Below are 57,671 nucleotides of genomic sequence, written 5' to 3'. Positions count from 1 at the left end.
CGCTCTGGCCGGCATTTCGGGACTGTGGTTGTTTAGGCGTCAAGTGAACGAAGAAGCTGCACCCGAGATCAAGATGCCGATTGGACGGAAAGCCGGACTCTTTTGCTTGGGCATATTTGTTGTGTTATTAGTGGGTCTGCCGCTCCTTAAAGGTCTGACCGATAATGGTTGGGTAGCCATTGTGGACAGCTTCTACCGAGCTGGATCGCTTGTATTCGGCGGAGGCCACGTCGTTCTCCCGCTGCTCGAGAGTGAGACGGTGTTGAACGGATGGATGTCCAAAGAGGATTTCCTGACGGGTTACGGAGCAACACAGGCTGTACCCGGTCCGTTGTTTACTTTTGCCGCGTACCTCGGGGTCTTGATCCAGGGGATTCCTGGAGGTGTCGTTGCTGTACTCGCTATCTTTTTGCCTGGATTTCTGCTCATCGTAGGGGCAATGCCGTTCTGGAACAGCATCCGTAGAAACCCTAAACTGCAAGGCATGCTGACAGGCATGAATGCGGCAGTGGTCGGGATTCTGCTGGCCGCTTTGTATCATCCCATTTGGACATCCTCCATTCATAGTCCGCTTGAATTTGTGATCGGCGCGGGTCTGTTCGGGATGCTGATGTTCTGGAAGAGCCCTCCGTGGCTTGTTGTGATTACCGGTGCATTAGCCGGACAGCTTCTCCTGTGATTCATTGCTTTGGACCTCGGCGCTTAATGCCGGGGTCTATTTGATTTTTCAGGAGTAAATCACGGCAGATTGGTTAAATATTTAGGGTGTACCTCTCTTCTTGAAGTATATCTTGATGCAAGGAGTTCCAGCTCTTAATTCGATATAGAAATGAGTGGATAAACCTACATGTTGGATACCGAAGTGAAAGATTGCATTATCATCGGCGGCGGAATTGCAGGTCTGCAGGCGGCTATACAGCTGGGACGGTATTCTGCCTACGATGTCCTTGTGATTGACCGGGGAACGGGGCGGTCCACCATATGTAAGAGCTACCGCAACATCCTCGGATGGCCGGATGGAGTCCCTGGTGAAGAGCTCAGGCGGCGCGGACGTCAGCAGGCGGAGTCTGTTGGTGTCACGTTTGCTGCTGATGATATTCGGAAAGCGGGGCGAGATGAAGCGGAGTATTTTGTGTTAACCGGTAAAGATGGAGTTCAGTACAGGGCCAAAACCTTGCTGCTCGCAACAGGTGTGATGGACCGTTTTCCCAAGCTTCCAGGCCTGATGCCCACGCTGGGCACATCCGTCTTTGTATGCCCCGATTGCGATGGTTATGAAATTCAGGATCGAAAGACTGTCGTGATGGGATCGGGCGATCCCGGTGCGAGTATGGCCGTGTTGCTATCGGAGCGGACCAAGGATATCATCTACATCAATCACGAAGGGGAGCCAGCTTCTTCCGAGCATATGTCCCAATTGGCGGAGCTCGGGATTCCGTATATAGAGAAAAAGGTGTCGGAAATTCATGAGGAGGGCGGCATTCTATCGGCCGTCGTGTTGGAGGATGGGAGCATTGTGTCCGCGGAGCGGGGGTTTATATCTTTTGGCGGGAATATGATCTATTCCGAATTGGCCGACCAGTTGGGGGCAGAGCTTGAGCACAACCGGCATGTCAAGACCGATCCAAGGTCCAAAATGACGAGTGTCGAGTTGCTCTGGGCCGCTGGTGACCTGGGCGTCCATTCCGAATTAACCACCGTGGCGATGGGTGAGGGTGCGACTGCCGCGATCTGGATCAACAAGACGCTAAAGAAGATGACTAGCGGGGCTGTTACTTGATGCTATAGAAATAGACCCGAATCATTAGAAAACCACGATACGATTCCGTCGATAAACATTCTAATAAAACCCGCCTGATCGGGCACGGCATGTAGCGAGCATGGCCGTGGATCAAGGCGGGTTTTGTTAAGAGATAAGAACGTATAAACTTCAGAGAGGCTGACCATCTTTACGCGCAAGAAAAAGTTCCGCTATATGTGGTCTGTCCTATAAAAGTACGCCGCCGATAGGCATTTACAGACCGAATCGGGTGATATGATCTTCGAGCCTATACTTTTGCAGTAATTCGGTTTGCTTGGGACCGATCAGATCAAAGTGCGGGTAAGGCAGGCGATAATGGATATATTCCGGATTAAGTCCGTTGGATACACACCAGTCCTCAAGGCGCTGGAGGTTCGAGCAGCCTACTTTGGTTACAGTATGGAACTCCGGAAACCGCTTGTCGTACCAATAATGGGTCAAAAAAGCGATGTCTCCTTGTGCGACCTTCTGCTTCCATTGCTGCAATTCCTGTCTCGAGATGCCGAATGCCATGTTTGTCTCATCCTTATAAGTGTATTCATGCTTCTCATTATATCAGCATATACTTGACTGCACCTACTTGTTTTCCTAGCATGGCGCTGCCCAATAACAAGCGTTACTTCTTACCGTTGATCGGATGGATATCGAAGAGGGGGATGCGATATGATACTGGAATCAGCGATACTTTATATCAAACCGGGGCTGGCAAGCGAGTTTGAAAGTGCTTTTCGGGAAGCTTCCGGCGTTCTGTTAACGAAAAAGGGATATGTAAGCCATGAGCTTAACAAGTGTGTGGAGAACCGGGATGAATATATATTCCTCGTCCGCTGGAGCGGCATTAAGGATCACCTGATCGGCTTCCGCGGGCATCCGGACTATAAGCTATGGAATGCGTCTCTGGAGCCGTTTTATGCCCAGCCGCCTGAGGTTAGGCATTATATCGATATCCGGATCGATAGTCGCGAGCAGGCTGAGGCGGAGCTGACTAAACTATTGATTCCTGAAAGCAGGACGGATCCGGCTTCCCAGGAAGAACGGACGACAGAATAATCAGATCTTCAAATATCGGGCGTGTCGCAATAAGGGTGCATTCTCGGAAGCTGTCCTTGGACAGCTTCTTGGCGTATCGGAAGCACAGGGGATCGGGATATATCTTCATGGTAACAGAAGGAGAAGCCGGTCTATTATGCAATCGGTCTTATTTTGTCCCGAATAACAGGAATTATGGGATGTCATGACGAACTTTGTTGTAAGGTTAAACTACATAAGGGGTGGTTACAATTACTCTAGATTATCATGGCGTTCGTCGTCTTGCCGACGACATTCGGGCAAACGTTTCCAAAGTTATGGTAGGTAAAGAGCAACTGATTGACAGACTGTTTATTGCCATGGTTACTTCAGGTCATGTTCTGCTGGAAGATGTGCCGGGTACAGGTAAGACATTGCTGGCTAAATCCATCTCGAAGTCGATTGATTGCACGTTTAAGAGGGTGCAGTTTACGCCGGATTTGCTGCCGACGGATCTGAGCGGCATTTACTTCTATAATCAACAATCCGCGACGTTTGAATTCCGTCCGGGTCCTTTATTCACGAATATCCTTCTAGCCGATGAAATCAACCGGGCGACACCCCGTACGCAGTCCAGTCTATTGGAGTGCATGGAGGAACGCCAGATCAGCATTGACGGGGTAACCCATCAGTTGGAAGAACCGTTTCTGGTCATCGCGACGCAGAATCCGCTGGAACAGCAAGGAACGTTTCCGCTGCCGGAGGCGCAGCTGGACCGCTTTCTGTTCAAACTGAATATGGGATACCCTACTTCGGAGGAAAGCGTGAATATTCTGAAACGGTTTAAAGATGATCAACCCTTGGAGTCATTAATGGCAGTTGCAACATCTGAGCGGATCGTACAAGCCAGACATATCGTCAGCAAAGTACATGTCAGCGATGAGATGTTATCCTATATCGTTGCGCTTTCGGAGCATTCGAGACGGGATGAAGCGGTTGCTTCCGGGGTAAGCCCAAGGGGCTGCCAAGCCTTATTGAAGGCTGTGCAGGTACAAGCTATCCTGAAGGGCAGGGAGTTTGTTACCCCTGATGATGTGAAGGATTTGGCTGTCCCGACATGGGCGCATCGGTTGAAGCTTCGCGGGACGCTCCACAGCCGCGGCGGTGCTGCCGCGGCGGAAGAAGTGATCGAACGGTTGCTGCAGCAGGTTTCCGTACCGACTGAAGAAGGCATTTCGTCGTAGGGGGCGGATGGCTATGGGAGCCTACTGGATATTGTTCATCGCCGCGGTGGTCGTCGTCGTGCAGGGCAAGCTTTTCAAACGGATGGCCTTGAAAAGGCTGAACTACAGCCGCTCCTTCAAGGTGTCGACTTGCTATGAGGGAGATTCCGTGGAATTGATCGAAATCATTGAGAACCGCAAAGCATTGCCTGTACCCTGGTTAAGGATAGAATCCCAATTCCGCTCGGGTCTGGCATTTGATAATCAATTGAACCTGGATATCAGCGAGGGGCAATTCAATCAGAACCACAAGAGCTTCTTCAGTCTTCTGCCTTGGACCAAGATCCTTCGCAGACATCGGATTACCGCTAAGCGCAGAGGCCTGTATAAGCTGGGCACAGTATCAATGACGACGGGTGATCTGGTCGGAATGGAGTCGATTGTGGAGAGTAAGACGTTGTCCGGTGGCATTATCGTGTATCCGATGCCGATGGATGTGTCGGACATGGCCCTCCCGGTCCAGACTTGGATGGGCGAAATGCTGGTCCGAAGATGGATCTTGGAGGATCCTTTCCTGATATCGGGCGTGCGCGAATATCGCGACGGCGATCCGCTGAAGGATATTCAATGGAAGGCGACCGCACGGACAGGCATCTTACAGGTCCACAGGCGGGATACTACAGCGGACAGCCGACTCTTGATCTATCTGAATATAGAGGATCATGAGCAGATGTGGAGCAAAGCGACGCGGCCGGAGCCGATCGAGTATGGCATCCGCCTGGCGGCTGGCATTACAGCTCACTTATTGTCACAGGGAATGGAGATCGGAATGGGGACGAACGGAACGCTTGGCGAGGATTCAACCGATGAGGCATTCGTCCCCGTTGCAGGCGGCATGACGCAGCAGCAGCTGATATTCGAAATGCTGGCGAGACTGGAGCTGACGCGCAAGGCTTCTTTTCATGATTATCTGGCCCATGAACTGTCCCGGCATGAAGAGGCAAGAGATATCCTCATTCTGAGCACTTATGTCAGCCCTAGGCTGGAAGAAATGTTTCAACGATTTCGGGACCATGGGCATACGATTCAGGTATTTCCTCTCGATGATGTGCCGTCTCCTGCAAAGGAGGTGTCTGCATGACCTCTCGAGGCACTGGATTTATAAAGGCTTTCTTGCAGGGGTTCGTGGAATGTGTGCTCTATTTTCCGGTTCTCTTTATTCCGGCGTTCTATCTGCTGCCTGAATCGTACCACTGGGTATGGCCTGTCCTAGTATTAGGCGGGTACTTACTTGGCTACACAGGTACGCGATGGTTCAAGCTGGATCGTCAGTTTAAGGCAACCTTATGGGCTAGCCTGGTTTCCATTACGGTATCCATCGCTTTCATAGGCGTTGATTTGACTCTTGTTTATTTCATCCCTCTATTATTTATTGCCAGTTATCGCGGAAGCCGAATGGAGCAGGGAAGCTGGAATTTGATGTTTCCGGGGACTTATTTCTTAATAGGTTTGATTCTGTACGGGGTCAGCAGTTTTATGTTAAGTTTCATGGATTCATTCCAGGGTGGCATATCATCTCTGACCTGGATGGGGGCAGCGGCGTTAGGACTGACCCTGTTGATTGTCAATCGGCAGTTGGTGTTGGATGAGACACTGCCAGGCAATGATCAACCTGTATTGGAACGGCGAGTTCTGCGCTACAATCGCTGGTTTATCATCGTATTGCTGCTTCTGGTCGCGGTGGTCGCTTTTCTTCCGCAACTGCAGCAATGGGTCTCTGATATGGCGCGGGGGATCGCTGCATGGATCTCCGGATGGTTCGGCTCCGGAGCGGAGCAGGCTCCGGAGCCGCCTTCGATGTCGGAGCCTCCGCCCGAAATGCCATTCCTCGATGAAGAAACCAAGCCGCCGAGCCCATGGATGAAGGTATTGGAGCAAGTGCTTATCTATGGCGTGTTCACCGCTATCGGGATCGGGATTTTGTATGTTCTGTTCAGGTTTGGCAAAGTACTGCCTAAGCTGTACCGAAGATTCTCTGCATGGATGAACAGGATGATGAACAGACAGAACATTCAGCCTTCACTAGGTTATGAGGATGAAGTGGAGAACATTGAACATGACCCGGCATCCAAACGACTAAAACGGCTGTTGTCCGGTATGCGTATCGGCGGAAAGTTTCGGGCAGGAGAAGGATCAGAGCATCTAAATGAGAAAATTCGCCAAATGTATCGGATGATACTTTCCCGAAGTATCAGGGAAGGCTATCATTGGAAAGCATCGCTAACACCGCGGGAAACCGAAAGCGATCTTAAGGAATGGGACGGAAGGAAGGATCGTATTCCACAATCCTTGATCGAGCTTTACGAGGAAGCCCGATATGGTACCCGTACCATTACGGAAGAAGAAGTTGAACGGCTGCAATTGGATAGGAAGCATACATGAGGAGTGAACATCTTGTCGGTACAAAAAGAAAGCAATGCTGTTATTCACTACGGAGATCCCGCGGTTACCGGGGGAGTCTCCGTCTTTGATAAGGAATTTGATAAGCTATTTTATTATGCTGGAACGGATCTGGGTTTAACCTACCAACCGCAAGAGTCCACGTTTCGCCTGTGGGCACCGACGGCGAGTGAGGCCTACGTCCTGCTCTATCGGGATTGGCAGGCAGTAGAAGCCCGGCGAATCGCGATGACGCGTGATGTGAAGGGAACTTGGCTGCTGAAAGTAGGAGAAAATCTTCAAGGCATGTTCTACACCTACCAGGTCCTTATCGGGGATCAATGGAATGAAGCTGTCGACCCCTACGCTGCCGCTGTAGGCGTCAATGGGGATCGTGCTTACATCTTGGACATGACCTCGACCAATCCAGAACACTGGACAGAAGACAAACCGCCATTTCTTAGTCCTCTGGATGCCGTAATCTATGAACTGCATGTTCGTGATTACACCATTCATCAAGGCAGTGGAGTGAAGCATAAAGGCAAGTTTGCAGGTCTAGCGGAGACAGGTACCCGGGGCCCTGGAGGGATTCGCACAGGGCTTGATCATATTGTCGAGCTTGGAGCCACGCATGTGGAGCTGCTCCCGATCTACGATTTTGCAACGGAAAGCGTGGACGAAACCAGGCTTCATGAGCCGCAGTACAATTGGGGATACGACCCGAAGAACTACAATGCTCCAGAAGGCTCGTATGCTACGGATCCGTATGTGCCTGAGGTTCGGATTCGTGAACTGAAGCAGTTGATTCAGACATTCCACGATCATGGCCTTCGGGTCATCATGGATGTGGTGTATAACCATGTATATGACGGGTATCTGATCAATTTTACGAAGCTGGTCCCCGGATATTACCTACGCTATACGAAGGACGGCAAATTCTCAAACGGATCCGGGTGTGGTAACGACACGGCATCCGAGCGTCCGATGATGCGGAAATTCATTGTGGAATCCGTCCTGCATTGGGTGAAGGAGTACCGGATCGACGGTTTTCGCTTTGATCTCATGGGTTTAATTGATGTGGAGACGATGAATGAAATCCGGGCGCGCCTGGACGAAATTGATCCGAGTATCATCACGATCGGTGAAGGTTGGGTCATGAATACCGAGCTGGATGAGAAGAAGCGAGCGAATCAGCAGCAGGCACCCGTGATGCCGCGCATCGCTCATTTTAACGACGGATTCCGCGATGCGGTCAAAGGGGACATCTTCCAGTTTGATTATAGAGGCTTTGTGAGCGGCGGAGATGGATATGAAGACAAGGTGAAGCAAGGCATCGTGGGCGGCATTCCGTATTCCAAAGATATCAAGGCGTTTGCTTCCGAGCCGGATCAGTGCGTAAATTACGTGGAGTGTCATGATAACCATACCCTATGGGACAAAATTATGCTGTCCACGGAAGGGGAGAATGATGCCATACGTCGCGATATGCACCGGCTGTCATCGGCGATGATTCTGACCAGTCAAGGCATCCCTTTCCTGCATGCTGGTCAAGAGTATTACCGCTCTAAGAACGGAGTGGAGAACAGCTATAATGCTAGTGATGAAGTGAATCGGCTGGACTGGGGTATGGCATCGGAGCACCAGGATGGAGTGAATTACATTCAGCGGCTCGTTCAGCTTCGCAAGAATCATCCGGCATTCAGAATGAGGGATGCAGCGTCGATCCGTAAGCATCTTCGGTTTGAACCATGCCCTGGGAATGCCGTTGCTTTCACGCTTCGCGATCATGCGGGCGGTGATCCAGAGAAACATATCTATGTGCTCTATTATGCCGCACGGAAAGAGTCCTCTCTCGCTTTACCCGAGCTGGGCGAATGGAAGATTCTGCTTGGCGAAGAGCATATTAAGCGTTTAACCCGGGATTCCCTTGTCGTAGAAGGGATCGGTGCTGTCATTTTATCCTGTTAATACTAAACAGGAAGCGAATATTACCAAGAAATGAATAATGCCTGATTCTATGATCATCTGATATGCTGATGGTATCAGATGATAGAATCGAGGCGTCCCTTTGAAGAAGTATTTCCTGTCACTTTGTTTGCTGCTGTCATTTACATCGTTATTTGGCCTTTTTCAGGCATCAGCGGCTCAAGCTCCTAGCCCGACCCATTTTCACGATATCTCGGCAAGTTTCGCAAAAGACGCGATCCAGCGTCTGGCCAAGAGAGGTATCGTAAGCGGGGATGGCACAGGAGCTTTTTTGCCGCGAAATCCGGTTACCCGGGCCGAATTCATGGCCATGGTTGCCAGAATGCTCAAGATGGAGCCCGTTCAGAATGACTTGTCCGCGTTTCGGGATGTTTCCCAATCAGCATGGTATTATGGCTGGGTTCACGCGGGACTTAATTTGTCCATTGTTGAGGGGAACGGTTACCGGTTCTACCCCAATGCATCCATAACAAGGCAAGAGGCAGCTGTGATGGTGATTCGTGCCATGAAAGAAAATGGTTATATGAACGGAAATACAGCCGGCCAATACACGGATTCTGCTTCCATCGCGGAATGGGCTTGGAATGCCGTTGGCAAAGCGACTGATACAGGCTGGTTGAAAGGGAGTAAGGGACAGTTCAGGCCGCAGGACGCGATCACCCGAGAGGAAACGGCTATGCTGCTGGATCGGGTCCTGCAGTCGGGAAATGTGCTGACCCAGATTAACCTCCAGACTCCTGCAAATGTTCATATGGGCTGGTTGTATAACGGTACAACGAATCAATACATCTCCTATGCCAAACGGGCCGGATTGAATGTTCTGGTACCACGCTGGTATTACATGGAGGCTAACGGCAAGCTGACGGACCATACCGACAAGGAGCTGTTGAATTGGGCTCATAACAACAGTCGGCAGGTGTGGGCTATGGTGGGGAACCGCGGGAATGCGGAAGGAACCCATCAAGTTTTAAGCAGCGCACAGTCCCGGAAGTCTGTCGTTGACAGTATTACAGCGAATGTCTCCCGGTATCGATTGGATGGGATCAATATTGATTTTGAGAACGTCATGCCACAGGATCGTCAGAATCTGACGGCCTTTATTACGCAATTATCCATAGAGATGAGGCGGCTTGGAGCTAAATTATCCATCGATGTTTCACCTGATCTGAATACGGATTGGACGGCTGCATTCGATTACGCAACGCTTGGTACTCAGGTGGACTATATGGTGCTCATGAGTTATGACCAGCACTGGGGTGGTTCGCCAATAGCGGGCTCGGTTTCCTCGCTCCCTTGGAGTGAATCCGCGCTGCGCAAGCTGCTGACTCAAGTTCCGGCTAAGAAGAGCATCATCGCATATCCGCTGTACACGAGGGATTGGAAGACCGCTTCGTCGGTATCCTCGGAGGACATCAGTTTGGCCGAGCAAGGACATCGCATTCGCCTGAACAAGGCTTCATTAACATGGAATGCCAGCGTGGCGCAGTATGAAGCAGCTTATAGCAGCAGCGGCATTCAGCATCGCATATGGATCGAGGAGTCCCGCTCTTTATCCATGAAACATCTCATGGCGGCCAAATACCATATTGCCGGTTACGCCTATTGGTATCCGGGCGCTGAGACAATTGACGTATGGCAGGCCATTCATAATGCGGAACGTTATGCTTATTATTCGTTCCGGATCTAAAACATCAGATATATTGATTTCAAGTCCAGCCTCGATGAGTGAGGTTGGTTTTTTTTACTTGTAAAAAGATCATTCCGTGATACAATAGTTGAAATTTATTTAGAATATTTTTCCTGTAGGAGTGATCACATGACCGTTCGTGCGGAGGAACGTCTGAAGCAGTTGGGTATCCGCTTGCCTAAAGCCGGCTCACCAGCAGCGAAGTATGCCAATTATGTCATCGTTAACGGATTGATGTATGTTTCAGGCAAGGGTCCTTCCGGACAGCCAAGAGGGAAATTGGGGGAGCATTACACAACAGAGCAGGGGTATGAATATGCTCGACTGACCGGAATTGAAGTTCTGGCCGTATTGAGCGAAGGCCTGGGCTCACTTGATAAAGTGAAGCGCGTGGTCAAGGTTCAAGGCTTCGTTAACGCAAAAACCGACTATGAGGAGCATCATAAGGTGTTGAATGGATTCTCGGACTTGATGCTTGATGTATTCGGGGATCAAGGGATTCACGCCAGATCCGTATTCGGGGCCGTATCCTTACGGGATCAGCTGCCTGTTATTGTAGATTCAATCTTTCAAGTGGAGGAATAGGCATGGTATTAGTGTTAAGGGAGCTGCAGGTGAAGGAGGATGAAAGCCTGCTGCTTATGGTCCAGGAAATCGGCCAGGGCGGGAATGGCTTTGTTAATGGTCTAAATAGCGGAGGCATGGAAGAGTTCGCCTCTAAGGTGCAGCGCAATTACGAAATGGCGAGAGGCATCGATCTTCCGGATGAGTATGTTCCCCAGACGATATATTGGTTATACGATAACGACAAGCCTGTAGGATACGGTAAACTGAGACACTGGCTGAATGAGAATCTGCTAGAGCTAGGGGGACATATCGGGTATGTCATCAGGCCGTCGGAGCGTGGGAAAGGATATGGCAAGCGGCTGCTGGCGGAGTTGGTCAAGAGAGCCTATGACAAAAACATAAGTCGGGTCCTTCTGACCTGTGATGAATCCAACTTGGCATCCCGTTGCATCATTGAATGGAATCACGGTGAATTAAGTTCCATTACGAACGGGACGTGTAAATACTGGATTGAGACGGCTAAAGGGCACAACTAGGTGGAAGCTGCCAATCAACACGCGCTTGGAGAGAAATAAGTAGAAGTTGAGGAGCGCTCCTCAACTTCTACTTATTTCTTCAACCAGTCGAACATCCGGTTGATCGCCGCTGCATGCTGCGGCGGTGGGAAATGGTGCCCAAGTCCCTCGTACAGGTGGGCTTCCGGCCGATGTCCCTGCTCTTGAAGCTTGTCCAGCATCCGGTAACTATGTTCCACCAAGACCTGCTCATCCCGCGTCCCATGGACAATCAGGACCGGACATTGGATTCGGTCCGCATAATGGATCGGAGACCGGAGAAGGTATCGTTCCGGAAACTTGGTTGGCGTACCGCCAATGATGCGTTTCATCATTCTGCGCAGATCGATTCGTTCCTCGTAGGTTTGCGCCAGGTCGGAGACGCCGCTCCAGAGAATCAATTTGGATACATGCGGTGACAGGGCGGCTGCCACGGCTGCATTGATTGCCCCGCGGGAAAAGCCTAACAGATGAATACGATTGTTATCTATCCATGAAATGCGCGATAGCCATTCGATTGCGGAGATCACGTCCATCGTATCGGCACCGCCGAATTCATCCCTGCCCTCGCTGCCTTCATTCCCGCGATAGGCTGGAGCAAACACCGCATATCCTTGCGCTGCGAATTCTTCGACCCATTTCAACCTTACCGCCCCAACCCGTCCAATGCCACCGCGGCAATACAGGACCAGTGGCAGCTTAGGTTCAGTTGACCCGAAGGATCCTTCCGGGACAGTGTCCTTGTTCAAGGAGCATGCAAGCGTGCCGGTTACCGTTACGCCGGGTATGGCATCGACCGCTTCGGACATCTCATGGATGCTCGAATAGGGCAATTGCGGTGGCAGACCCAGATACCCCTTGACATGTAATCCCTCTGAGACATAATCAATATGATAGATCATCGATGTCCTACCTCCTATGCTTAAATCATATTGTATCGAAAAAGGGCTCTATTCTCAGATGTTGGAGTTCAAGTAAGTATAGTACGTTCTTTCCGTTGAAATCAAGAATGCACTGTAAAAAATTACAATTTGCCAAATGGATAAATGTCTGCTAAAATGTCTTCTTGAGAATATGAAATTCTCATTTTCTTGGCGGTCGTGGCGAAGGGGTTAACGCACCGGATTGTGGCTCCGGCATTCGTGGGTTCAAGTCCCATCGATCGCCCTCAAAGTAAAGTATGCATAATGGGAAGGAGAGCCGATAGGCTCTCTTTTTTTCGTGGTTATTCCCAACATAAATAGATGCCAGACCGTACATAAGATGATATAATGATGTGGAAATCGAGGTGAATCATCATGGCAAAAAAGAAAAGAACATCCCCATTGCCGCGAACTGAAGCTGCCGATAAACCCGCAACGTTAAAGGATATGCTGGACCCTCAAGTTCTAGCGAAGTTGAAGGCAACGACCGAATCCTTGAAAGCCAATGAAGCCGAGCGGCTTGAGCAGGAAAGGCAGGAACGGGAAGCTGTGCGCAAGGCTGAACAGAAGCGGCGCGATAATGATTTTGAATATTTACTGGAACACAGCGAGATGGATTGGAAAAAATATAAGTAACAGGCGGCGGTTTGCTGTCTGTTTTTTTCGTTATCGCGGTCTGTCTTGTGTGAGAGTACACCGGTTGATGTGTTTCATGCAACGCAGGAACTTTCAACTTCCTTGGATCGGTTGTATAATAATGGAACCTATACATTGGACATACATGCGGAGGAAGATGAAAGCATATGGAGCATAGGCAGACTTTAAGGATCGGGATTGGCGGAGGTTCGGGCAGCGGCAAGACAACGCTAAGTCTTAAGCTCAAGGAGAGGTTAAGCGAGCACAGGGTGACCATCTTCCATATGGATAAATACTATAAGCCCGTTAGGCCCTTAGCCAAGGCGCCCTTCACGAATCAAATATTTGAGGATTTTAACCATCCGGATGCCGTCGATATCGAGCGTCTGACCGAGGACTATGAGCACGCCGTCCATAGTGGCGAATACGATGTAATCGTTGTTGAAGGATTTCTCCTGTATCAGTTCGAATACCTTCGGAACACCCTTGATTTGAAGCTGTTCGTAGACTGCCCTGCAGATGAAAGAATGCTTCGCAGAAACCGCTGGTTTATCGATAAGGGGCATAACGAGGAAAGTGTGCTTCAGGAATATTTACAGCTTGTGAGATACAGGCACGATGAATACGTTGAGCCTACCCGCTGGCACGCGGATCTGGTAATGAATAGTTCCCTGACGGGAAATCAAGGCTTTGAGGTTGTGACGGATTGGATTCTAACCAGATTACTGGAGAACAGGAACCCACTTAGATAACAGGCGTGCTTGTACTCGGTATTCTAGAACATCCATGCAAGACCTCTCCGTATTCATGTGAGGTGTTGATGTCATGCTGAAAGCGGGTTACAATAAGTAAGTTAGTATTCATACTCGCTAGGAGGCGTAAAGAATGAAAGTTGAAATATGGTCGGATTTTATGTGTCCGTTCTGTTATATTGGTAAACGCCGTTTCGAATCGGCGTTGGAGCAATTCCCTAATAAAGATCAAGTTGAAGTGGTATACCGCAGCTTTGAGCTTGATCCCAGTGCATCGTATAAGACCGGGGTTTCCATGGATGAGATATTGGCATCCAAATACGGCATGAGTATCGAGCAGGCTAAGGCTGCGAACGCCAACGTGACCCAGCAAGCTTCAAGCGTCGGGCTTACTTATCACATGGATCGCGTCATCCCGGCCAATTCATTTGATGCTCACCGCCTGGTTCATTTTGCATCCGGGCATGGTAAAATGAAAGAAATGACGGAGCGGTTGTTCCGTGCACACTTTACAGACGGCGAGAATCTTGGTGATAAGAATCGGTTGGCTGATCTGGCGGCTGAAGTCGGCCTGGAGCGGGATCAGGCAGTGGCTGCCCTCGAGAGTGACGATTTCCAATCGGAAGTAAGGGCAGATGAATCCGCTGCAACAAATTTGGGGATTCGGGGAGTGCCATTCTTCGTACTGGGAGGCAAATACGCCGTGTCCGGTGCGCAGCCGCTGGAAGTGTTCACGGACGCTCTAGATAAGGCTTATCGTGAAGCGAATCCGCTAGTGATGGTGAATGATCCCGACAGCAGCGATGGCATGTGTGCCGACGGATCTTGCGATTTGCCGGGCAGCGCGAAATAAAACATACACAGCAAGTAAGAGCCCGAAGCATCAGTAAGCGATCTTCGGGCTCTATTTTTCCAAATAAGGATTACTAATCATAATACATAGGAGGCCATATGCGGCATCTTCCATCTGAGGAACTTATCCATCGAATTCAGGATTCAGAAAACGATTATATGTTGGATCGAATGAAAGCAATCGAAGGTCGGACCGGAAATCCCGAAGGGGTCGAAATAAAGCGCTTCGGCCATGCGCTGTGCCTGTACAGCAAGACGATGCCATGGCTTTCTTTTAACACGGTAAAAGGACTGCGTTCAGAGGATCTGAATAACTTGGACGATATCATCGACTTTTATCAATCGAGAGACCGCAAATTCCAGTTTGAGATCGTACCCGGCCTGGTGAATCAGGAAGTCCTGACTGCGCTTGCCGATCGCGGATTCTATCAATCTGCTTTTCATAATTCCATGTATATGAACCCGCAAGAGCTGAAGGGGGTGCAAGGTAATGGAATTGTGATCAGAACAATAGACAAAGATGAATTTGAGGATTATGCTAAAGTTCATTGCCGTGGAACAGGATTGCCTGATCAAGGAATTCCATCTGTAGCCGCGAATAATCGTGTATTGTATTCACGCCCGGGATGGAGCTTCTATATCGCTTATGTCGAAGATGAGCCGGCTGCAGCTGGCGTCATGTATGCAAATCAATCGACAGCGTCACTAACATTTGCGGCAACACTCCCGGAGCATCGTAGACAGGGCTTGCAGCAGGAGCTGCTTCGTAGGAGAATACAGGATGCCAAGCTTGCAGGATGTGATCTGATTGCCTCCCAATGTGCCTTCTTATCGCAGAGCCATCGTAACATGGAATCGATTGGCATGAAGCTGGGCTATGTTCGGACGACCTGGACCGAGCGCTAGCCTGAAAGTTCAGAGCAGTAAGGCAGGTGGTGGCAGCCATGCAAGAACATATGGATTTTCTTAATTTGGAGTACTTACGACTAGGCTCTGCTAAACAGAAGCAAGCAGCCATGGTTATAGACGAGCTTAGACTATGGGATCATTTGAAACCCTGCAACCCGATATTGGTGGGTACGATCCCTATTGGGATTGACATCGCTTCAAGCGATCTCGATATCATATGCCATGTGACGGATTTTGCCCGTTTTGAGCGAGAGCTCACGACGCATTATAGTGAACTTGTTTCGAATTTCACATGCTCATCCCGTACGGTCAACAACGTGGATCGCACGGTAGCGCGTTTTCGGTATAAGGGGTGGGAATTCGAGATTTTTGCACAGCCATTACCTTCGACGAAGCAGAATGGTTACCGTCATATGATTGTGGAATACAAGCTTTTGAAGCGGCTCGGTGAAACTGTAAGACAAGGCATCATCGAGCTGAAGAGGTCGGGCTACAAGACGGAGCCTGCCTTTGCGAAGCTGTTACATATCACAGGCGATCCTTATGAGGAGCTGCTCAAGATGTATCACTGGCCGGAGGATCGACTGGACGCCTATATTAAATCTTATATCGACAAGGAGAATGGATATGAGTGACAAACAGCAGCTGCTGAATGAGTATTCCGCATGGATCGGCAAAGTGAAAGAATTCGCGGAACAGGAAGAGGGATTCTGGAGCACCCCGATTGCAGAGGGGAAATGGGCCGTACGTGATGTGGTGTGCCATATCATGCGCTGGGATGAGTATTTTTACAATGAAGCCATTGCCAAAATTTCTACAGGGGATGCATTGACCGTCCGGCATATGGATTATGACACTTTCAATGAACAGTCGAGGCAATATGCCAAGACGTTATCAACAGAAGCGCTGGTGGATCAGACGATAACCGCAAGGGAGAAGCTGATTCAGGCGATCGAAGCCTTGCCTGAAACGTCATATGAGCTTCGGTACACGGACGGGGACGGGCATCCCTTTGAGGTAGCGCAATTTATGCGGGATTTCATCTGGCACGACAACCACCATCTGGCTCAGCTGAATCAGGTGCTTCAGGTCAGCTAGTCGGCAATACTTAGCAGAAATGGGTGAAGTCATTGATTGGCTACTTGGACATCATGTCTTACTTTACAGAGAGCAATCTGGAATGGTTATTAGAACAATTTAGAGCATTAGGCCCTCTGCCGGGCATCCTTCTGACTTTTCTGAAATCCTTCATTCCACCTATGCCCACGATCGTGATCGTAGGTGTGAATGCGGCGGTGTATGGGCTGTGGGCAGGGTTTCTTTACTCTTGGATCGGCATGGTGGCAGGATGCTTAACGACCTTTCTCATCGTGCGCAAAATATCCGGTACGGCACTGATCGAACGCTGGGCGAATAAACCTAAAGTTCAGCGTGGTATGCGCTGGATTCAGCGTAACGGTTTCAGTTACGTTTTCCTGCTTGGCATACTCCCCGTAGGGCCGTTTGTTGCGGTCAACGTAGCCGCCGGGCTGGCAAGAATGAACCTGATGTCCTATCTGATGGCTGTAACCTTGGGCAAGGGCATTATGGTGTTCTGTGTCTCTTACATCGGTGCCAACCTATCCGATTTTATTGCGGAACCTTTTAAATTGTTCGGTGTCCTTGCCTTTATCGTGCTGTCCTTGTGGGTCAGTCGGAAGCTGGATTCATACTTTATAAGAAAACAATCGGTACACGATCAACAAGCAGAGTTAGGTCCCATTAAATAGCATCATTGCTGAGGAAAAAAACGGACGGTATGGTTCTTCATGACCATATCGTCTTTTGGCATATCTCGATCTCGACTTTTGCTGTATAATGGAAAAATAGTGATGTCAAAACCAGCATGATTGAAAAGGGAGTAAGTGGTATGACCAAATTGGCCTCATCCATTCTGGAAATGATTCGTATGATGATCATAATGATGTTTGTAGTAGCTGCATTGGGCAGTATTGAACATAGCATACTCGGGTCGTGGATTCCCTGGAAAGAGTTATATTTCCTGTTTTTGTTCACAGGAAATATACTATGGTTTCTGGTTCTTTACCGGAACCGCCTGCAATTCAGTGGATGGTATCGTTCATCCGAAACGCAGCGTAAGCTGTCAAGAAATACAACGAGGATCGTGATGACTCTGGGTTTGATGCTGATATTAACACCGGCGTTTATCACGTGGTTAACCGCATAATGGAGACGGGAGTCCCGGGTATTTGCTAAACAGGTTTACAATATATGAAGGGACTGTCCCAGGCATTAACCTTTGGGACAGTCCCTTATTTAGTAGAGTTAGAGTCTTTTCCGTTTATATAGAGTCACAAAGAGACAAGAGAGAAGCAGCAGCAGGATGGACACTCCGGCATACAGGGCTTCCTTAGTACTGCCTTGCTCTTGGGAAGACCCCCATTCGCCGGGCGGCCCCATTCCTCGACCGCCCTGCATCGGTCCGCCAAACTCACCGCCAAATCCCCCATTCCCCATCTGACCTTGAGGGAAGTCTGGCATCTCCCCTTGGCCGTTCTGCCCCGGTATTTGAGGCATGGTTAGCTCAGCTCCGTCAGATGGTTCTTGATTCTGCGTCGGTGTTTGTGCCGCAGGATCTTCTGCATTCTGGGATGGTTCCGTATTTGCAGCAGCAGAAGATGGAGAAACCTTTATCTGTTCATTGGAACTATTATCTTCCGTGTTGTTAGGATTAACGGTACTATTCCTGTCAGCTCCGTCGCTTGAAGCGCCATTAGGCGCAGCGTCAGGAATGTTGCCATCGGCAGCACCATCTGGTGCCGTGCTCGTTTTGCCGCCAGGCATCATGCCACCAGCATCGCCAGGCACCATCCCGCCGGCGCCATCAGGTCGCATGCCGCCGCCTCGGCCAAGACCCATGCCACCGCCTCCGCCAGGACCCATGCCACCGCCGCTGCCGCTGCCATCCCCTGCGGAGGGGATCGTTCCATCCAACTGCTGCTGGATGTTATCTGTCCATTTTTGGACGTATGCGGTTAGTGTCGGGAGAGATTGCTCATATTCCTCGTAAGAGAAGAAAGGTCTTGGGTCCTGCTTGACGTGCTCGGAAATCAATTCTTGCAATTGCGTCACCCGTTCATTGAATATTTCCTGCTGCATGTAACCTTCCAGCATCTCCGAGAGGATGGCGTGATAGCGATCCATATATTCATCAACCTCCAGCAGCTTGGCAATCAGCGGCCGTTCCGCCAAGGCTCCCTGGGTTGGCTCGTCAATGAGGACGCTGGAGCTGCTGAAGGTCCCGAATGACATGTTGTAATCCCAAGGCAGGATAGAGAAGACGCCATTGTTCTCATATAAGTAATAGTTCTGTTTAGTGGTACCTATATAACTGTCCATATTGGAGGCGACCACATTCAAGGCAACATACTTGAGCACATTATCCACATCCAGGACCTTCTCATAGTCGGAGCCGTTATTGAGCTCATCCAGCATATCGATCAATATGTTGTCATTGGATGACTTGGATTTCATGACTAGTCCGGTGTAGGAATCCGGATCATTGCCAAGCCAGGTAAGATCACTGCCCGTACCCCTCATTTCAGCCTTGTACAACGCTCCGTACGAATTATCGAAATGACGCTGCAGGTAGGAATCGTCAATCTGTTCAATCGCGAGGTAAAAGCCCCATAATTCGTCGTTAACATAGACATTAACATATGAGAAGCCCGGTGTCGGCAGTCCAACGGACTCTGCCAGCTCGTAAGTCAGGAATTCCCGCATATACGAGGCGTCGCTGTAGTTGTTGTTCAGATTGATTTTACTGATTCCATTCAAGGTCTGATTGAGATATTCGTCAAAGGATATTTTGAAGCTGTAGCGGTCGGAGTCGGAATTGACCACGCTGCTCAGGCTCAAATTGCCTTTGGTGCGAATACCAACATGGTCATACTGCATGCCGTTGTAATTTACGGACGCTTCTTTATATTCTTCCGCGCTGGCATTGTCCAACATATCCTGGAAATCGGCTTCGTCGATCGTAATTTTAACGTCGATAACCTTATCCTTCGGAAAAACCGTGGAATCGATCTGCTCCTGCAAGGCATCATTGGTCGTGCTGCTGCTGTCAACCGTTCCCGCGGTCGGGGTTGTCCCATCGCACCCTGAAAGCAGGAGGATTATGACCAGTACTAAGGACAGCAGGACTGGCGTTTTTTTCATCATCATCTCTGACCACCGCCTGACTTAGGATACATAGTCGCCACTGTAACTGATCAGAACCGCGTTATGCACACCTGGCAGCTGGGACAGCTTGTTCACGAACTGGCCTTCGGCATCACGCAGGCGTACTTCCAGCGTCAGTTCAATGCTGTCTGGCGTAACGGTTTTTTGCTTCAGATTATAACGCTTCACGGCTTGACCGATTTGTTCCTTCACGGCTTGCTCGCTCTGCTCATTATTGCAATGAATCACGAGCAGATAAGGCGTATCCACTGTTGCTTTTTTAATGAAGAAGAACAGGATAAGACCGACTACGATGGAGCCGATCCCTGCCAGTGTGTAGAACCCGGCTCCGGTTACGATTCCGGCAACCGCGGCCCAGAACAGGAAGATCAGATCGGTTGGATCTTTGATTGGCGTACGGAAACGGACGATGGAGAGTGCGCCGACCATACCGAGCGAGAGCACGAGATTCGAGTTGATGGCAATGATGACAACGGCCGTGATCATGGTCATCCCGATCAGAGACACGTTAAAGCTTTTGGAATACAGCACCCCGCTGAAGACTCTTTTATAGAGCAGATAAATGAATAACCCAATAACGAAGGCAACGGCCAGCGTAATTAGAATTTTGGCGATGCTGATATCGGATACGAAGTTTTCCATGACGGAGTTTTTGATGATATCCGAAAAATTGGTGGTGCTTGTACTGCTTGATGTAGATGTGGTGTTCATGAATTATTGATCCTCCCATGTGTTATATTTCAGAAATTTGCGGCACATCACGTACTTGGAGGCCGATTGACGGCCCAGTCCTTCCAGCTGTAGCGCGATTTTGATGTAATCCGGGATATACTCGTCATATTTGACTTCCAGTATGATTAGATTCTCATTGATCGCCCGGATGGGCAGCAGATTCCGATTGAACAGATTCGTGGAGTGCAGGCCGGTTCGAAGCTCCTTATCAAACGTAATCCGGACATTTCCGTAAGGACAGACATACGGCTCGCGGACATAATCGACAATGACCTTGGGCCGCAGCAGCTTATGCTTCATCTCGTGATACAGCTCCATCATCAATGGTTTGTCTGGCTGATAGAGGCATTCATATTCGCCAGCCATGATCTGATCGACCATCTCCCTTGTGAGCGGCTCCTTCAGCTTGGCGATGTAATCCCGGAATTTGATTTTCTTCTCAAAATGGATAGTGTCGTCGGTTACGTTGTAGATGCGGATGCGGTATTTCACGCGGTCCCGAACCCCAGCCAGTTTCTCGTATAAAGCTTTGTTGTTGATATCGTCAAAGTACAAACTTCGAATGTGATATTCCCCGCCAGGTCCAGCATGCTGATCGTAGTTCACCAGATTTCTCAATCGTTGACGGATGATTCGATACTGGTGAATATTCACAAAAAATTTCAGCTCGTTCCGGTATTTCAATGGGGTTGTCATGATTCCACCTCGTTTCTCTCTATCATTCGTTTGCTTGTTTGCTTACGAAATCTATCCTATCAATCGTTCCTGATATCTTTCTTAAATGCGGCTGAATGTAAACTGAATGTTTTTGCTATGTAAAAATCGAGGTTTCGAAGTAAACGGAATTCATGATTCGATGGATCGTGCTTGTTCGTGGAGGTAAGGAAGGAGGTCCCGCCGCTGTTACAATTATGGTAGGATGAAACTATATTCGCGAAGAGAATGGACGATGCGTCATGATATATTATGTGGTAGCGCTTTGGAGCGCGGCGGCTGTGCTGCTATTCAATCAGCCTCGGAGCGAGGTGAACCGCTGGGCGGCTTTTTTTCTATGGAGCGCAGGGATCGGCGGCTTGACGGATTTGCTTGCGCCTTCCGGTTTTATTCCGGTCCGGTACGAGCCGTGGATACAATTTCTCAACCATACCCTGACACCGTACGGCGTGTTGATATTTTGCATGGTGTATACCCGCAGACCTCAGCATCATAAGAGAATGCGCGATTTCAAAATAGGCTTGTTTCTGCCGGTGCTCGCGATGCTGGCACAAGTGCTTTTGACGGAGGGTTACCGAATTCATTATGGCTGGTTATTCGTGTGGACGGTTCCCTATTATGTGGCCGCATGTGCCTTGCTTATTCGCGCGTTGTCGCAAGAGATGAATCCGCAAAAACGCAAAAGCATGTGGATCACTACCTGGATTATGGTGCCTACCTTACTCGGTGTGATGCTGCTGATTAATGTGGGAAATCTGATCTCGCCCGGTTATGATTCGTTCCGGTATGTCTCCTTGTTCATTCTGTATTCACTGGGCGTTGCCGTCATCTGTACCTTTGTGTACGGCGTCCTGGGCGTACGCCTGAAATTTGAGCGCGATCCGCTGGATCGCACGATGCAAGCCGTCAGCTCGGGGACATCGATGCTGAATCATACGATCAAGAACGAGATCGGGAAGATTGCGATGAGCACGGAAAATGTAAAGCGGCTGCTGCCACAGGACAACGGCGTTGCCATGGAACAGCTTGAAGTCATAGCGAACTCATCGGAGCATCTGCTTGCCATGGTGGGGCGCATGCAGCAGCAGATGAAGGCATTCAAGCTGGTGGAACAGCCTGTCCGCGTGGATCAGCTGCTTGCTGAACTGCAGCTCCGCGAACAGGATCAGCTGCGCAGGCATGGCGTTGAATTGAAGGTGATCTGTAGTCAGCGGCCGTGGCTGCTCGCGGATACCGTCCATTTGAAGGAAGCGATCAGTAATCTCATTCGTAACAGTGTGGAGGCGATGCCTGAAGGAGGGCTGATTACGATAACGATAATCGCAGACCGCAAAGGAGCGGCGATTTCCGTTAAGGATAACGGGATTGGCATTCCGAGAGCGCAGCAGGCACTTGTGTTTGAACCTTTTTTCAGCACCAAGGGTCATAAGAAGGATAACTTCGGGCTTGGTTTGTCGTATGTGTATAACGTGATGAAGAAAAGCGGAGGTTCCGTAGGTCTGGAGAGCCGTGAAGCGGTTGGTACGGAGATTACGTTATATTTTCCGCGTAGTAAAATTATTCGTTTATCCGGGAGGGAAGAAGCTTGAATCGCATACAAATCTTCTTGGTAGAGGATGACCCGGATTGGATTAAATCGATGACCGTTTTTCTAAATGCGCAGGAAGATATGATCGTTGTCGGGACAGCCGAGTCGCCTGAACAAGCGATTGCGATGGCGCAAATCCTCTCCTTTGATATCGTGCTTATGGATATTCAACTGACTGCGGGCCGACTTGACGGGATATACACTGCCGCCGAAATTTATGAGCGTAAGCCGCAGGCCAAGGTCATTATGTTGACCTCGCTGAGTGATGAGCAGGTAATCACTCAATCCTTTACAGCTGGAGCCGTCAATTATATTGAGAAGTCGAAGTATAAAGAGCTTCCGGCAGCAATCCGAAGCGCCGTGCTCCATCCGGGGTCGATGGAGGTGCTGCTCAAGGAATTTGCCCGCCTTAAGCGTGAAGAGCAGCTGCGCGTCTTGACGCCTGCGGAGCGTGAGGTGTTTGATCTGTTGGATGAAGGGTACACCCATTCCCAGATGGAGAAGAAGCTGTTCAAAACCGAGAGCACGCTCAAGAACCAGATCAATAAAATTTTGAAAAAGCTCGGGGTAAGAAGAAGCAAGGAAGCCGTGGAGAAGGTCCGCCGCAAAGGGATTGTAAGAGAGAACGACAACTAGCTCTGGTACAGATTAAGACCGGATTATATAGAAGGATTGGAAGAGGTACTACGAAACGTAGTACCTCTTCTTGGTATGTTCTACAAAAGTGAGGTCTAACCGCGAGTTACCCGAGGCTGTAAAATGACTTGTAAATTAGAGAGGTGTCCGACTTAAGATCTAAAGGACATCCCAAGGGGAGCCAAAGCACATGAAGAGAAATCCCATCTATGTTGAACTTGATATCAAGACGGATATGGATAAGCTGTGGACGTTGACGCAAAGGCCTGAGCTGCATCAACAGTGGGATCTGCGATTTTCCGAGATTCATTATTTACCGGAGGCTGATTCAGACATCCAGCGGTTTTTATATAAAACCCGCATTGGGTTCGGACTGCAAGTTACAGGGGCGGGAGCCACGAAAACGGTTGTCCACCCGAAGACGGGGAATCGGATCTCGGTGCTGCGCTTTGGCTCGGATCAACGCAGCTCCCTAATTCGGGAGGGCAGCGGCTATTGGAAGTATGCGGACAAGGGAAGCGGGTGCATAAACTTCTCTACCCAATACGATTACAAAACGCGGTTCGGCATGGCGGGCGCCTGGTTAGACCGCTTGCTGTTCCGGCCTATATTCGGCGCGGCGACGGCATGGAGCTTTGATGTGCTGCGTTTATGGGCAGAGAAGGATATTCCGCCTTCGGCAACGATCCAAAAGGCACTCATCCATGCCTTGAGCGTACTTATGCTGGTCATTCTATGGTGTTATGAGGGGTTGGTACCGAAGCTGTTGTTTCCGGAAGCCGGGGAGCTTGATCTATTGAGGCAGTCAGGCTTGGCAGGAGGCCAGGAGGGCTTGGTGCTGACATTACTCGGCATCACCGAGATCGGCGTCGGATTATTGACGTTGCTCTTTCATAAGAGTCGGTTGTGGTACAGGCTGCAAATTCTCCTTCTGGCGATCTTGATGCTTGGAGCATGGATAACAGACCCTCAATTAATGAAAGCCCCGTTCAATCCGTTAACGCTTAGCGTATCCATGATGGGATTATGCTTCATGGCTTTGCTGTCTGCTGCAGATTTACCGAGCGTCTACCGCCCGGCACGAAGACATGTCCCCGGGCATAATTCCCGTAAAGGAGGGGAGAGGCATGACCTCGATCTATGAACAAGCTCTAGGCTCGCAATTTCAAAGGCTTCATCCTAAAATTCGGGAGCGGTTCGGGTTTGACAGCAAGGATAACATTGCTTCGATTGGCGAAGGCGTCATGGAGGAGATCTGGTACGCACCTTGGGCTGCACTACCTCTCTATATAGGCACGACGCGGCATATTATGTTTCCCAATCGAGGGATAGGGATTCCGTTTCGGATTGAGAACTATGCTTATCGGGATGAATGGGGAAGAGAAACGGTGACGTGGTGTCGCAGCTTTGATTTTCCGGGCATTCAGAGGCGGTTTGATGCCACGATGATCTATAGTGCGCAGCGCAGCCGTGTCGTGGATTATTTAGGGAATAAACAGCACCTGGCGGTCGATCTCCGGATTGCCGCGGGGGCTAACGGCGGAATTCGCATTCAATCGGGGGAGCAGAGGTTTTATGAGGGGCTTTTGCAGTTTCGAGTTCCCCGGTGGTTCACCGGAACAGCCGATGTATGCGAGTGGTATGATGACGGGAATCAACAATACCGGATCTCCGTTGAGGTGGACAATCCGATATGGGGGCCTGTCTTCCGGTACAAGGGAAGCTTTCAGGCCCGGACCATGGCTGTAGCCGATGGAGCTGTTCCGCTCCATGTGAAACCTCTGCGGGTTGAGGCTAGAGAGTAGCAGCGGTATCGGAGGAGGAGAGGCTGCTGCTCTTGCGCTCACGGAACATTCGGTAGTATAGAAACGAGGATACAACATATAGCGTTCCGGTAATACAAAATGTGATCGCATATCCCCAATAGCTGCCGTAAGTGGTGACGAGTTTAGATTGTACGGGTCCCATGGTAGCCCAGCCCAGCATGAAGGCTGTTTGCGTGACTGAATTGGCGATTCCTCTTCGGTGATCCGGTACGCGGTCGATCAGAATAGAGGATTGTATCGGATTGGCGGCATTCATCAGAGCTTGGCGGAACAGGAAGCCGACCGATGCAATGAGGAGTACGTTCGTGAACCCGGTTAACAGCAGGAAGGGCAAGGATAGGACTTGAAAGAGCACCACGGCCCTGACGGCTCCCACCCGATTCACCAGTGTAGGTCCAATCAGCATCGATACGATTGTCATGACTTGTCCGAGTGATATCAGAATTCCGACAGCTGATAACGATACCGAGAAGCGGTTGGTAAAATATAAATTCAAATAAGGCACGACAAGCCCTGATCCCAGGCCGATTAACAATTGAGCAAGCGCGAACTGACCGATGACTTTGTAATCCCCCAAACCGGAGGTGTTCACAGCTACTCCTGCCTGAGCTGGTTGATGATCAGTAGGCGGTGCATCCAGTGCCTGTATCTCCTCGGCCTTCTGGTCGGTTGTGAACAAGAGCGGGATAAACGCCGCAAAGGTTGCCAGGCCGCCTATGAAAAGCGCGGTTTTCAAGCTGCCGACCTTGTGCATACCAACGGCCTGCAGGGCATCCGCCAAGAATCCGCCTCCCATGCTTCCGAGCACTTGAGAAGCAAGAACCAGCGAGGCGTGAATACTAAAGATCCGCATGCGAGCCGATTTCGCCGTGTTTTCCGCTAAAAAGGGGATAGCCAGCACCTGAAAAAAGGATGCGAATAAACCGGTATATATCGCAAGACCAAGCAAGCTGAACTCGCTTTCAAGAAAAGAGCGCGCGATCAGTCCCGCACCGCTTAACAATGCCCCTAAGACGAGGATTCGCTTGCGGCTGCCACGGTCTCCGATCAGGCCGATCGGAATGAACATCAGTGCCGTTGCTAGGGATTGAATACTGACCACTGTTCCATTCATGGAGTCATTATATCCAAGGCCTTGTATGTACAAATTGTAGAGCACGCTAAACATGCCGGTACCGATCTGATACAGCACGTTAGCTAGAAAAAACAGCTTGATGTTACGCGGCCAAGAATGCATTTCTTTTGCCGACTGTTGAATGAAACCCATGATGATACCCCCTAAATTTTACAGCAGCACCCTCTATTCTAGCAGGTTCCACATAAGGGAGGAAGAAATATTATATGTGAGTGGAGCACGATTGACATGTTATAGACAAAAATATAAAATGTCTATACAAATAACTAATTGAAAAGTGGTGTTTGCATTGGATCCGAACGAGCGTTTCTGGAATGCTTCTATAGATGAACTTAAACAAGGCTATATTGACGATGGGCCCGTATGGGTATGCCTCCTGTGCGGCAAGACGATTGAGAAAGGGATCATCTACCCGGACCAAGATGTGTTATATGAGTCAGAACGATACATGACCGTTCATATCCGCCGGGAGCATGGCTCCGTGTTTCAGTATCTGTCGGGGCTCGATAAGAAGCTGACTGGATTGACGGAGCATCAGAATCGATTGCTCCAACTCTTCTATCAAGGCAAGAACGATAAAGAGGTACAACAGGAGCTCGGCATAGGCAGTGCATCGACGATTCGCAATCACCGGTTTGCCTTGAAGGAGAAGGAAAGACAGTCCAAGGTGCTGCTGACTTTAATGGAGCTGCTGAAGGAAAAGGATGACCATGCACCGGCATTCGTGGAAATTCCCAAGCAGGCCAAAATGGTGGATGAGCGCTACAATGTCACGGAAGAAGAGAGGCAATCGATTCTGGCCAAGGTGTTTCCCGAAGGGACCGATGGCCCGCTGAAGACATTTAAGCTCAAAGAGAAGCAGAAGTACGTTGTTTTACGAGAAATCGCAGCCCGTTTTAAACCGGATGTCTTGTATTCCGAACAGGAGATCAACGATACGATCGGAAGAGACAATCCCGATTATGTGACCATTCGCCGATATTTGATCGAATATGGTTTTTTGAATCGCAAGGATGATGGAAGCCAGTACTGGCTAACGACCTAAATGGAAGCAAGAAGGAGGCCCTAACGCCATGAATCGCAGACAGGAATTAAATCAAATGTATAAGGAAATCAAGATTGAAGCAGGTGTGTATCAAATTCGAAACACAAAGAACGGCAAGGTATTTGTTGCCGGAACGAATAACTTGAAGACCATGAATGGCAAACGATTCGAGCTGCAGATGGGAACAAGCTACAATAAGACGCTTCAGAGGGAATGGAACGAGTATGGTGAGGATGCTTTTGTCTTCGAGATTCTGGAGACGATTGAGCCGAAGCAAGATCCGTTCTATGATCTGAAGGACGCGGTCAGCAAACGGGAGGCATATTGGATTGAACAGCTGGAACCTTTTGGAGAAAAGGGGTATAACGCAGAGCGAAAATAAGGCTTTTGTGTGGCGAACCTATGTGAAGGATATGAAATCACATTCCTTTCGTTTGCAATGCGTTGTAAGGGTAAGATATGATGAATTTAGAGGCTTAAATCGCTTCCTTTCCTACTTCTTACTACACGAAAGCGAGACGTGAACACGATAATGAGATCCATAGCTTGGGTAACCGACAGCACGAGTACAATCGATCCTAAATTCGCCAAGGAAAATCATATTTATATTGTACCTTTGAGGTTGATACTTGGACAGGAGGCGTACAGGGAAGGAATTGACATCTCGGCAGAGACCTTTTATGAAAGAATGAAAGATGAACCGAAAGTCAGCAGCTCACAGCCTCCAATCGGTGAATTCATCGAATTATATGAATCCCTGAAAGTGAAGTATGATGATATTATCGCCATTCACTGTTCATCCGAGCTCAGCGGAACATTGAATTCATCCATGCAGGCAGCAGAGATTGCCGAGGTACCCGTGGTTGGCATCGATTCTCAAGCGGGAGCGTTTCCGGTACGCGAAATGATCATGTCCGGGATTCACTGGCATAGCCAAGGGGATACCGTGCAGATGATCAAAGATAAAATTCAGTCCATGGTACAAAACATGTCGTTCTACCTTATTCCGGCAAGCCTGCACCGGCTTCACAGCAGCGGTCGGGTATCCGGCACCCAGCTTCTTCTCAGCAACCTGCTCCGCATTCATCTGCTGCTGCGTTTTGATGAAGGCAAGGTCATTGTGGAAGAGAAGATCCGGACGTTCAAGAAGGCCAAGCAGAGAATGTTGGAACTTATGAAACTGGATTTACAGAAAATTAAAAAGGTCTGCATCATGCACGCAAACAACGTAGAAGAGGCCGAAGAAATCCAGAAGGAAATCAGCGGAGCCCATCCGGCGTTGAAAACCGAAATCATGACCTTTATTCCCGTTGCGGGCATCCATGCCGGCGAAGGCACCATTGCGATGTCGTGGATTAAATATCATCCTGCTTATTCCTAGTTATAGTACAGATCCTGCCTGCAGATACTATCTGCAGGCTTTTGCTTGTTTTTCGATTCTATACGACCTGTGATGGTTGTATATGTAGTAGGAGATGATTCCAAGGAAAGGAATGACGTTCACATGAAGGTGATTATCACGCAAGCTGAGGCAATGCAAAAGAATATATGGGATGATATTATGCTGATGTTCGGAAGAACGGATGAGGATGAAGTGTGGGACACGGAGCAGTTTATATTAACCGAGGAGCAAGCCCGTAAGCTCGGACTGCTTAAATAGGCGAGGAAGAGCCGTTGTCGATGCGGCTCTTTCTTCTTTCTTAGGCGGGCAGCTTAGGCTTGGTTTGGGCTGTAAGGAAATCATGTTATGATGGAAGGACTCTGTGGAACAGAGGACGAATATAATAGTGTGAATTTGAAGGAAGGTGACAAGTTGAAGCGTAAGACAAAATGGACGTGCTTAATGATGCTGGTTGTCATCTTGCTATTGGCTGTGGCAGGTTGCCGGGGCGGAGCCGAATCGGGTAGTCCCGGGGACAACGGGCCAGGAGCTTCGCCTTCGGAGCAAGTGCAGGAGCCGCAGACTCCTTCTCCAGATAATGAAGACGGGACACCGCCTTCATCAGGCAGCACGGACAACGAAGGCGAGGACGGGAATTTGCCTGAGAACGAGCCTGAAGATGCGGTAGCTGAGCTTCTGAATAGCATGACCGTCAAAGAGAAGATCGGTCAGCTGGTGCTGGTTGGAATCGAAGGGACTGCCTTGGATGATACCTCGCGCAGATTGCTGGAGGATTACCATGTAGGCGGATTTATCCTTTTTAAGGATAATATCGATAGCGTACAGCAGTCAGTAGACCTATTGAATGAGCTGAAGAAGGCAAATGCTGTGAATCCTGTGCCGCTATGGCTGAGTATTGATGAGGAGGGTGGACGGGTTACCCGTTTTCCCGATGAATATGTGAAGCTGCCATCAAGCGGCAAAATCGGAAGCAGCGGGGATCTTGCACTGACCAATCGTGTTGGTGGTCTTATCGCGCAGAAGGTGTCGGGAGTCGGACTCAATATGGTTTTTGCCCCGGTGCTGGATATTCATAGCAACCCGAACAATCCGGTTATCGGCGATCGAGCCTTTGGCACCACAGCAGAAACCGTAAGCGCGCAGGGGATCGCCTCCATGAAGGGGATACAGAAGAATGGTGTCGTTCCTGTAGTGAAGCATTTTCCTGGGCATGGCGATACTTCGGTCGATTCCCATCTCGGTCTGCCTGTTGTTGACCATGATCTAAAGCGTCTGCATGAAGTGGAGCTGGTACCTTTTCAACAAGCGATTGATGAAGGGGCCGATGTGGTCATGGTTGCGCATCTGCTGATGAAGGGCATTGATCCGGATACGCCATCCTCCTATTCGAAACCCGTCATAAACGATTTGTTAAGGGAAGAAATGGGGTTTAAGGGTGTCGTTATAACGGATGATATGACAATGGGGGCTATTTCCGGCAGCACGGACGTAGGAGAGGCTTCCGTGAAGTCCGTCGTCGCAGGGAGTAACATGATTCTGATCGGACATGAATATGCATTGGAAGAAGCGGTCATTCAGGCATTGACCAAGGCTGTTGATAGCGGCGTAATCACGGAGGAGATGCTGAACGACCGCGTAAGGGCAACGCTTGAACTAAAGCACAAATATCAGCTGAGCGATGAGCCCGTGAAGGCTCCCGATGTGAAATCGTTGAATCAGCAAACGAAAGCAGTACTAGATCAGCTCAAATAAACGTAGCATATGTAGTGTAAGAGGATGATCTTGTACTTGTACAAGGAGGAGGCATGTCTAGTTCCCCAAGGGAAAGACAGAATTGGAGTATATAAAAACCCGATCTCAGGCTGAGATCGGGTGAAATAGACTAGAATATATTAGAAGTTGATATAGTGTGAAAAATATGCTAGAATGAAGGATAAATAACTATTGGCTTAATGTCATAATAACCTAATGCTAGATTAGCATGAAAATATGGGATTGTCAACAGGGGGGCATAGAATGGAGAACCGTCAAAGTGCGGATTTTGCATTGGAACGAGAGGTTACGGATACAGAGAAAGCGGCTAATTCTCCGACAGAGGATTTTTCGGTTCATGACGATCTCTCACTTCCACCAGGCATCAAGATTAGCGATCCGGTTCGCATGTACCTGAAAGAAATCGGTCGGGTTCCCCTCCTTACAGCCGATGAAGAAGTGGAACTGTCCAAACGAATAGAGGAGGGAGATGAAGAAGCGAAACGCCGTTTGGCCGAAGCGAATCTTCGTCTCGTTGTAAGTATAGCAAGACGCTATGCTGGTCGGGGAATGCAGTTCCTTGATCTGATACAGGAAGGCAATATGGGCCTGATCAAAGCGGTGGAGAAGTTCGATTACTCCAAGGGCTTTAAGTTTAGTACGTATGCCACCTGGTGGATTCGCCAGGCGATAACCCGCTCGATCGCTGACCAAGCAAGAACGATCCGGATTCCGGTGCATATGGTAGAGACGATTAATAAGCTCGTCCGTGTCTCCAGGCAGCTCCTTCAAGAGTTGGGGCGCGAACCGACGCCGGAAGAAATCGGTAAAGAGATGGATATCACGCCGGAAAAAGTTCGTGAGATCCAGAAGGTATCCCAAGAACCTGTGTCTCTGGAAACGCCGGTCGGCGAGGAAAGCGACTCCAACCTGGGTGATTTCATTGAGGATCAGGACGCATTGGCTCCGGCAGATGCCGCGGCGTTTGAGCTGCTGAAGGAACAGCTGGAGGAAGTGCTGGATACGCTCACCGAGCGTGAAGAGAATGTGCTCCGGCTGCGCTTTGGACTTGAGGATGGACGGACCCGCACCCTGGAGGAAGTAGGGCAGGTGTTCGGCGTTACGCGTGAACGCATTCGGCAGATTGAGGCGAAGGCGCTTCGTAAATTGCGTCATCCGAGCCGCAGCAAACGTCTCAAGGATTTCCTCGAATAATCCTGGGCATGAATAAAGAGATCATGAATGAATCCCTTGGTTACGGTCTAATGGCTGTAATCCAGGGATTTTTTGCTATTTAGCCAGGATTCCACTCCAGTTTGACACCACCCAAGTAGTTGGATCATAATGATGTAACATCCCCACATTTAGTAAGGAATGTTGTGCCTAATGTGAAGAATAGGGAGTGACATGTCTACGATGACTTTACATACATCTGCTATCGACCGATTGTGCAAGCGCAATGTGGAGCTGTCTGCTTTTTCTACGTATGGGATCGGCGGTTCAGCCAATTATCTGGCCTTGCCTGAAACGGCAAATGACCTGGCGGATCTGCTGCAAGACTGCAGGAAACGCGGGATGCCATGGTACATCTTCGGGATGGGCTCCAATATCCTGTTCCCGGATGAACCGAACCATGATCTGGTGTTTATATCGCTCAAAAACCTGGTGGATCTTCGAGTGTCAGGAGATAAATGGTACGTTTCATCCGGCGCGCCCATGTCGCTACTGTCCTTGATGGGTTTAATGGGTGGGACGGATTTGCTCGACTTTACTTTTTTGCTGCCAGGCTGCGTAGGGGCCGGCATCTATATGAACGCCAAATATAATGCGCGCCAAATCTGCGATATTTTGGACACGGTTTATTATATCGATACAACGGATTCGAGCTTAAAGGTACAGTCCATTCCCGTGGCGGACTGTTTATTTGCATACAAGCAATCCATCTTCCAGCAGCACCCTTGGATTATAGTTGGCGCCGATCTCAATATTCCGGTCAGCTCGGAGGAGCAGATCAGCATGACGTCCGAACTGCTTACGGAGTGGAAGACCCGCGGCAGCCATCCATCATCCTTGCCGTCCTTTTTCTCATTCTTCCTGGGTGAGGTGCACGCGTTGGCAGGAAGAGGAATCGAGACGCCGCAGTCAATGCTTGACATCATCAAGTACCGGACGAGTAAACGCCATTTCGATTACCCGTCCTGCGGTTCCGTATTCAAAAATAATTATGATTATGGGGTAGCCGTCGGCTCGCTCGTGGATCAGCTGAATATGAAAGGAACCGAATATGGCGGCGCGATCATCTCCCCGCATCACGGTAACATGATTCTGAACCAGAAGCATGCCAAGGCAACCGATATCCTGTACTTGATGAATCTGATCTCGGAGTCGATTAACAACCATTTTGGATTCGTTCCGGAACCGGAAATTGTATTGGTATAAACACGACCTAAAAATAATCTCTGTAAAGGAATTGGAATAAGTAGAATTTAACGATATAATCAGATAGGTGATCATCTGTTTATCGATATAAACGATGAAATTTATGTTGCGAGAGGGGCATTATATATGGCAAAAACATTAATTTTTGGACACAAAAATCCGGATACGGACACGATCTGCTCTGCTATTGCTTATGCTGATTTGAAGAACCAGCTCGGCCTTTCCGCCGAGCCCGTACGTCTTGGAGACGTTAACGGTGAAACGCAATATGCGCTCGATTACTTTAAGGTAGAAGCTCCTCGGTTCGTTGAGACGGTTGCAAGCGAAGCGCAAGACGTTATTCTCGTGGACCATAACGAGCGTCAACAAAGCGCAAGCGACATTGATCAAGTTCGCGTGATTGAGGTTATCGATCATCACCGCATCGCGAATTTTGAGACAAGCCATCCATTATATTACCGTGCTGAGCCTGTCGGCTGCACAGCCACCATTCTAAACAAGATCTACAAGGAAAAAGGTGTAGCCGTTCGTAAAGAAATTGCTGGCCTGATGCTGTCCGCCATCATCTCGGACTCCCTGTTGTTCAAATCCCCAACCTGCACGGACGAAGATATCGCAGCAGCTCGCGAGCTGGCTGAGATCGCTGGCGTGGATGCAGACAGCTATGGGTTGGAGATGCTTAAGGCAGGCGCCGATCTGAGCGACAAAACCATCGCGCAATTGATCTCCCTGGACGCCAAGGAATTCCAAATGGGCGGAGCCAAAGTGGAAATCGCACAGGTTAACGCGGTCGATACCAATGATGTATTGTCCCGTCAAGCAGAACTCGAAGATGCGATTCAAGGGATTATCGCTGACAAAAACCTCGACCTGTTCGTCTTCGTCGTAACAGATATTCTGAACAACGATTCAATCGCTCTTGCACTCGGTAAAGGGTCCAAAGCCGTTGAGAAAGCATACAATGTGTCTCTGTCGGAGAACAAGGCCCTGCTTAAAGGTGTGGTTTCCCGCAAATCGCAGATCGTTCCTGTCCTGACCGAAGCATTCAATCAATAATATTTGGTGTGAATTTAAACAAGCCTGACCATCGACTGAGGAATCAGCGGGGAGGGCTTGTTTTTTATTTTGGATGTTTCCCGGTTCGACCATAACGGACGATCCTTCATCGTTCCCATATTTAAGCTCTTACGAAGAATGAAATATTGTAATGAATTTACATCAAATTGACATCCATTTTACCAAGTGGGTCCTTATAATAAAGATATGAATGATAAAATACATATACGTTTCAAATATCCAGGAATTGGGTTAATGATATTTAATGTACGATAAGTCGGGTTGGGTTCACAAGCTAAATCTATTTAATAGAAGGATGAAGAGGGAGCGATGAGAAGATGAAGAAGTCGGCTTGGAAATTGGGAGCAATGATGCTGCCGGTACTGATCATGATGACAACCGTTGGCGTAGCCTCAGGCAACAATTATGAGCCGGTTCCGAAAGCTTCGAATCAGGAAGCTGTCTACATCAACGGCCTTGAGATTAGAGACGGCAAGGTCTATCTGCAAGTAGATCCGATTGAATGGTATGAGGGAGAGGAAGCGAATCAGGTATTCCGCGAACGGGAGCAGGACCCTGAGATGACGGAAGCTCTGGACGGCTATTATATCGTAAACGATACGGAAGAACAGATTGAACTTCCTGTGGCAGACGATGCAGAAGTGCTGCTTCAGTTGTACGATCATACCGGACGGTATGAGGATGCCCAGATTTCCTGGAACCAGCTGGTAAGTCTGGATAAATTCACGGGCATCTACAGAAAGGATGATATCGTAGATATGAAATGGTTTCCATTTCATATCACCGTCGAAGATGGCGTCGTTGTGAAGATGATCCAACAATACGTGCCTTAAATGGATGATAAATAGAATAAACGGATGATAATAAAGAGCCGCTCCATTGGTTATTCCTAACCGCTGGAGCGGCTCTTGTGCTGTCCAATGACAAAAGGGTCAAGCGCAAGCGGGCACTTTACCGACTGTGTTTCATCGGCTTGAGTTTACCATTCACCACATCGCTGACGAACGGAGCAATTTTGGATTTGCGCTCCTCGTATTCCTCCTTCGTCAGTTTGCCTTCGGTCAACTTCTGATCCAAGCGCTTGGTAAGTGCCTGGACTTGTTGATCAATGACGGACTGGACGGGCACGCCTTGCTCCTTCGCGATCTGAGCCAATGATTTTCCGGATTGGAGAGACTGCTTGAGTGCTTCCGGCGTCGTCTTCAGAAGCTTGGCCAGCTCGACGCTATCCGAGATTAATCGGCCATGACGCTGATGCATCCGCTGCTGATGCCATCCGCCTTTGGCGTCAAGCAGCTTGTCTGCGGCAGCGGAGTAATCGATGGATTTACCCAGCTGCTTCGGATGCGAGGCGATTTTATCCTTTAACAGCTCAACGATCTTGGCTTTCATGGCATCTCTAGATATACCTTGTTCCTTGGCTATTTCCGCGAGTGTCGAAGTTTTGAGTTTATTCTGAAGAACTTGCGGTTCCAGCTTCAGAAATTGGGAGATTGCCTTGAACATATGACCGGGTTTATGTTGCCCGCGTTCGTCTTTGGTCGAAGGAACAGCCGGTGATTCTGTTTGCTTTCCAATCGGTTCCGCTGAGACCGAGACGGGAAGATAAGCGAGGCCCATAACTACAGCGATGGCGACAAGCACCAGCCGCTTCACTGACTTCAAGTGGGTTGTCATTGTTGTTTACCGCCTTTCTTGATGTTGGTCTTACAGTCCATCATTCTTTCCCGCTAAACTGAAATCATCCTTAAAGTAACCTTAAAATAGGATGAAAATACATAAATTTCTTGTCAAATGGTGAAAATTGGCCATTCTATGAAACTATCGACTCTTCTCTGCTAATATGGTATCATGGAGTCTTGATAACGTATTAAAGTGAAAAAGCAGTTTGCATATGAAACGGATTCCTAAACATCCTGAATATGGCTGCGTTTAATGTCTACGAGGGGGATTTTTTGGTGAAAAAGATAGCATCCGTATTAGCAGGCTTCATGCTTTTATTAACTGTAGTCGGCTGTTCAAGCTCAGCGAGCGATAGCAATGAGCTGGTTGTCGGGATTGACGACAAGTTCGCGCCCATGGGTTTTCGTGACGAGAGCAATGAAATTGTTGGCTTTGATATCGATTATGCTCGTGCAGCCGCCGAGAAGATGGGCAAGGAAATCAAGTTTCAACCCATTGACTGGAAATCGAAGGAGTCCGAGCTTAGCAGCGGTCGTATTGATTTGATATGGAACGGCTATACCATTACTGATGAGCGCAAGGAGAAGGTGTTGTTCACCAAGCCTTATCTGGAGAATAGCCAGGTCGTCGCCGTACTAGCTGATTCGGATATAACTTCGATCAGCGATTTGGCAGGCAAACAGGTCGGCTTGCAGTCGCTATCCTCAGCTGCTGATGCGTTAAGTGCCAACGAGATTCACACGCAAGTGAAGAAGATCAACGAATTTCCTGACAATATGCTGGCTCTGAGCGATCTGAAGAATGGACGCGTAGAGGCTGTGATCATAGACGAAGTCGTGATGAAATACTTCATGTCCAAGGAAGAGGGAACATACAAGATTCTCGAGGAATCACTGGCACCGGAGCAGTACGGCATTGGAGTTAAGAAAGGCAACGAGGAGCTGCTTCAAAGTCTGCAAAAAGCACTGGACGACATGAATGCCGATGGTACGGCAGCCAAAATTTCCGAGAAATGGTTTGGCGAAAACAAAGTGTTGAAGTAGGACGTTCTCACAAGGATGGTTATTCATCCTTCCATAGGTATTTCCAGAAACCGGACTTTGACCAAAGGCTCCGGTTTTGTGTTCCCTGCTATGGGTCTACGATATCTTTGAAGAACTTCCAGCATCTCAAGAAGTTTTTCCATTAGGAGTTAAGAGTATATGAGTATGGATTACATTGTTCAAATCGGCAAACCGATGCTGGAGGGCGCACAGACAACGATCCTGTTGTTTTTAATTGCCATCCTGGTCTCCATCCCGCTCGGGTTTGTGTTCACGTTAATGGTTCGAAGCGCAATCAAGCCGCTGGCTTGGTTGGCCAATGCCTATATTTATGTTTTTCGGGGTACGCCGCTGCTGCTGCAGCTGCTATTCTTTTGCTTCGGGCTGCCGGTGCTGCCCGTGATCGGCGAGTATCTCGTTTTAGACCGTTTTGTAGCCGCAAGCTTGGCTTTTGTGCTAAACTATGCTGCTTATTTTGCGGAAATCTTCCGGGGAGGCCTTTTGGCGATTGATAAGGGTCAATATGAAGCGTCCAAGGTGCTGGGCCTAAACCGCTGGCAAACGACCACGAAAGTGATTCTGCCCCAAATGTTTCGCGTAGCCCTGCCGGCGGTATCCAACGAATCCATTACGCTGGTGAAAGATACGGCGCTGCTGTATGCCGTGGCGGTTCCGGAGCTGCTGCACTTTGCCTATACGGCGGTCAATCGCGATGTCACGATTATGCCGTTTTTCATCGCGGGTGTTATTTATCTACTGATGACGCTAGTGTTAACCATGTTATTTAAGTTTCTGGAACGCCGATTTAAATATGAATAGAAGGACTGTCGTGTAATGGCAATTATCGAAGTAACCCATGTAAAAAAATCCTTCGGCCAGCTGGACGTGCTGAAGGACGTCAGCTTTGAGATACAGAAGAATGAAGTGATTGCCGTCATCGGGCCTTCTGGCTCGGGTAAGAGCACCATGCTCCGGAGCCTGGTGCATCTGGAGGAGATCAATGGCGGATCGATCAAGCTACAGGATCAATATCTCGTAAAGGATGGCGTGTATGTCAGCCCACCGCAGATCAAAGCGATCACAGCCCGGATGGGCATGGTATTCCAGCATTTCAACCTGTTTCCTCATCTCACGGTACAGGAGAATCTGGGGCTGGCACCTAAACATGTGAAGAAACAATCGAAAGAAGAGGTTAGATTAAACAGCGCAGCGCTTCTGCAGAAGGTCGGTTTATCTGATAAAGCGGATGTATATCCTGGAAATTTATCGGGCGGGCAGAAGCAGCGCGTGGCCATTGCGAGAGCGCTGATGATGAATCCGGACATCATGCTGTTTGATGAACCGACATCGGCGCTGGATCCCGAGCTGACAGGCGAGGTGCTGGCGGTCATCAAGCAGTTGGCCGAGGAGCATATGACGATGGTGATCGTGACGCATGAGATGAGTTTTGCCAAAGAAGTGGCAGACCGAATTATCTTCATGGATAACGGACAGGTCGTCGAATCCGGCACGCCGGATCAAATATTTAACCAACCGAAGGTAGAGCGGACCCGGGAATTTTTAATTCGGGCGACGCGTTGAACAGTGACTGGCTCAGAGCTCGATCGCAAGATCGACTTTGGGCCGGTCTTTTTTTGCGAAAAATAAGGCTATTTCGTGAAAGCGTTTAAATTACGGGTTGACGGAATCCAGTTTGGTCGATATCATTGTTTTAAAGATTATTAAATCATTTTATATAAACATCTACAAAACAAGAGCGAGGAGCGGAATAAGTCATGAGTCATGTTATTACCATTCATTCGGATGTATCCAAAGGTAAAATCAATCGCAATATTTATGGTCATTTCTCCGAGCATCTGGGCCGCTGCATTTATGAGGGCATATGGGTGGGTGAGGATTCACCGATTCCGAACACGGAGGGGATCCGCAATGATGTACTGGTGGCGCTGAAACAGCTTAACATACCGGTGCTGCGCTGGCCCGGTGGTTGTTTTGCCGACGAGTACCACTGGAAGGACGGCGTCGGTCCGCGCGAGAATCGGAAGCAAATGGTCAATACGCACTGGGGCGGCGTTGTGGAGAACAATCATTTTGGCACGCACGAATTCCTCCGTCTTTGCGAGCTCTTGGGTTGCGAACCTTACATATCCGGCAATGTTGGCAGCGGTACCGTGCAGGAGATGTCGGAATGGGTTGAATATATGACCTTCGATGGCGTGTCGCCGATGGCTGCGTGGCGTCAGGAGAATGGCCGCGAGAAGCCTTGGAACGTGAAATATTTTGGCGTTGGGAATGAGAACTGGGGCTGCGGAGGCAATATGCGGCCAGAATATTATGCGGACCTGTACAGACGCTATCAGACTTATGTTCGCAACTATGGCGATAACAAGATCTACAAGATTGCCTGCGGCCCGAACGTCGATGATTACCGCTGGATGGAAACCGTGATGAGAGAAGCGCATCCGTTTATGGATGCCATCAGTCTTCACTATTACACGATTCCGGGCGAATTCTGGACAGGCAAAGGCGCCGCTACCGGATTCAGTGAACAGGAATGGTTCACCACGATGAAGAAGGCGCTTCATATGGATGAATTGATTACCAGACACTCGGCGATCATGGACCAGTATGATCCTAATAAGCGAATCGGCCTCATTGTAGACGAGTGGGGGACCTGGTTTGATGTAGAGCCTGGCACCAACCCGGGCTTCCTGTATCAGCAGAATACGATCCGTGATGCCTTGGTGGCGGGGCTAACGCTGAATATCTTCCACGAGCATAATGATCGGGTGGTCATGGCCAACATTGCGCAGGTTGTCAATGTCCTTCAGTCCGTCATCTTGACCGAAGGCGAGAAGATGATCCTGACTCCGACCTATCATGTGTTTGATATGTATAAAGTGCATCAGGATGCAGAACGTTTGGCAACCAACTACAGCGGCGCCGATTACGAGATGGACGGCGAGAAGATTCCGCAAGTATCTGTAACGGCCTCGAAGGATCAAGCCGGCAAAATCCATGTGAGCCTGTGTAATGTGAGCCACACGGAGCAAAGTGACGTGACGATTCAGCTTCGAGGATTAAACGGAGTCGTGTCCAAGATCGTAGGCCAGCAGCTTGCCTCCGATTCGCTGGACGCTCATAACACCTTTGAGACGCCGGAGACCCTGAGGCCGGCGGCATTCCATGCTTTTGAACAGGAAGGCGACGTTCTGCGTGCGAAGCTGGCACCGATGTCCGTTACCGTTCTCGAGATCACGGCAGGATAAACGAAGGTGATGGCGGATAATCGGTGTAAAGGTTGTCATGACGATTACCAGGTTAACGATGAACAAATTACACGTGTCCTATCTTCTCCCATGTTTGCGTCTGACCGGTGCGTGTCGGATGGTGAGTATGACGCCCGTCTGCGTGCGTGCTTCTCTTGTCCAAAGCTGCAAGGGGACACGACGTGCACGCTATGCGGCTGTATCGTACAGATCACTGCAAAGCTGAAAGACAAGCGGTGTCCTTATCCGGGGCAAGACCGTTGGTCGGTTGCCAGTAGCGCTTCATAGCAGATTATAGTCAGGTCTGCTCTCATGGATGGATCATGGGAGCAGGCTTTTATTAGTATGGGAGAACTTCCATTATCTTTACAGAAACTTTCAACCTATGTTATGACTATTAGAAAAAAGATCATCAGGATAGGGTGTGAACATGAAAAGAGGAGGCTTTCTATACTACTGGACCGCGCATTCGAGCATTTCGCTGGCAGGCGTTGTCTACATCATGGTACTGACAACCTTTATGTATCAAGAATCCGGCTCGGCCTTTATTGCCGCGTTGTTCCCGCTGTTTAATGCAGTCGCACGGTTTGTCGCCGGTCTTACGGCTCCGCTTGTCATGGAGAAATTCGGCTTCTCCAAGCTTCTGGTAAGGCTTCAAGTCATGAAAGCTCTGTTGTTAACCGCATTGGTCATTGCATTCCCATACATATCATCTCAGGTTTCCATACTATGTATGTTTATCTTGTTCATTGCTTTTACCGAAGGATGGGGAAACCCGCTCATCCAGTCCATGGTTCCGAGATTAGTTGCACCTGACCGATTGGTTAAGGCCAACAGCTCACTATCCGTGACCAGCCAATCCTTGCAGATTGCAGGATATACCTTTACGGGCTTTCTAGTTGTACGGTTTGGACATATGCCGACTTTAATCATGAGCTGCGTACTCATCTGGGTATCCGTCTTGTGCCTTTGGATCGCAGCGCGCTCCATGAAGGCGAAGGAACCGGCTGCAGTTGGACGAGCAAAACCAAGCTGGGAAGTGATTCGTGAAGGCTGGTTCTACCTGTGGAGAAATCCTACATTAAGAATCGTCACGATGATGGATATGATTGAAGGGATTGCCGGAACCATCTGGGTGGGAGCCATCACGCTGGTGTATGTCAAGGAAGTGCTGCATCAAGGCGAAGCTTGGTGGGGATTTATTAACGCCAGTTATTATGTAGGCGCCATTGTGGGTGGGTTACTGATGCTGCTGCTGTCTTCCTTTATCCAGAAAAATCTGATTCCATGCATGGCCGTAGGTTCAGCGGTGTTCAGTTTGCTTACCCTGTGGTATGGCCTGAACAGTATCCCGATCGTGGCTTTGATCCTGTGTATCGCGATGGGACCGGCCTACCAGCTGCGGGATGTGGCGCAGCAAACCGCGCTTCAATCCAGTGTAAATCAAGAGATGCTGCCGAAAATTTACGCTTCGCGTGATATCTTGCTATCCACGGTAACGAGTTTATCGATTGCCATAATTGGTCTAATAGCGGATACACTCGGCATTCGCATGGTGTACATTGCAGGTTCAATCTGTATTGCGATATCCGCAGGGTTGTCGTTCACGCTTCTGAGATTGCAGAGGAATTCGGCTTTAGGGGCGGAAACGGGCGGCAGCAACTTTTCATAACATGTTATAAAAAGAGCCGTACCTGGATCAGGGTCATGGGAGTCTGATCGTCAGGTACGGCTTTTTTAAGATATCAGAAAGTATAAACTTCGAAGGATCTGCTGCCTGATATCGCAAGAAAAACTATCGCTAAATGCGGTCTGTCTTCTTTGAGAGTACGTCGATAGACGTTTTTCTTTAGATGTCAGAAAGTATAAACTTCGAAGGATCTGCTGCCTGATATCGCAAGAAAAACTACCGCTAAACGCGGTCTGTCTTCTTTGAGAGTACGTCGATAGAAGTTTTTCTTACATGAGGTCGTCGCCTCGGATACCGGCGAGCCTTTGCGTTTACTTTAGGCTTTGTTCTTCTTGCTAAACAATGAATCAACTGAGAGCAGGCTGCTGCCGCTAAGGGCAAGGTGGACAGCCATTGCGAGCAGCGCTATATCCAATTCATAGCCATTTAGGAAGCCCATGCCCAACTTGGCCTGAAAAATAGCAACGACAAGCACAACGCCAAGAATAAGGGAGGCAATTCTCGTTCCCAAACCGATAATCAGTGCAATACCGCCCACAATTTCGATAATGGCCACTACGGACGCCATGAATGCGGGGATACCCAAACTTGCGAAAAAGCCCTCGATATTTCCGATGCCGCTCTGGAATTTATCCAAACCGTGAGCCAAAAAGATGACCCCCAGAATAACTCGAATAATAAATGTACCCGTAGAAGAATAACTACGCATGAATGGTAACAGCTCCTTGTTTTTGTTTTTAATTGTTATCAACTAACTTTTGTATAGCTGAAACTATAGATTGTATCATACTCAATAATGCTGTCAATTGTCAAGTAACTTACTAAAATTAATCAAATTCCACTATTTAGTGTCTGGGACGGTATTCGGTTGGCGACTGCCCAGTCCAGCGGCGGAATTGTCTTGAAAAATGGCTGGCTGAGCGAAAACCGAGTTTGTCTGCGATCGCCGTCATTGGCAGATGGGTCGTGACCAGCAGTTCCTTGGCTAGGGTGAGCTTTTGACGGCTGATATATTGTCTTGGCGATATTCCGTAAACCTGGCGAAACAGCTTGCTGCATTGGCTGCGGCTTAAATTAAGCTCTTTGGATACCGCTGCGACAGAGATCTCCTCTGTGAGCCCTGATGATAATTTCTCTTCTATGGCATGCGCCGCATCGGCAGCATGCAAGGAAGACGGTTTATGCGAGCCTGCTGCAGCCTGTGTTGACGAAGGCAGCTTGACTTCATCCTGCACCTTGAGAAGTGAGAGCACATCGTGGATGATGAGCAATGTATAGGACTGGAGCAGCAGCCTGTCTTCAAAGGTGAGATTGTATTCCGCCCTTGGGTTCTCCGGGTGAAGCGAATGGGGTGCCGGCTGACTCCGTCGAACGATTCCCTCCAGCTCTTGGACGTATCCCTTCAGATTGCTGTGTTCGCTTTCCTGCTGGCGAATGTGACGGTAAGGGGCGGCGGACAATAAACTCCGAATTTCCTGATCATCGAGATCAAAATGAACATTAAAGTATCCATATGGTCCGCTCGCCAGATTCGTGGTTTGATGGGGAACTCCGGATTTGATCAGAAGCCATTCTCCTTGCCGCAGCGTAAAAGACTCCCGATGAATTTCCTGCAGGACCTCACCCTCCAGACAGTACAGCAGCTCGAACAGATGATGATGATGCCTCGGATAACTCCAACCGGGTGGATGGGAATCAAAAAGGCATCCTGTTACTTGAAGCGTGTGAATCATATTAGGAAAGCGAAAAGCGATATCCATAATGGTCAGGCTCCTTTGGCATCGAAAATTCCAGTGATTATGCCATATATATTATCATAATAGGAGCTTGCGATTCTGAATATTCGGCACAAAAGGTATAAAGAATGCTCCATTTGGAGATTGAGCAGCACGAGCTTTTGATAGATGATGATAATAGAAAGCGAAATGATACGAGCAGGGAGGAAACAGGATATGAAAGCTCAATTGAAAGCGGTTAATCAACAGTTCGTGCTCGGGGATGAGCCGATCCAGATTTTGTCGGGTGCCGTACATTATTTTCGGATCGTACCGGAATATTGGGAAGACAGGCTGATGAAGCTGAAAAGCTGTGGATTGAACACCGTGGAAAGCTATATTCCGTGGAATTTGCATGAACCTAAGGAAGGACAATTTACGTTTGATGGTATCGCCGATTTGGAGAGATTCGTCCAAATTGCCGGCGATCTCGGACTGCATGTGATACTTCGACCAAGCCCTTACATATGCGCAGAATGGGAATTTGGCGGGCTTCCGTCCTGGCTGCTGCAGTATCCGGATATCCATCTGCGATGCATGGATCCGGTATATCTGGAGAAGGTTGACCATTATTATGATGAACTGATTCCGCGGCTGGTTCCGTTATTAACCTCCAATGGAGGTCCGGTGATTGCCATGCAAATCGAGAACGAGTACGGGAGCTACGGTAATGATACGGCATATCTGGAGTATTTGAAGGATGGCTTGATCAAACGGGGCGTAGATGTATTGCTGTTTACTTCGGATGGTCCCACCGACGGGATGCTGCAAGGGGGAACCGTTCCAGGCGTGCTTGCCACCGTCAATTTTGGTTCAAGAACCGAGGAGGCTTTTGCCAAACTGCGGGAATATCGCGCAGAAGACCCTCTGATGTGCATGGAATACTGGAATGGATGGTTTGATCATTGGCTGAAACCCCATCATACCCGGGACGCGGAAGATGCTGCCGCCGTGTTCAAGAAGATGCTGGACTTGAATGCATCCGTGAACTTCTATATGTTTCATGGCGGAACGAATTTCGGATTTTATAACGGGGCGAATTTTCACGAGAAGTATGAGCCCACGATAACTAGCTACGATTATGATGCCCCTATTTCGGAGTGCGGGGATGTAACAGCTAAATACGAGGCCATTCGCAGCGCGATTGCGAAGCATCAGGGGAAAGAGCTCTCGGATTTCCCAAGTCTGCCTCAGTCCGTCAAGAAAAATAGCTATGGTTCGGTTCGCATGACGCATTATGCCGACTTGCTGGAGCATCTGCCAGTTCTATCCGATCCGGTGAAACGTACGACACCTGTACCGATGGAACTGCTGGGTCAAAGTTATGGCTTCATCGTTTACACAACGGATATCTCCGGACCTCGTCAAGGAGAATCGCTGTATCTGCAAGAAGTGCATGACCGGGCACAGGTATTCCTGGACGGTAAGTATCAGGGAACGGTCGAACGCTGGAATCCCCAAGCCCTGCAGATCGATGTTCCGGCAGCCGGGGCTCGGCTTGAGATCGTTGTCGAGAATATGGGGCGTATCAATTACGGCCCGAAGCTGAAGGACTATAAAGGAATCACTGAGGGAGTCCGGATGAACAACCAGTTCCTGTATGACTGGAGCATCTATCCTTTGCCGCTTGAGAATCCGAATGCGGCACCGTTTCAACCGCTTGCGGGTCCGCTTGAACAGCGGGATCGTCCTACCTTCTATCGGGGTGAATTCTCGGTGGATGACATTGGCGATACGTTTATCCGCTTGGACGGATGGGGAAAAGGGGTCGTCTGGGTTAATGGATTTAACCTGGGGCGTTACTGGGAACAAGGACCGCAAGCAGCGCTTTATCTGCCTGGACCGCTGCTGAAGCAGGGGCGTAATGAAATCTTTGTGTTTGAGCTGCATCATACCGAAACAGCAAGCATCGAACTTGTTGATCAACCCGACTTAGGCTAATGAGGGTGTGGGTAGACAAACGAGAATAATGAATAAAAGGGAGCCCTCTTGTACTCATGAGAGGGCTCCCTTTAGTGTTCAAAGGATTAAACCAATTGCTTACGAACTTTTAAATAACGGTACAGAATGATGCCGAAGAGTGAGCATAGGATGGCACACAATCCGATAAAGCCATAGCCTGCCTGCAGCCCGCGCAGTAATCCGAGCTCTGTCCCGCTGCCGTACATTTGCTTGAATCCGTTCGTGATCGCTCCGATTGCGTAGTTGCCGATAACGCTGCCGACTCCCATCATGGTGACGATGAACGTAATGGCGGTGTCACTCTCTTTCGGATATCTTTTCGCAATAAGAGCCATGACCGTCGGATAAATCGGAGCAATTCCAATACCTGCAGCCGCAAACAGGAAGGCATAGGATTCCCCGCCAAAGATTGCGACAAACGTACATACTCCGGTCAACGCGGACAGGATGATGATGGACAGCGTAAAGCCAATCCGATCCGTTATCGGGCCAAGCAGCAGGCGTGCTGCCGAGAAGCAGAGGAAGAAGGCGGACAGCATCCCGGCTGCAGCCGTAGGTTCCCATTTGTATGATTTTTCAAGAAAGTTTACGAGCCAACCGCCAACGGCCATCTCCGATACAACACCGAAGGATAGAATCATAACGACCAGCCACAGCGCAGGATCTTTAACTAATAACTTAAGCGGAGTTCGTTCCGTTTCGGACAGATCGTCCCCGGGAAACTTACTCATGAGTGCCGGGATCATCGGCAGTATGGATAACATCAGCATGGCGAGATACATGCCCCGCCAGTCCAGCGTGTAATTAAACACGGTTACGGTCATCAGGCCGGATGCAATCATCGGCGCCACGGTTGAGCTGATTCCGTAGAAGAAATGGGACAGGTTCATCATCGTGCCTGTGTTTCGCACAAAGATCCGGGCCGCCAATATGGCAAGGCCGATCTCCAGCATCCCGTTTCCAATGTACATGAAGAAGTAGGATGCGGTAAACATTGGGTAGCTGTGCGACAGGAAGATCAACACACCCGAGATGGCCATCGAGCCGAAGGCAGCCATGCTGACCCACTTGATCCCGATCTTCCGGGTTAACAGCGCGGTGAAAGAGCAGGCAATCAAGTACCCGAGGGCGTTCAGCGATAGCAAGGTACCGATCTGCATTTCATCCAGGTGGAAATCGAATTGAATCCTTGGAATGGCGGGTCCCTTAATATTTTCCGATATTCCGAAAATGATAAAGCCGAGAAAGATGGTTGCCAAATGAAGGGTGTAGTCTTTGCTGAATTTAGGTTTTGCTTTCGTATGAAGGTCTGTATTCACGGTTATTCCCCAATCGTCATCGTTGAATTTTACATTGCACTAGTATCGGATATCATCATATCCAGAGCAAGTCTCTGCAGGCCGGCTATATAGTCATGTTCCCACTCGCGAAGCAGCATTTCGGGCAGATGCCGCTCCGGTACGTAGGCGGAAGCCCGGTTTTTAACGGAGAGCAGGGTGGAGGGCAGAAGGTTATGCTCACACCACAGAATGGCATCCGGATTGAGAATCGCGGTGAAGGCGGCGCTTAATCGGCTTAACGCATCGATTTGCTCCTCATCCGGCTCGATGAGACTGCTCATGACGGAACCTTTACGGTCCAATACATCATGAAAATTGTTGTCCTTGCTCATCGGTACATAGCCGATCTCACCCGTGAAGAACGACCTGCCCCGAACGACGTTTCCGTTGATCAGCAGTCCCGCCCCCGGTCCATTATGTCCGAGATACACGTATACCAGGGAAGCCTCCTCCGAGCGGCTCAGATTCTGATAGCCAAGCACGGCAGCATTCATGTCATTCTCCACGATGACAGGAATGGAGAGCAGGTTCTCCAGGTAAGATTTGAGGTCGTAATCCTGGAATGTCCCGTACAGCGGTACGTGAAAAATGACGCCATCTCGCACCGCAGCCGGCATGCCGACCGCAATCGAGCGGATCTTCGGATAACGGTGGATCCAGCTTCCTAGCTGGGAAGCCAGCGCTTCCGGTCCAAGCTGAAGTATGCCGTCTTCAGCTTTCCGTTCGATCAGATCGCCGTTCCAATTAAAAATGGTATATACGCTCTGCTCCTTCTCATAATAAACGGCGAGACCCAGCATATAGTCCGGGTTAAAAGCGTAGCGGTTTGCACGCCTGCCGCCGCTGGACTCATCCAGTCCGAGCAGGGTGACCTCGCCTTCCTGCGCCATCTGTTCCAGAACTTTGCTCACCGTAGGAAAGCTGATGCCGAGCCGATCACTTAGCTCCGCTTTGGTTCCGCTGCCGAGCTCCAGCAGGGAAGATCGGAGCGCGCGCCGCACGGCGTATTTCATGGATTGCGGTGTGGGTAAAGCTTCTTTGCGCGTTGTCATCACCACTTCCTCACCTTTTTAAACGAGTTTAATAAGTGTCTGGAGATGATTATTGCATATCTCAAATGATGGTGCAAGAACAATTTTGCTGCATGAAATCCGCGGGAATCAGGAGGACAGAAAAAGAACGTTCGCAACAAAGGATAATCGATGCGGACGCTCTAATACTAGAAGCAGTATGAGACTATCGCAGAAGCATGATGGTACCGCCGAGGATCGATCGGCATCAGGATCATGGAGAACCGCAGCAGCGTTCTTGGTGCCCTATCATACATGAAATTAGATTAAGGCGGTTGACAACAGAAAGGCTCCATGAGAAAATGTACGCGCGTACATAAATTGCAGGAGGCTTGATGAATATCGCTAGTCGTAAAGAAGTTGCAAAGCTTGCCGGCGTTTCGGAAGCAACGGTATCCCGTGTACTGAATGGGGTCGGACCAATGAAGGAGGAGACCAAGCAGCGGGTGCTGGAAGCGGCGGATCAGCTCGGGTATACCCCGAGTGCGCTTGCTCGAAGTTTTGCCCGTCGAAGAAGCGGTAACCTGGGCGTCATCATGCCCTACCTGCCGAAGGCTCGTATATTCTCCGCTTACTATTTTTCCGAAATATTGAGCGGTATTGGCAGTAAGGCGTTGGAGAGTCAATATGACCTGTTGATGCTGTTCCGTGAGCCCGGCGGTTCGATGGACTACTTGAACCTGTTCCGAACCCAGAAGGTTGATGCCTGCATTATTCTGGGCGCCCGGGATGAAGAAGGCGAACGTGCGGCCATCAAACAGCTGAGTGAAGCGGATCACCCCTATTGCCTGATTAATCAATACTTTGACGGCGAGGCGTTTCACGTTATGGATGCCGATCATGTGGATGGTAGCTATCAAGCTGTTCATCACTTGACGCAGCAGGGATTCCGGAAGATTGCTTTTCTGAATGGGCCGCCTCAGTATTCCAACAGTCGCGACCGGTTGAAGGGGTACGCCCGGGCACTGAATGAAGCGGGAATCGTGCTGGATGAATCCTTGCTGTTCGAAGGCAACTTCAGCCGCAAAAGCGGTTATGCCGCGGCCGAGTTAATCGCCGGGAAGCTGGACCGGATTGAAGCCGTATTTGCCGCCAATGACCGCATGGCGATTGGACTTCAGCAGGGACTGCGGGCATTAGGCATTTCAGAAGAGCGAATGCCTGCCTTTGTCGGGTATGACGATTCGGATGCCGCCGAGCTGTGCACTCCGCCGCTTACCAGCGTGAGAGTTCCGTTCTATGAACTGGGATGCCTTGCTGCGGAGCATGTGCTTCGCATGCTGGAAGTCTCCGATTTGCCAGAAGGTAACGTAACGAACGCAGTGCTCCATCGCCAGTTACCAACTCGTCTGGTAATCCGTGCCTCTTCGCTTCATCGAAATCAATGAACCCTTATTCAAGGAGGAATCAAAGATGAAACAATTACGTGTCGGCATGATTGGTTATAAATTTATGGGTAAAGCCCACAGCAATGCGTACCGGAGCCTCCCGATGTTTTTTCCGGAGGCGCTGAAGCCAGAAATGGTGGCGATCTGCGGCCGTAATGTGTCGGCCGTTCAAGCAGCGGCGGTTCAGCTGGGCTGGAGTGAAAGCGTTACCGATTGGAAGGAGCTTGTCCGTCGAGAAGATATCGATCTGATCGATATCAATGCTCCAAGCGATGCCCATAAGGAGATTGCCATTGCCGCGGCCAAGGCGGGCAAACATATATTTTGCGAGAAGCCGCTTGCTTTGTCCTTGGCGGACGCCAGAGAGATGCTGCAGGCTGCGCAAGAAGCGGGAGTCACCCATATGGTCGGGTTTAACTATAGATTTTCACCAGCCGTAAGACTGGCCAAGAAGCTGGTTGAAGGTGGAAGATTGGGTCAGATCTATCATTTTCGCGCCTGGTTTTTGCAGGATTGGATCATGGACCCGCAGTTCCCGCTGGTATGGAGGTTGCAGAAGGAAGTGGCGGGATCCGGATCGCATGGGGATCTTGGTGCTCACCTGATCGATCTCGCCCATTATCTGGTCGGCGATATGCAGGAAGTGATCGGAATGAGCGAAACCTTTATCAAGGAGCGTCCTATTGCCAGCGAGATGACCGGGTTAAGCGCAAAAGGAAGCACAGGCGGTCCCATGGGGAAAGTGACGGTAGATGACGCTACGCTGTTCATGACCCGCTTTGAGAACGGGGCGCTGGGCAGCTTTGAGGCGACGCGCTTTGCTGCGGGTCACCGCAGCACCAACTCCTTCGAGATCAACGGCAGCTTGGGCAGTGTAAAATTCGATTTTGAACGGATGAATGAGCTGGAGGTTTACTTTACATCCGACGCTGAGGATGTTCAGGGCTTCCGCCGCGTATTGGCAACCGATCCCGTTCACGATTATATGGAAGCATGGTGGCCTCCGGGACATACGATCGGTTTCGAGCACACCTTTACGCATGAAATTCTGGAGCTGTCGACCGCTATATCTGAGGGAAGGCAGCCTGTGCCCAATTTCGAGGATGGCGTGAAATGCCAGGCAGTGCTGGAAGCCGTGGATAAATCCATTGAAGAGCGCCGCTGGGTGCAGCTGTCGGAAATGTAATCAAGTCATTCGGCCAATCTTGGCCGGACACATAAAAAAAGGAGTGCTATCATGAAAAAGGCTTTAATTGTATGGGGCGGCTGGGACGGACATGAACCCGAACAGGTTGCCGGCATTTTCGCGGAATTGCTTCGGGATGAGCAATATGAGGTAGAGGTATCCGACACGCTGGATGCTTTTAATGATGCAGAGAAGCTTCAAGCCTTGGATCTGATCGTGCCGGTATGGACGATGGGAGAAATATCGAAGGAGCAGGTGGAGAACGTATCGCTTGCCGTACAGAAGGGAACCGGCTTGGCGGGCTGCCACGGCGGCATGTGTGATTCGTTCCGCAACAATGTGGATTGGCAGTTCATGACAGGAGGAAACTGGGTTGCGCATCCAGGCAACGACGGCGTGAAATACCGGGTTGAGATTAAATCGAGCTCCAGCCCGCTGGTAGCAGGAATGCAGGATTTCACGGTGGCCTCCGAGCAGTATTATCTGCATGTGGATCCGGCCGTTGAAGTGCTGGCAACCACTCGTTTTCCGGTTGCAGCCGGACCGCACCTGCTGAACAAAGCGGTCGACATGCCGGTGGCGTGGACGAAGCGCTGGGGATATGGACGGGTCTATTACAATTCCCTCGGCCATCATGCCGATATCGTGGATATGCCGCAGGTGAAGGAAATGATGCGCAGGGGATTGCTTTGGGCTGCTGAAGGCAAAGCGTTGTATTCGGGTTCGGACATGAGTGTGTTTACGGAAGGTCAAGGCTACACAGGCATGGGAGACAGCCAATAAGGCAGAAGGAGACTTGGATCATGAAGAAAGTAAAGGTTGGCATCATCGGATGCGGAAAAATCAGCGGCATATATATGGAAAACTGCCATAAGTTCGATATCCTGGAGCTGACGGCTTGTGCGGATATCGATCGTGCCCGTGCCGAGGAACAGGCTGCCAAGTATAATATCCCGAATGTATACACTACCGAGGAACTGCTTGCAGATCCGGAGATTGAGCTGGTCATTAATCTGACGATACCTGCACTTCATGCGCAAATTATGCTGGATGCACTGCAAGCCGGCAAGCATGTGTACGTGGAAAAGCCGCTTGGCGTAACCCGAGAAGAGGGTAAGGCGGTGCTGGATATGGCTGCGTCCAAAGGGCTGCTTGTCGGATGCGCTCCTGAGACATTCCTTGGAGCCGGTATCCAAACGGCACTGAAACTAATTGAAGACGGACGCATCGGCAAGCCGATTGCAGCGACCGCCTTTATGATGAGCCGCGGACACGAGCATTGGCATCCCGATCCGGAATTTTATTATGCCGCTGGCGGTGGTCCGATGTTTGACATGGGGCCTTACTACCTGACAGCGCTGGTTCAGCTGCTGGGGCCAATCCGCCGTATTAGCGGCATGACCGGAACGGCCCTTACGGAGCGGACGATTACCAGTGAGAAGAAACAGGGTCAGAAGATTCAGGTGGACATTCCTACTCACGTGGCTGGACTTATGGAGTTTCATAACGGTGCGATTGGCACACTGATTACGAGTTTTGATGTATTTGGAGGGAGCACGCTTCCTAATATTGAAATCTACGGCACCAAGGGTACAATGCTCGTCCCGGATCCCAACGGCTTTGGCGGCTCGGTTCAATATCGGTTGACCGGAGAAGCCGAGTGGACGGAAGAACCATTGCTTCCGGGGTATAACGAGAATACGAGAGGGATCGGCCCAGCGGATATGGCCTATGCCATCCGCAGCGGAAGAGCGCATCGTGCGAGCGGCGAGCTTGCCTATCATGTGCTTGAAGCCATGTGGGGATTCCATGATGCTTCCGATGAAGGCAAGCGCTATGAGATGATCAGCACCTGTGACATCCCGGCACCGCTGCCGCTTGATTTGCAGAAGTATACTCTTGATCAATAATAGGATGATCTAAAAAAGCGGCTTAACCCGAAAGGTCCAAGCGGACCTCGGAGTAAGCCGCTTTATGCTGTGCATGGATACGTTTTCCATATAAACGAAGCGATTATTGGGAGCACGTATAACTTACGGTCACTCTTTGACGACAAGACCGAATATTTTGGTTAACGGGATAGCTTGATGCGGTGAAATGATGCATCCTTGAAGATCTTCCAGGGTCACGCCAATATTATGGAAATCCGTTCGGCTTAAGTCGATACCTGCAAGCTTGGTGCCGGAGAACTGTGATTGATCAATCTGGCAATCCACGAATTCCACCTTGCTTAATTCAGAATGATAAAAATCCGACTTTATGAGCGAGGTGGATTGGAAGGACACCTGCTTCATGTTAGCAAAACGGAACGTAGCGTAGTCGCCCGTGCAATGATCGAACACGACATTACGGATGGTGGCTGCGGTCAAGTCGAGCCCCAGAATTTTGCAATGATTGAATTGTACGCGGTACATAATGGCCTCACTGAGATCTACGTTGGACAAGTCGCAATGGTTAAATACAAGATCCGTTAGTTCGGCATGGTGGAGCGTGACGTGCTGGAACGTAACGTTATGGAATATCATTTGATCGAATTGAACCTTGTCGGCTGAAATATAAGACAGGGTCTCGTCCTGACAAGTGGATTGAATGAACGAGGATTCATCGTCAACGCCGGCATCGGATAGAATCATAGGCTCAAGCTGCTTGGGGAGCTTGGGTTTCACGATTTTGACTGAGGGGGATGGACTGGCTGTATTGCTATTGGTATGGTTTTCGCTTTTGGATGACATGATTTCTCCTCCGAACATAGAAATAAGTATAGAGATGAGAACTTATAAGAATAACTTCCATCGACGTACTTTCTCAGAAGACAGACCGCATATTACGGGAGTTCTGAATAAACCTGATTATGTTGTATAGAAGTATATCATGTCCTTATCCGATTGTCCGGTCCCTGGAATTGATGGCGGCGTCCAAGGTTCCGCCGAGCCGATTCGGAGACCATGCCAGCAGACTGACACGGCCATTGCCCGTTAGATCGCCAATGAGAGGTGTCATTGATTCACCGGCAACCCAAGGCCCAAACCGTTCTTCCTGCCGCCCGAAGGCGGTTCCCAAGCTATAGAGAACGAGCCATTTCCCTGCGATATGTTCAACGAGAATCAAATCTTTCAGCCCATCCCCATCCACGTCACCTAACATCACAGATATGGGTGAACCGATGGAATCTTTGTCAGAATACCAATTTCCGGCGTCCACGAGCTGTTTTCCGCTGCTTAACCAGACCTGGCATGTGCCCGAGTCGGAGTTCCACACAACCAGGTCATCCAGTCCATCGCCATTCACATCTCCTATGGAGGGAATCACGCCTTCACCTTGTGCGGAAACCTCATGCTGAATTAGGGGAGAATAAAAATGACACCCGGAGCTATAAGCAATGGCGGCTTTTCCTGTGACAGGGTCCCATAGAAATAAATCATGTCTGCCGTCCCCGTCCAAATCCCCCGTAAGAGCTTTCCAGTTCACGGCTCCAAATTCACAGAGCCAATGACCCGATGGTATTAAACGGCTGCCTGAACCCAAGGCAACCTCACAAATCCCCAGCTCCGCATGCCATACAGCCGCATCGACGCTGCCATCTCCATCATAATCGCCTGCCATCGCAGTTCCACCGGGGTAAAGCGGCCAGTCTGCCAACAGCGGGCGTATATACTGTATGCCATTATGGATTTTAATGGGGGACATGACCCCAAAAGAAGCGTCGTACCATAGGTTGTTGGCCTCGTCCCGGACGATCCATCGATCCGGCTGCTCTTTTCTCGTGGCGTGCAGAAACTTAGGGCGATTCATGGTCAACCTGTCCTGCCATCGGGTTTCCCTGAAATCCGGTATGAAGGGCAAGATTGAGGTTATGGTCACAAACGATTTAAGCTCCCTCTTAAAGGACTGAATGATTCTTCTAAGCGGCGAATGCTCGTCATAATGTACAGTGCCGTCAGCAAGGAAACGGATATAGGGGAATTCGAGATAAGGGTGGTAGAAGAACGAGGCCAGTTCACGATCGCCTGTGAAATCCTGTAATATCCGTATTATACGAGTGACTTCTTCCTCAATCTTGTCACCTGCAACATAATAAAGCGGAGTGGGAACGTAGATCGTTCCGTTTGTCAGCGGATCGTCCGGGGTGTGCTGGAGTGCGGCTGTCCTTGCATCCGGGCTGGAAGGCGGAGATTCATAGAGGATGCCGTTACAGATCTCAATAATATGGCGCTGGACAGATGAAGCGGTGTAGTGGGGAGTTTCATACCAGACCGCTGTAAGACCAGCCGCTTGAAACATCTTATGAGCCCGTTGAACCCGCTGATAAGCATAGGATTGCTTCAGCTGCCGGAGCGAATGGAGCGCTTCGGGCGGATCATCCGGAGGACAATTGGCGCTGCATTCGGGATAAGCAAATTCGAATCCGTCGCCGCTTACCGATTCCCCGTACTGATGCGTATATCCATGAATACCTAGCGAGGCGCCAAGGGCTACCATCCTTCGCAGCAGCCTTGCAAATCGAAGGGAAACTTCATCATGCAGATCATCTATCGACCGATCCACATGGTGCACCGGATCGACATATCGCGGAATGACGGCCAGGTGAAAGGGGATCTGTTGCTGATGCAGGAACTGTGCGATTACCAGCAGCTTTGCCTGTTGTTCCTCTGTCTCATACCAGCCGCCCGGTCCGATATCTTCAAGCCGTATCAATGCTTTATTCATCAAGATGCGCTCCTTCCATGGGTAGCTTCTTGGGATAACGATCCTGATATATGTATGCCGGGAATGGGCATTGCGTCATCAGGGACGAAGCGTTCATAAAAAAGAGGATCGCAGATCGTGTCCGCGAATACATAGAGATTAAGATATGAGCAGGAGGAAGAGGAAGTTTATGCATATTAGACACGCAAATGAACATGATGTTGCAGGCATCGCTAACGTCCACGTGAATAGCTGGAAAACGACGTATAAAGGAATCGTGGATGATAGCTTTTTAGGAAAGTTGTCCGCTGCCGATCGGATAGAAGGCTGGCGCTGGAAGCTTGCCAATATGCCGGAGGACGAACAACTGCTGGTCATTGCAGATGAAGATGGCGAGGTATACGGGTTCATGTCTTACGGGACGGAGCGAGAGCATAAGATTTCTCATGAAGGAGAACTTTACGCGATCTATCTCTTGGAAGAGATTCAGGGGAAGGGCTGGGGGAAGCAGCTGTTTGCGAGGCTGAAGGAATTTCTGCAAGTGAAAGGATATCGTTCATTATTGGTCTGGGTGTTGGAAGGCAATAAGGCTGAGCATTTTTATAAATATATGGGCGGCCAGGAACTGAAGCGAAAAGAGATTGTCATCGGCGGAAAAACACATACTGAAATGGCTCTGCTGTGGAGTTCCATTGATCGGATTCGGCCCTTCTCCTAAAAAAGCGCTCCGCTTAAGTTTACATTGGGGAGGGAATCTACTATGATGGGAATATACCCCGGTGGGTAATAGCAATACTTAACAATTGCTTTGCCGACCTTAGGAGGCTCGCATTTGAGTATAATTCCGATAGGTCCTTTTATGTTGAGGGCCGACATTGTGATTTTTCTAATCTGTGCGGCGGCTGGTTTCGCTGCGCTTCGAATTCGTTTGCGTCAGATGCCGGAGCGGGGATGGATCCTGGACACCTATTTATCTGTACTTATCATCGGTTTTATTTCATGGAAATTCGGGATGCTGGTGTTCGATCCGATCCGCACCTTGCAGCATCCGACCTCGCTTATTTACATGACGGGCGGAACGAAGGGGATATGGCTTGGGGCCGTTCTAGCCCTGATCTACGCAGCTCTGCGCTGGAACAAGAATAGAAAAGATTCAGGTCTGCTGCTGAAGTCCGCTCTGTTGTTGGTATTCGCGAGCGGATTGGCCGGGTATGTATTTCAGTGGTTGTGGGCGGACGGGGCCGGTATAAACTCTTCATTATTCTTTATTTTATTATTCGGTGCATTGCTAACGGTTAGCTGGCTTCAATTCCATTCTCCTCTGTCCCGCTTTCTTACCCTGGGATTAGGGAGAAATGGAGCGGTACAACTCATCATTGGGGCTCTTTTCGTGTGGGCAATCTATGACTTCGCTTCCACCTCGGTCAGCGAACGAGAAGCGCTCGTATCGCCGAATGACAAAAACAATCCCGAAGCCATTGCTGAAGGGTTGAAGCCTGGTCTTCGCGCACCGGAGGTTTCGCTGATGAATCGGGAAGGGCAGGAGATCAAACTGTCCGATTATCGTGGGCAAACCGTTCTTCTGAACTTCTGGGCATCCTGGTGCCCTCCTTGCAAGGTAGAAATGCCTTATATGCAGGATTTTTACGATAAACATCAGGATGAGAATGTGATAATACTAGCTGTAAATATGACGCATCTGGAAAATAGCATGAGTGAGGTACAGTCTTTTGTCGAGCAGAACGGCTTAACCTTTCCTGTACTATACGACAAGAACGGAGCAAGCACCAGACGGTACGAGGTGGTGGCCTATCCGACCACCTACGTCATCTCGCCTGACGGTCTGATATCTGAGCGGTTTCAAGGCGCGATTGACGAGGATTTAATGGTTAGAGCCTATCGAAAAGCCAACGCGATTAAGTGAGGTTAAAAGGCGGATTTTTGGAGATGTGGACACCTATCTCTGCCGCCTTCTCCCCAGGCGGAATATAATACACAAACGCTGGGGAGGGGGAAAATAAGTGCAACCAATACCAATTTCGGCAGAAGGATGCAGAGGTTACGTCGGCAAAACCGTTTGCGCTGTCATGCGTGATGGAACAGAAGTCGTGGGGACTATTCGCGGTGTACATGATCGAGGCCTTGAACTCGAATTTGCGAACCCATCCGTATATACACTGTCCACAAAAGGTAAAAAGGGCAAAAAGTCTTCGAAGTCAGCTAAAAGCGGTGCGCAAACGTCCGCATTTGGACCTTACGGCTACGGCGGTGGCTATGGTGGATACGGCTGGGGAGGCAATGTGTTTGCTTGGGAAGCCATAGCGCTGTTGTTCCTCATTCCATTCTTATTTATCTAAACGTCAAGGAATTTAGTTTACGGGCGCAGTGTTTTTATAGAAGAGACAGGTGGGAATATCCCAGTACTGTCTCTTTTTTTTAGATATCAGAAAGTATAAACTTCGAAGCATGGGCCTTCCTGATATCGCAAGAAAAACATCCTATAAACGTGGTCTGTCTTCTGAGAATGTTCGTCGATAGACGTTTTTCTTTAGATATCAGAAAGTATAAACTTCGAAGCATGGACCTTCCTGATATCGCAAGAAAAACATCCTATAAACGCGGTCTGTCTTCTGAGAATGTTCGTCGATAGT

Annotated in this window: 58 protein-coding genes and 1 tRNA gene (1 of these 59 cut by a window edge); 46 read left to right on the top strand and 13 right to left on the bottom strand. The window is 49.5% G+C overall.

Going from position 1 to position 57,671, the window contains the following annotated elements:
* Together CRG97_RS20225 and CRG97_RS20220 are read left to right on the top strand one after the other, a co-directional pair.
* Window positions 1–679, top strand: partial view of a chromate transporter gene (locus CRG97_RS20225; RefSeq protein WP_098746637.1) — the 3' portion only. 551 nt of this gene lie to the left of the window's left edge; 679 of the gene's 1,230 nt are visible here — the last part of the coding sequence; its start codon lies beyond the left edge, outside the window; its stop codon occupies window positions 677–679.
* Between the two features lie 168 nt (window positions 680–847).
* Complete coding sequence (locus CRG97_RS20220) at window positions 848–1,780, top strand: NAD(P)/FAD-dependent oxidoreductase (RefSeq protein WP_098746635.1); 933 nt, start codon at window positions 848–850, stop codon at window positions 1,778–1,780.
* A 234-nt stretch (window positions 1,781–2,014) separates the two neighbouring features.
* Here CRG97_RS20220 and CRG97_RS20215 read toward each other — a convergent pair whose 3' ends face one another.
* Window positions 2,015–2,314, bottom strand: coding sequence for a hypothetical protein (locus tag CRG97_RS20215; protein ID WP_098746633.1), 300 nt, complete (start codon window positions 2,312–2,314; stop codon window positions 2,015–2,017).
* Window positions 2,315–2,464: 150 nt separating this feature from the next.
* Here CRG97_RS20215 and CRG97_RS20210 point away from each other — a divergent pair, with 150 nt between their 5' ends.
* The 8 genes from CRG97_RS20210 to CRG97_RS20175 all read left to right on the top strand — a co-directional run bounded on the left by CRG97_RS20210 (window position 2,465) and on the right by CRG97_RS20175 (window position 11,247).
* Complete coding sequence (locus CRG97_RS20210; RefSeq protein ID WP_098746631.1) at window positions 2,465–2,851, top strand: antibiotic biosynthesis monooxygenase family protein; 387 nt, start codon at window positions 2,465–2,467, stop codon at window positions 2,849–2,851.
* Between the two features lie 221 nt (window positions 2,852–3,072).
* Window positions 3,073–4,053, top strand: a complete 981-nt coding sequence (locus CRG97_RS20205) for an AAA family ATPase (RefSeq protein WP_098746630.1) — start codon at window positions 3,073–3,075, stop codon at window positions 4,051–4,053.
* A 13-nt stretch (window positions 4,054–4,066) separates the two neighbouring features.
* Window positions 4,067–5,173 carry a DUF58 domain-containing protein gene (locus CRG97_RS20200; protein ID WP_098746628.1) on the top strand — a complete coding sequence of 369 codons (1,107 nt, stop codon included), beginning with the start codon at window positions 4,067–4,069 and terminating at the stop codon, window positions 5,171–5,173.
* Complete coding sequence (locus CRG97_RS20195; RefSeq protein ID WP_098746626.1) at window positions 5,170–6,474, top strand: DUF4129 domain-containing protein; 1,305 nt, start codon at window positions 5,170–5,172, stop codon at window positions 6,472–6,474. The genes CRG97_RS20200 and CRG97_RS20195 overlap by 4 nt, the downstream gene beginning before the upstream one ends.
* Window positions 6,475–6,486: 12 nt before the next feature.
* Window positions 6,487–8,439: a type I pullulanase gene (gene pulA / locus CRG97_RS20190; RefSeq protein ID WP_098746623.1), complete on the top strand. Its 1,953-nt coding sequence runs from the start codon at window positions 6,487–6,489 to the stop codon at window positions 8,437–8,439.
* A 100-nt stretch (window positions 8,440–8,539) separates the two neighbouring features.
* Window positions 8,540–10,144: an S-layer homology domain-containing protein gene (locus CRG97_RS20185; RefSeq protein ID WP_098746621.1), complete on the top strand. Its 1,605-nt coding sequence runs from the start codon at window positions 8,540–8,542 to the stop codon at window positions 10,142–10,144.
* 129 nt (window positions 10,145–10,273) lie between these two features.
* The gene (locus CRG97_RS20180) at window positions 10,274–10,729 is read left to right on the top strand and encodes a RidA family protein (protein WP_098746618.1); all 456 of its coding nucleotides are present in this window, start codon (window positions 10,274–10,276) and stop codon (window positions 10,727–10,729) included.
* Between the two features lie 2 nt (window positions 10,730–10,731).
* Window positions 10,732–11,247 carry a GNAT family N-acetyltransferase gene (locus CRG97_RS20175; protein ID WP_098746615.1) on the top strand — a complete coding sequence of 172 codons (516 nt, stop codon included), beginning with the start codon at window positions 10,732–10,734 and terminating at the stop codon, window positions 11,245–11,247.
* A 71-nt stretch (window positions 11,248–11,318) separates the two neighbouring features.
* On the opposite strand, the gene CRG97_RS20170 is transcribed toward CRG97_RS20175, so the two are convergent.
* Window positions 11,319–12,167 (bottom strand): alpha/beta hydrolase family protein, encoded by an 849-nt coding sequence (locus tag CRG97_RS20170; RefSeq protein ID WP_098746612.1) that lies wholly within the window; start codon window positions 12,165–12,167, stop codon window positions 11,319–11,321.
* A 192-nt stretch (window positions 12,168–12,359) separates the two neighbouring features.
* On the opposite strand from CRG97_RS20170, the gene CRG97_RS20165 reads away from it, so the two are divergent.
* The 9 genes from CRG97_RS20165 (at window position 12,360) to CRG97_RS20125 (ending at window position 17,564) form a co-directional block, all read left to right on the top strand.
* Window positions 12,360–12,432: transfer RNA gene (locus tag CRG97_RS20165), tRNA-His, on the top strand.
* 131 nt (window positions 12,433–12,563) lie between these two features.
* Entirely contained in the window at window positions 12,564–12,824 is a 261-nt protein-coding gene (locus CRG97_RS20160) for a YqkE family protein (RefSeq protein ID WP_076322198.1), read from the top strand.
* A 167-nt stretch (window positions 12,825–12,991) separates the two neighbouring features.
* Complete coding sequence (locus CRG97_RS20155; protein WP_098746609.1) at window positions 12,992–13,576, top strand: uridine kinase family protein; 585 nt, start codon at window positions 12,992–12,994, stop codon at window positions 13,574–13,576.
* A gap of 133 nt (window positions 13,577–13,709) precedes the next feature.
* Window positions 13,710–14,429, top strand: a complete 720-nt coding sequence (locus CRG97_RS20150; protein WP_098746607.1) for a DsbA family oxidoreductase — start codon at window positions 13,710–13,712, stop codon at window positions 14,427–14,429.
* Between the two features lie 98 nt (window positions 14,430–14,527).
* Window positions 14,528–15,334 (top strand): GNAT family N-acetyltransferase, encoded by an 807-nt coding sequence (locus CRG97_RS20145; protein WP_098746604.1) that lies wholly within the window; start codon window positions 14,528–14,530, stop codon window positions 15,332–15,334.
* A gap of 38 nt (window positions 15,335–15,372) precedes the next feature.
* Entirely contained in the window at window positions 15,373–15,972 is a 600-nt protein-coding gene (locus CRG97_RS20140; protein WP_098746601.1) for a DUF4269 domain-containing protein, read from the top strand.
* On the top strand, window positions 15,965–16,435 hold the full coding sequence (locus CRG97_RS20135) for a DinB family protein (protein WP_098746599.1): 471 nt from the start codon (window positions 15,965–15,967) through the stop codon (window positions 16,433–16,435). Before CRG97_RS20140 ends, CRG97_RS20135 begins: the two co-directional genes overlap by 8 nt.
* A gap of 23 nt (window positions 16,436–16,458) precedes the next feature.
* Window positions 16,459–17,106 carry a TVP38/TMEM64 family protein gene (locus CRG97_RS20130; protein ID WP_098746596.1) on the top strand — a complete coding sequence of 216 codons (648 nt, stop codon included), beginning with the start codon at window positions 16,459–16,461 and terminating at the stop codon, window positions 17,104–17,106.
* A 140-nt stretch (window positions 17,107–17,246) separates the two neighbouring features.
* On the top strand, window positions 17,247–17,564 hold the full coding sequence (locus CRG97_RS20125; RefSeq protein WP_098746594.1) for a hypothetical protein: 318 nt from the start codon (window positions 17,247–17,249) through the stop codon (window positions 17,562–17,564).
* Window positions 17,565–17,662: 98 nt separating this feature from the next.
* Here CRG97_RS20125 and CRG97_RS20120 read toward each other — a convergent pair whose 3' ends face one another.
* The 3 genes from CRG97_RS20120 to CRG97_RS20110 are packed head-to-tail and all read right to left on the bottom strand — an operon-like array spanning window position 17,663 to window position 21,010.
* A complete protein-coding gene (locus CRG97_RS20120; RefSeq protein WP_098746593.1) occupies window positions 17,663–19,564 on the bottom strand; it encodes a CotH kinase family protein in 1,902 nt (633 codons plus the stop codon).
* Between the two features lie 18 nt (window positions 19,565–19,582).
* Window positions 19,583–20,293, bottom strand: coding sequence for a DUF4956 domain-containing protein (locus CRG97_RS20115; RefSeq protein ID WP_098746591.1), 711 nt, complete (start codon window positions 20,291–20,293; stop codon window positions 19,583–19,585).
* Between the two features lie 3 nt (window positions 20,294–20,296).
* Entirely contained in the window at window positions 20,297–21,010 is a 714-nt protein-coding gene (locus tag CRG97_RS20110) for a polyphosphate polymerase domain-containing protein (protein ID WP_098746589.1), read from the bottom strand.
* A 260-nt stretch (window positions 21,011–21,270) separates the two neighbouring features.
* Between CRG97_RS20110 and CRG97_RS20105 the strand changes: the two genes are divergently transcribed.
* The 4 genes from CRG97_RS20105 (at window position 21,271) to CRG97_RS20090 (ending at window position 25,057) form a co-directional block, all read left to right on the top strand.
* Window positions 21,271–22,617 (top strand): sensor histidine kinase, encoded by a 1,347-nt coding sequence (locus CRG97_RS20105; protein ID WP_098746587.1) that lies wholly within the window; start codon window positions 21,271–21,273, stop codon window positions 22,615–22,617.
* Window positions 22,614–23,252: a response regulator transcription factor gene (locus CRG97_RS20100; protein WP_098746586.1), complete on the top strand. Its 639-nt coding sequence runs from the start codon at window positions 22,614–22,616 to the stop codon at window positions 23,250–23,252. Before CRG97_RS20105 ends, CRG97_RS20100 begins: the two co-directional genes overlap by 4 nt.
* 190 nt (window positions 23,253–23,442) lie before the next feature.
* Complete coding sequence (locus CRG97_RS20095; RefSeq protein ID WP_098746584.1) at window positions 23,443–24,396, top strand: DoxX-like family protein; 954 nt, start codon at window positions 23,443–23,445, stop codon at window positions 24,394–24,396.
* On the top strand, window positions 24,380–25,057 hold the full coding sequence (locus CRG97_RS20090) for a DUF4166 domain-containing protein (protein WP_098746582.1): 678 nt from the start codon (window positions 24,380–24,382) through the stop codon (window positions 25,055–25,057). Before CRG97_RS20095 ends, CRG97_RS20090 begins: the two co-directional genes overlap by 17 nt.
* Here the strand turns inward: CRG97_RS20090 and CRG97_RS20085 are convergent.
* On the bottom strand, window positions 25,047–26,345 hold the full coding sequence (locus tag CRG97_RS20085) for an MFS transporter (RefSeq protein WP_098746580.1): 1,299 nt from the start codon (window positions 26,343–26,345) through the stop codon (window positions 25,047–25,049). The genes CRG97_RS20090 and CRG97_RS20085 overlap by 11 nt on opposite strands.
* A 157-nt stretch (window positions 26,346–26,502) precedes the next feature.
* Here CRG97_RS20085 and CRG97_RS20080 point away from each other — a divergent pair, with 157 nt between their 5' ends.
* From CRG97_RS20080 to CRG97_RS20045, 9 genes are all read left to right on the top strand, one after another.
* Window positions 26,503–27,258 carry a DUF2087 domain-containing protein gene (locus CRG97_RS20080; protein ID WP_098746578.1) on the top strand — a complete coding sequence of 252 codons (756 nt, stop codon included), beginning with the start codon at window positions 26,503–26,505 and terminating at the stop codon, window positions 27,256–27,258.
* A gap of 28 nt (window positions 27,259–27,286) precedes the next feature.
* Window positions 27,287–27,640 (top strand): GIY-YIG nuclease family protein, encoded by a 354-nt coding sequence (locus tag CRG97_RS20075; protein WP_076322047.1) that lies wholly within the window; start codon window positions 27,287–27,289, stop codon window positions 27,638–27,640.
* Between the two features lie 150 nt (window positions 27,641–27,790).
* Window positions 27,791–28,639 carry a DegV family protein gene (locus tag CRG97_RS20070; protein ID WP_098746576.1) on the top strand — a complete coding sequence of 283 codons (849 nt, stop codon included), beginning with the start codon at window positions 27,791–27,793 and terminating at the stop codon, window positions 28,637–28,639.
* 123 nt (window positions 28,640–28,762) lie between these two features.
* On the top strand, window positions 28,763–28,918 hold the full coding sequence (locus CRG97_RS33330; protein WP_165593394.1) for a hypothetical protein: 156 nt from the start codon (window positions 28,763–28,765) through the stop codon (window positions 28,916–28,918).
* A 183-nt stretch (window positions 28,919–29,101) separates the two neighbouring features.
* On the top strand, window positions 29,102–30,412 hold the full coding sequence (gene nagZ / locus CRG97_RS20065; protein WP_481856215.1) for a beta-N-acetylhexosaminidase: 1,311 nt from the start codon (window positions 29,102–29,104) through the stop codon (window positions 30,410–30,412).
* A gap of 264 nt (window positions 30,413–30,676) precedes the next feature.
* Window positions 30,677–31,627 (top strand): RNA polymerase sigma factor RpoD, encoded by a 951-nt coding sequence (gene rpoD / locus CRG97_RS20060; RefSeq protein ID WP_076322045.1) that lies wholly within the window; start codon window positions 30,677–30,679, stop codon window positions 31,625–31,627.
* A gap of 201 nt (window positions 31,628–31,828) precedes the next feature.
* Window positions 31,829–32,851, top strand: a complete 1,023-nt coding sequence (locus CRG97_RS20055) for a UDP-N-acetylmuramate dehydrogenase (RefSeq protein ID WP_098746573.1) — start codon at window positions 31,829–31,831, stop codon at window positions 32,849–32,851.
* A gap of 126 nt (window positions 32,852–32,977) precedes the next feature.
* Window positions 32,978–33,907: a manganese-dependent inorganic pyrophosphatase gene (locus tag CRG97_RS20050; protein ID WP_098746571.1), complete on the top strand. Its 930-nt coding sequence runs from the start codon at window positions 32,978–32,980 to the stop codon at window positions 33,905–33,907.
* A 338-nt stretch (window positions 33,908–34,245) separates the two neighbouring features.
* Window positions 34,246–34,761: a hypothetical protein gene (locus tag CRG97_RS20045; RefSeq protein WP_098746569.1), complete on the top strand. Its 516-nt coding sequence runs from the start codon at window positions 34,246–34,248 to the stop codon at window positions 34,759–34,761.
* Between the two features lie 118 nt (window positions 34,762–34,879).
* On the opposite strand, the gene CRG97_RS20040 is transcribed toward CRG97_RS20045, so the two are convergent.
* Window positions 34,880–35,605, bottom strand: coding sequence for a hypothetical protein (locus CRG97_RS20040; protein ID WP_098746560.1), 726 nt, complete (start codon window positions 35,603–35,605; stop codon window positions 34,880–34,882).
* Window positions 35,606–35,886: 281 nt separating this feature from the next.
* Between CRG97_RS20040 and CRG97_RS20035 the strand changes: the two genes are divergently transcribed.
* The 6 genes from CRG97_RS20035 to CRG97_RS20010 all read left to right on the top strand — a co-directional run bounded on the left by CRG97_RS20035 (window position 35,887) and on the right by CRG97_RS20010 (window position 41,595).
* Window positions 35,887–36,654, top strand: a complete 768-nt coding sequence (locus CRG97_RS20035) for an amino acid ABC transporter substrate-binding protein (RefSeq protein ID WP_098746558.1) — start codon at window positions 35,887–35,889, stop codon at window positions 36,652–36,654.
* A 159-nt stretch (window positions 36,655–36,813) separates the two neighbouring features.
* A complete protein-coding gene (locus tag CRG97_RS20030; protein WP_076322039.1) occupies window positions 36,814–37,473 on the top strand; it encodes an amino acid ABC transporter permease in 660 nt (219 codons plus the stop codon).
* A 15-nt stretch (window positions 37,474–37,488) separates the two neighbouring features.
* Entirely contained in the window at window positions 37,489–38,235 is a 747-nt protein-coding gene (locus CRG97_RS20025) for an amino acid ABC transporter ATP-binding protein (protein ID WP_098746556.1), read from the top strand.
* 194 nt (window positions 38,236–38,429) lie between these two features.
* Entirely contained in the window at window positions 38,430–39,923 is a 1,494-nt protein-coding gene (locus CRG97_RS20020; protein WP_098746554.1) for an alpha-N-arabinofuranosidase, read from the top strand.
* Window positions 39,924–39,932: 9 nt separating this feature from the next.
* Entirely contained in the window at window positions 39,933–40,211 is a 279-nt protein-coding gene (locus CRG97_RS20015) for a DUF6171 family protein (protein ID WP_098746552.1), read from the top strand.
* Between the two features lie 142 nt (window positions 40,212–40,353).
* Complete coding sequence (locus CRG97_RS20010; protein WP_098746551.1) at window positions 40,354–41,595, top strand: MFS transporter; 1,242 nt, start codon at window positions 40,354–40,356, stop codon at window positions 41,593–41,595.
* A 334-nt stretch (window positions 41,596–41,929) separates the two neighbouring features.
* On the opposite strand, the gene CRG97_RS20005 is transcribed toward CRG97_RS20010, so the two are convergent.
* A complete protein-coding gene (locus tag CRG97_RS20005; RefSeq protein ID WP_098746549.1) occupies window positions 41,930–42,322 on the bottom strand; it encodes a DoxX family protein in 393 nt (130 codons plus the stop codon).
* A 136-nt stretch (window positions 42,323–42,458) separates the two neighbouring features.
* On the bottom strand, window positions 42,459–43,373 hold the full coding sequence (locus tag CRG97_RS20000) for an AraC family transcriptional regulator (RefSeq protein ID WP_098746547.1): 915 nt from the start codon (window positions 43,371–43,373) through the stop codon (window positions 42,459–42,461).
* Between the two features lie 192 nt (window positions 43,374–43,565).
* On the opposite strand from CRG97_RS20000, the gene CRG97_RS19995 reads away from it, so the two are divergent.
* On the top strand, window positions 43,566–45,329 hold the full coding sequence (locus tag CRG97_RS19995) for a glycoside hydrolase family 35 protein (RefSeq protein ID WP_098746545.1): 1,764 nt from the start codon (window positions 43,566–43,568) through the stop codon (window positions 45,327–45,329).
* Window positions 45,330–45,415: 86 nt separating this feature from the next.
* On the opposite strand, the gene CRG97_RS19990 is transcribed toward CRG97_RS19995, so the two are convergent.
* Together CRG97_RS19990 and CRG97_RS19985 are read right to left on the bottom strand one after the other, a co-directional pair.
* Window positions 45,416–46,669: an MFS transporter gene (locus CRG97_RS19990; protein WP_098746543.1), complete on the bottom strand. Its 1,254-nt coding sequence runs from the start codon at window positions 46,667–46,669 to the stop codon at window positions 45,416–45,418.
* 29 nt (window positions 46,670–46,698) lie between these two features.
* Window positions 46,699–47,742 (bottom strand): ROK family transcriptional regulator, encoded by a 1,044-nt coding sequence (locus CRG97_RS19985; RefSeq protein WP_237566499.1) that lies wholly within the window; start codon window positions 47,740–47,742, stop codon window positions 46,699–46,701.
* Between the two features lie 353 nt (window positions 47,743–48,095).
* On the opposite strand from CRG97_RS19985, the gene CRG97_RS19980 reads away from it, so the two are divergent.
* From CRG97_RS19980 to CRG97_RS19965, 4 genes are read left to right on the top strand one after another with little or no spacing between them, the layout of a single operon-like run.
* Window positions 48,096–49,148 (top strand): LacI family DNA-binding transcriptional regulator, encoded by a 1,053-nt coding sequence (locus tag CRG97_RS19980; RefSeq protein WP_098746539.1) that lies wholly within the window; start codon window positions 48,096–48,098, stop codon window positions 49,146–49,148.
* 25 nt (window positions 49,149–49,173) lie between these two features.
* Window positions 49,174–50,334: a Gfo/Idh/MocA family protein gene (locus CRG97_RS19975; protein ID WP_098746536.1), complete on the top strand. Its 1,161-nt coding sequence runs from the start codon at window positions 49,174–49,176 to the stop codon at window positions 50,332–50,334.
* Between the two features lie 51 nt (window positions 50,335–50,385).
* Window positions 50,386–51,117: a ThuA domain-containing protein gene (locus CRG97_RS19970; RefSeq protein WP_098746534.1), complete on the top strand. Its 732-nt coding sequence runs from the start codon at window positions 50,386–50,388 to the stop codon at window positions 51,115–51,117.
* A 20-nt stretch (window positions 51,118–51,137) separates the two neighbouring features.
* Entirely contained in the window at window positions 51,138–52,244 is a 1,107-nt protein-coding gene (locus tag CRG97_RS19965) for a Gfo/Idh/MocA family protein (protein WP_098746532.1), read from the top strand.
* Between the two features lie 129 nt (window positions 52,245–52,373).
* On the opposite strand, the gene CRG97_RS19960 is transcribed toward CRG97_RS19965, so the two are convergent.
* Window positions 52,374–53,066, bottom strand: a complete 693-nt coding sequence (locus CRG97_RS19960; protein WP_098746530.1) for a pentapeptide repeat-containing protein — start codon at window positions 53,064–53,066, stop codon at window positions 52,374–52,376.
* 145 nt (window positions 53,067–53,211) lie between these two features.
* Entirely contained in the window at window positions 53,212–55,041 is a 1,830-nt protein-coding gene (locus CRG97_RS19955) for a DUF2334 domain-containing protein (protein ID WP_098746528.1), read from the bottom strand.
* Window positions 55,042–55,210: 169 nt separating this feature from the next.
* Here CRG97_RS19955 and CRG97_RS19950 point away from each other — a divergent pair, with 169 nt between their 5' ends.
* From CRG97_RS19950 to CRG97_RS19940, 3 genes are all read left to right on the top strand, one after another.
* Window positions 55,211–55,738: a GNAT family N-acetyltransferase gene (locus tag CRG97_RS19950; protein WP_098746526.1), complete on the top strand. Its 528-nt coding sequence runs from the start codon at window positions 55,211–55,213 to the stop codon at window positions 55,736–55,738.
* 114 nt (window positions 55,739–55,852) lie between these two features.
* A complete protein-coding gene (locus CRG97_RS19945) occupies window positions 55,853–56,944 on the top strand; it encodes a TlpA disulfide reductase family protein (protein ID WP_098746524.1) in 1,092 nt (363 codons plus the stop codon).
* Between the two features lie 97 nt (window positions 56,945–57,041).
* On the top strand, window positions 57,042–57,377 hold the full coding sequence (locus CRG97_RS19940) for a hypothetical protein (RefSeq protein WP_098746522.1): 336 nt from the start codon (window positions 57,042–57,044) through the stop codon (window positions 57,375–57,377).
* Window positions 57,378–57,671 lie beyond the last annotated feature (294 nt).

The organism is Paenibacillus sp. EZ-K15, assembly GCF_002573715.1.
GTDB lineage: Bacteria > Bacillota > Bacilli > Paenibacillales > Paenibacillaceae > Paenibacillus_AQ.
The sequence above is the reverse complement of the archived record's forward strand: the minus strand, read 5'-3'. Positions and strand labels throughout refer to the sequence as shown.

Excerpts from the sequence above, each read along its gene's own strand:
- CRG97_RS20195 (WP_098746626.1), top strand. The coding sequence starts at position 5,170 with ATGACCTCTCGAGGCACTGGATTTATAAAGGCTTTCTTGCAGGGGTTC.
- CRG97_RS20210 (WP_098746631.1), top strand. The coding sequence starts at position 2,465 with ATGATACTGGAATCAGCGATACTTTATATCAAACCGGGGCTGGCAAGC.
- CRG97_RS20030 (WP_076322039.1), top strand. The coding sequence starts at position 36,814 with ATGAGTATGGATTACATTGTTCAAATCGGCAAACCGATGCTGGAGGGC.
- CRG97_RS20155 (WP_098746609.1), top strand. The coding sequence starts at position 12,992 with ATGGAGCATAGGCAGACTTTAAGGATCGGGATTGGCGGAGGTTCGGGC.
- CRG97_RS19970 (WP_098746534.1), top strand. The coding sequence starts at position 50,386 with ATGAAAAAGGCTTTAATTGTATGGGGCGGCTGGGACGGACATGAACCC.
- CRG97_RS33330 (WP_165593394.1), top strand. The coding sequence starts at position 28,763 with ATGAAGGTGATTATCACGCAAGCTGAGGCAATGCAAAAGAATATATGG.
- CRG97_RS20170 (WP_098746612.1), bottom strand. The coding sequence starts at position 12,167 with ATGATCTATCATATTGATTATGTCTCAGAGGGATTACATGTCAAGGGG.
- CRG97_RS20180 (WP_098746618.1), top strand. The coding sequence starts at position 10,274 with ATGACCGTTCGTGCGGAGGAACGTCTGAAGCAGTTGGGTATCCGCTTG.
- CRG97_RS20135 (WP_098746599.1), top strand. The coding sequence starts at position 15,965 with ATGAGTGACAAACAGCAGCTGCTGAATGAGTATTCCGCATGGATCGGC.
- CRG97_RS20175 (WP_098746615.1), top strand. The coding sequence starts at position 10,732 with ATGGTATTAGTGTTAAGGGAGCTGCAGGTGAAGGAGGATGAAAGCCTG.
- CRG97_RS20115 (WP_098746591.1), bottom strand. The coding sequence starts at position 20,293 with ATGAACACCACATCTACATCAAGCAGTACAAGCACCACCAATTTTTCG.
- CRG97_RS20005 (WP_098746549.1), bottom strand. The coding sequence starts at position 42,322 with ATGCGTAGTTATTCTTCTACGGGTACATTTATTATTCGAGTTATTCTG.
- CRG97_RS20215 (WP_098746633.1), bottom strand. The coding sequence starts at position 2,314 with ATGGCATTCGGCATCTCGAGACAGGAATTGCAGCAATGGAAGCAGAAG.
- CRG97_RS20160 (WP_076322198.1), top strand. The coding sequence starts at position 12,564 with ATGGCAAAAAAGAAAAGAACATCCCCATTGCCGCGAACTGAAGCTGCC.
- CRG97_RS20220 (WP_098746635.1), top strand. The coding sequence starts at position 848 with ATGTTGGATACCGAAGTGAAAGATTGCATTATCATCGGCGGCGGAATT.
- CRG97_RS20200 (WP_098746628.1), top strand. The coding sequence starts at position 4,067 with ATGGGAGCCTACTGGATATTGTTCATCGCCGCGGTGGTCGTCGTCGTG.
- CRG97_RS20125 (WP_098746594.1), top strand. The coding sequence starts at position 17,247 with ATGACCAAATTGGCCTCATCCATTCTGGAAATGATTCGTATGATGATC.
- CRG97_RS20040 (WP_098746560.1), bottom strand. The coding sequence starts at position 35,605 with ATGACAACCCACTTGAAGTCAGTGAAGCGGCTGGTGCTTGTCGCCATC.
- CRG97_RS20150 (WP_098746607.1), top strand. The coding sequence starts at position 13,710 with ATGAAAGTTGAAATATGGTCGGATTTTATGTGTCCGTTCTGTTATATT.
- CRG97_RS19980 (WP_098746539.1), top strand. The coding sequence starts at position 48,096 with ATGAATATCGCTAGTCGTAAAGAAGTTGCAAAGCTTGCCGGCGTTTCG.
- CRG97_RS20105 (WP_098746587.1), top strand. The coding sequence starts at position 21,271 with ATGATATATTATGTGGTAGCGCTTTGGAGCGCGGCGGCTGTGCTGCTA.
- CRG97_RS20085 (WP_098746580.1), bottom strand. The coding sequence starts at position 26,345 with ATGGGTTTCATTCAACAGTCGGCAAAAGAAATGCATTCTTGGCCGCGT.
- CRG97_RS20015 (WP_098746552.1), top strand. The coding sequence starts at position 39,933 with ATGGCGGATAATCGGTGTAAAGGTTGTCATGACGATTACCAGGTTAAC.
- CRG97_RS20020 (WP_098746554.1), top strand. The coding sequence starts at position 38,430 with ATGAGTCATGTTATTACCATTCATTCGGATGTATCCAAAGGTAAAATC.
- CRG97_RS20050 (WP_098746571.1), top strand. The coding sequence starts at position 32,978 with ATGGCAAAAACATTAATTTTTGGACACAAAAATCCGGATACGGACACG.
- CRG97_RS20025 (WP_098746556.1), top strand. The coding sequence starts at position 37,489 with ATGGCAATTATCGAAGTAACCCATGTAAAAAAATCCTTCGGCCAGCTG.
- CRG97_RS19965 (WP_098746532.1), top strand. The coding sequence starts at position 51,138 with ATGAAGAAAGTAAAGGTTGGCATCATCGGATGCGGAAAAATCAGCGGC.
- CRG97_RS20145 (WP_098746604.1), top strand. The coding sequence starts at position 14,528 with ATGCGGCATCTTCCATCTGAGGAACTTATCCATCGAATTCAGGATTCA.
- CRG97_RS20120 (WP_098746593.1), bottom strand. The coding sequence starts at position 19,564 with ATGATGATGAAAAAAACGCCAGTCCTGCTGTCCTTAGTACTGGTCATA.
- CRG97_RS20090 (WP_098746582.1), top strand. The coding sequence starts at position 24,380 with ATGACCTCGATCTATGAACAAGCTCTAGGCTCGCAATTTCAAAGGCTT.
- CRG97_RS20095 (WP_098746584.1), top strand. The coding sequence starts at position 23,443 with ATGAAGAGAAATCCCATCTATGTTGAACTTGATATCAAGACGGATATG.
- CRG97_RS20000 (WP_098746547.1), bottom strand. The coding sequence starts at position 43,373 with ATGGATATCGCTTTTCGCTTTCCTAATATGATTCACACGCTTCAAGTA.
- nagZ (WP_481856215.1), top strand. The coding sequence starts at position 29,102 with ATGATGCTGGTTGTCATCTTGCTATTGGCTGTGGCAGGTTGCCGGGGC.
- CRG97_RS19995 (WP_098746545.1), top strand. The coding sequence starts at position 43,566 with ATGAAAGCTCAATTGAAAGCGGTTAATCAACAGTTCGTGCTCGGGGAT.
- CRG97_RS20075 (WP_076322047.1), top strand. The coding sequence starts at position 27,287 with ATGAATCGCAGACAGGAATTAAATCAAATGTATAAGGAAATCAAGATT.
- CRG97_RS19955 (WP_098746528.1), bottom strand. The coding sequence starts at position 55,041 with ATGAATAAAGCATTGATACGGCTTGAAGATATCGGACCGGGCGGCTGG.
- CRG97_RS19975 (WP_098746536.1), top strand. The coding sequence starts at position 49,174 with ATGAAACAATTACGTGTCGGCATGATTGGTTATAAATTTATGGGTAAA.
- CRG97_RS20110 (WP_098746589.1), bottom strand. The coding sequence starts at position 21,010 with ATGACAACCCCATTGAAATACCGGAACGAGCTGAAATTTTTTGTGAAT.
- CRG97_RS19950 (WP_098746526.1), top strand. The coding sequence starts at position 55,211 with ATGCATATTAGACACGCAAATGAACATGATGTTGCAGGCATCGCTAAC.
- CRG97_RS19960 (WP_098746530.1), bottom strand. The coding sequence starts at position 53,066 with ATGTCATCCAAAAGCGAAAACCATACCAATAGCAATACAGCCAGTCCA.
- CRG97_RS19985 (WP_237566499.1), bottom strand. The coding sequence starts at position 47,742 with ATGACAACGCGCAAAGAAGCTTTACCCACACCGCAATCCATGAAATAC.
- CRG97_RS20140 (WP_098746601.1), top strand. The coding sequence starts at position 15,373 with ATGCAAGAACATATGGATTTTCTTAATTTGGAGTACTTACGACTAGGC.
- CRG97_RS20070 (WP_098746576.1), top strand. The coding sequence starts at position 27,791 with ATGAGATCCATAGCTTGGGTAACCGACAGCACGAGTACAATCGATCCT.
- rpoD (WP_076322045.1), top strand. The coding sequence starts at position 30,677 with ATGGAGAACCGTCAAAGTGCGGATTTTGCATTGGAACGAGAGGTTACG.
- CRG97_RS20045 (WP_098746569.1), top strand. The coding sequence starts at position 34,246 with ATGAAGAAGTCGGCTTGGAAATTGGGAGCAATGATGCTGCCGGTACTG.
- CRG97_RS20055 (WP_098746573.1), top strand. The coding sequence starts at position 31,829 with ATGACTTTACATACATCTGCTATCGACCGATTGTGCAAGCGCAATGTG.
- CRG97_RS20010 (WP_098746551.1), top strand. The coding sequence starts at position 40,354 with ATGAAAAGAGGAGGCTTTCTATACTACTGGACCGCGCATTCGAGCATT.